Source organism: Pseudomonas sp. (genome assembly GCF_050739655.1).
Taxonomy (GTDB): Bacteria; Pseudomonadota; Gammaproteobacteria; order Pseudomonadales; family Pseudomonadaceae; genus Aquipseudomonas.
Window position 1 is genome coordinate 1 of record NZ_JBOIBY010000399.1, and the last position, 52,424, is coordinate 52,424.

Consider the following 52,424-nt stretch of genomic DNA (forward strand, 5'->3'; position numbering starts at 1 on the left):
GATCCTGCCTTTAATCAAAATCAAAAGATCGCAGCCTCGTTTCACTCGTCAGCTCCTACAGGGTTTCAGGGGGCAATGGCTTTTCGGTGAGAAGCGCCATTCCCTGAAACGGGCTCGCCTCGATATAGCGCATCGCCGATTTGATGTCCTTCCAACCCACATAGCTCATCAACGACTTGAGGTCCCAACCAGCCTGATACGCCCAAGAGGCAAAGCCGCGGCGTAGCGAATGGCTGGTGTAGTGTTGCGCGTCAATACCGGCACGATCCAAGGCCTGACGCAGCACGGGAATCACGCTGTTGGCGTGCAAGCCCTCCTCGCTTAGATGACCCCAACGATCAATGCTGCAAAAGACCGGACCGCGCACCAGCGCAGCTTCGGTGATCCAGTCGATATAGGCCTGCACGGGACATAAGCGTTGCAAAGCAGGCGTCTGGTAGGTCTTGCCAAGATTCTCGCGATCGCTCTTGCTGCGAGGCAGGTACAAGGTGATGCCCGAGCCGGCAATGGCCTGTACATGCTCGATCTGAATTCGACACAACTCATCGCTACGAAAACCGCGCCAGAAGCCCAGCAGAATCAGCGCCGTATCACGCCTGGCCCGGAGTAATCCTGGCCGGTCGGCGTTGGCCCTGGCGGTTTGCGCTTCCTGTTCAAGCCAGCCAATCACCTGCTCCAGATGTTGGAGCTGCAACGGCTGCGCCTGTTTCTCCTGCGCTGGATGCAGGGCACGAATGCCTTTAAATACCTTGCGCACAACCGGCGCCTTGGTGGGGTCGGCAAAACCCTGACTGTTATGCCATTGCGCCAACGCCGACAAACGCAGCTTGAGCGTATTGATCGACAGCACACCCGCATGGGCGACGAGGTAGCGCGCCACGCTGTCACCGGTCGCCGGCAGGAAGCCTCCCCAGCTGACCTCGAAGTGTTCAATGGCCGCACGATAACTGCGACGAGTGTTGTCGCGCGTCGCCGCGTGCAGATAGCGGTCCAGCTCCGTCATGGCTCAACTCTCAAAAACGTACCGTTTCAATGGTTAAAATCCTGTCCAGAATTCATCACACGGGGTAATACCAGTATATCCCGTGTCAAAAACATTCCGTATTAATCTTTAGAAATTCAATGGTACTACGTGTATTATTGCAGTACGTACCACATTACGAAATCGTAGGAGACATCATGGCCCGTGGCGGCGTTAATAAAGCAGTGGTTCAAGCCGCGCGTTTGGCGATCCTCGCCCGTGGCGAAAACCCAAGCATCGATGCAATACGCATCGAAATGGGCAATACCGGCTCGAAAACCACGATTCATCGCATCTTGAAAGAGCTGGATGCCGGCAATCCCCCTGTTGAAGCCGAACCTGCCGCACCCATCGACGATGAGCTGTTGGCACTGGTTTCGCGGCTGGCGGAGCGGTTGAAGGAGCAGGCGCAAGAGCCGATCGATGAGGCCCGCGAAGCGTTCGAACAGCAACGCAAAGCGCTGCAGATGCAGCTTTCCGATGCTCAGGAGGCCTACACCGAGCTGCAGGAGCAGTACGAGATTCAAAGCCTGGCACTGACGCAAGAGTCCGAAACCCTGCAAGAAACCGCTGCCATGTTGCAGACGGAGAAAACCCGCAATGCCGGATTGAATCAGGCACTGGCTGATTTCGAGTTGCGCTTGCAGGACAAGGACGAGCAGATCCGCTCGCTGGAAGAGAAACACCTGCACGCCCGCGACGCGCTGGAGCATTACCGCAACGCCGTCAAAGAGCAGCGCGAGCAAGAAATCAGCCGCCATGAAGGTCAGGTGCAGCAACTGCAGATGGAGTTGCGTCAGGCGCAGCAAAGTGCACTGGTGCGTCAGGATGAAATCACCCAACTGCACCGCGATAACGAGCGCTTACTGACCGAGAACCGTGGCACGCTGCGTGAACTGAGCTCATTGCAGGATCAGCTCAAGCAGAGCAATAGCCGCCAGGACCAGCTCCTGGAACAAACCACCCGTGTCGACAGCGAACGCACCCTCCTCCAGGAACGCCTGCGCGTCGCCCTGCTGGAGAGTCAGGCACTCAAACAGAACATCGACGAGCAGTCGCAGATCAACAAGTCACTGGAGTTTGAATTGACGAAGAACCAGGCAGCGCTGGAGCTTGAAATGGCGAAGACCCAGGCAGCGCTGGAGGAAAGCGTACGTCTGGCGGCTGCCGTTGCGACAGTGCCAGACGCAGCGAAGGAAGATTAACCGGCGACCGGCGTGCGCATGGTGACGAACTCTTCGGCGGCCGTTGGATGCACGCCGATGGTTTCGTCAAAGTCGCGCTTGGTGGCGCCCGCCTTCAAGGCGATTGCCAGGCCCTGAACGATTTCTCCCGCATCAGGACCGACCATGTGGCAACCCAGCACCTTGTCGGTCTTGGCATCCACCACCAGCTTCATCAGCGTGCGCTCCTGGCATTCAGTCAGGGTCAGCTTCATCGGACGGAAGCGGCTCTCGAAGATCACTACATCGTGGCCCGCGCTCCGCGCTTCTTCTTCGGCCAGGCCGACGGTACCAATGTTCGGCAAGCTGAACACCGCCGTCGGGATCATCTTGTAATCTACCGGGCGATACTGCTCAGGCTTGAACAGGCGACGCGCCACTGCCATGCCTTCGGCCAGCGCCACTGGCGTCAGTTGCACCCGGCCAATCACGTCACCGAGCGCCAGAATCGAAGACTCTGCGGTCTGGTACTCCTCGTTCACTTCGACAAAGCCTTTCTTGTCGAGTTTGACGCCGGTATTTTCCAGCCCGAGATTGTCCAGCATCGGACGGCGGCCAGTGGCGTAGAACACGCAATCAGCCTCAAGCTTGCGACCGTCCTTGAGCGTTACCTTCAAGCTGCCATCGGCTTGTTTGTCGATACGCTCGATGTCGGCATTGAATTGCAGATCCATGCCACGCTTGGTCAATTCTTCCTGCAAGTGCTTTCGAACGGAACCGTCGAAACCACGCAGGAACAAATCACCGCGATACAGCAGCGTGGTTTGCGCACCCAAGCCATGGAAAATCCCGGCGAACTCGACAGCAATGTAACCACCGCCCACCACCAGCACACGCTTGGGCAGTTCTTTGAGGAAGAACGCCTGATTGGAACTGATCGCGTGCTCATGCCCCGGAATCTCCGGAATCTGCGGCCAGCCGCCAGTAGCGATCAGGATATTTTTCGCAGTGAAACGCTCGCCATTGACCTCAACCTGATGGGGATCGACGAACTTGGCGTGCCCCTCATGCAGCGTCACGCCACTGTTGACCAGCAGATTGCGATAGATGCCATTCAGTCGATTGATCTCGCGGTCCTTGTTGGCGATCAGCGTCGCCCAATCGAACTGCGCCTCGTCCAGACTCCAGCCAAAACCCGAAGCTTGCTCGAAGTCTTCGGCAAAATGCGCGCCGTAGACCAGCAATTTTTTCGGCACGCAGCCGACGTTCACACAGGTACCACCCAGATAACGACTCTCGGCCACGGCCACTTTCGCACCGAACCCGGCAGCAAACCGCGCAGCCCGCACACCGCCAGAACCGGCGCCAATTACAAATAGGTCAAAATCGTAGGCCATTGTTTATCTCCTCGGCAGTCCATCAGAATACCTGTGGACGGCTACTGAGCAAGCTTCGATTTCGATCAATGCCCCTCTGGATAGTGCGTATTCGATGCCCGCAAAGTGCGCCAGGCAATCAATATCGCCATGAGCGCCAAGCCGAACGTCACCCACGAAACCAAACCGATTCCACCTTCGAATGCCCTTCCCGTCTGAGCCATCAATTCCCTTGCTTGATCACCCGATAAGCCTGTCGCCGACTCGATTGCGAGACTACCCATCGACACCTATTAGACATTACAAAAGTGTGATGGCTATTGCCGCTTCTTTCTTTGACTAACCACGTGAAACAGCAACGGATTCCAGCGCAACTTGATGCCTGAGCGAAAAATGAATGCTAACCCGCTCCGGGCATGTTCAAAATGCTCGGGGCGCACAGCCTTCTGCCTATCAGGAAGATCACAGCACAAATAATAACCTCTAGCTCGGCGTACGTTAGACATGAATCCGTGCCCGCCCTGGAGTTCAACTGGGTACTGTTCAATAAGCGCTACATCCAGATCAAGGTAAATAAATGTTACTTTTAGCTCCGAATATTTCGGCGAGATCTTTGACGCGACCAACTGTACCGAATGAGGTACAGGCCAAAACAATGAAAAGTACGCCCGTTCAAAACATCTCCACGAAACTTTTACAAGACTTCGCCATCCTCTCGGATGTTAATATTGAGGCCAACATCCTATTGAATGACAGTAACGATGATGTACCGATATTCCAAAGAGATCCGAAAAAAATCATTGGGACTATCGATGACGGCAACAAGCAAAGAGCCGCTGAATGGAGGATGCCTCTGCATGAAGTAGAGGCGATGGTAGGCAGCGCCAGTACTTTCAGCGACCCCGTATGCGGACTTTCCGCTAATAACATCATGAAATTATTTTTGGACAGCGAAGACAAAAACTACTGTTATGCGGAGACAGTAAATCTGGATTTATCCGTGACAAAGGAGACGCTAAACTCTTTGCCTGATGACAAACACTTTCTTGTGAGAGTTCAGGGTGAAGGACTCGGGCACGTTTATATAGTGGATCTCCCGGCCAGCGATGATAAAGCGCGTCCGGCTTTTCTCTACCAATCTGATCTTGGGGACGGTGTCACTCGAACGGTCTCGCTCACTGATTGGATGCGGGAAAAGGCACATATCCCGATTGACATGAATGAAATTTATGCACACTTCGACAACATGGCTTCTGGCAATATCGATCTGGAGTGTATAGCCAAGCTGTTTGATATTGACGGTAACCCTCTAATCCTTAGAGCAGAACGCATGCGGTTTGGCAAGCCCAGCAGCTTCCAAGTTAAAGAATATGACCCTCATAGATTGCAACGTAATGTGGAGAGCATTTTTACTTTGTGCAATCAAACACGACCAGCTTCCATTTTCGCACCGTCGTAATTTACGAATAAATTAAGAGCTGAAGCGCACCTGCCTTGAGTGACGGACGAAATCAATATTTGAAAGCTTTTCGAAGCACAAAAAACGCCCCGAACAAATCGGGGCATTTTCTTAGGTTTTACCTATTTCACAAAGCGCGAACTTAACTTCTCAACACCGCAAATAAGGCGCTATCAGTAAGCCTTACCCGTCTTGTAGAAGTTCTCGAAGCAGAAGTTGGTCGCATCAATGTAACCTTCCGCGCCGCCGCAGTCGAAACGCTTGCCCTTGAACTTGTAGGCCATTACGCAGCCGTTCTGGGCCTGTTTCATCAGGGCGTCGGTGATCTGGATTTCACCGCCTTTGCCTGGTTCGGTTTGTTCGATCAGGTCGAAGATGTCCGGGGTCAGGATGTAACGGCCGATGATGGCCAGGTTCGACGGTGCGTCTTCCGGCTTTGGCTTTTCAACCATGCTGTGAACGCGGTAGATGTCGTCGCGGATCATCTCGCCGGCGATGACGCCGTACTTGTTGGTCTCTTGCGGGTCGACTTCCTGGATGGCCACGATCGAGCAGCGGAATTGCTTGTACAGCTTGACCATCTGGGTCAGTACGCCGTCGCCTTCGAGGTTGACGCACAGGTCGTCCGCCAGCACCACGGCGAAAGGTTCATCACCGATCAGTGGACGGCCGGTCAGGATCGCGTGGCCCAGACCTTTCATTTCGGTCTGACGGGTGTAGGAGAACGAGCAGTTGTCGAGCAGTTTGCGGATGCCGACCAGGTATTTCTCCTTGTCGGTGCCTTTGATCTGGTTTTCAAGCTCGTAGCTGATGTCGAAATGGTCTTCCAGGGCGCGCTTGCCGCGACCGGTCACGATGGAGATTTCATTCAACCCGGCATCCAGTGCCTCTTCGACGCCGTACTGGATCAGTGGCTTGTTTACCACCGGCAGCATTTCTTTGGGCATGGCTTTAGTCGCTGGCAGGAAGCGAGTACCGTAGCCGGCTGCTGGAAACAAGCATTTCTTGATCATAAAAGTCCTTGAAAGGGCTGTGTGTACGAGTTTCGGCGCAGTCTAATCAGGCGGCGTGCACCTTACAATGCCCCGCGCTGGCCAACCGATGTCAACATAGAGAAATATTCTCGCGGATAGTTCCGCACGGAACTGCGCGGATCGCGGCGCCGCCCATAATACATAGCAGAGACTGGCAGACTTGCACGGTTATCAATTGTCGATTTCGGACCAACCTAACCCCATCGGCACCCGTCAGGTGCGTTTGGCGCTATCATGGCACGATTGAACCAGCCAACGAGGCAGATAGATGTCGGCAGCAAAAAGCGTCAACGGGTACCTGATCAACAAGGCGAAAGACGGCCAATGGTGGATAGGCAATGTCGGCGGCGAGAACATCGTCGGGCCTTTCCCTACCGAAGCGATGGCGATCGAAGTGGCATCGGTATTGGAGCTGGAGCATCCGGAACCCAAGAAACGCGGCAAGGACAAGAACTGATCAAGGCCTGAAACGCCCACAGCCCTGCCATTGCGCAGGGCTTTTTTGTGATGACGTAGAAAAAGTGGCCTTTGGCTATAACCTTTTGCCAACGGCGCTGTCACAGGCTTTGCCCCACCCTACGGACGACGACTACGACATGACCAGATTCTTGCCGCTGATTGCGGTCTTGGCCCTCAGTGGCTGCGCGACAACTGAAACCACGTACCTGAACAATGGCGAACAAGGTCTGGCCATCGATTGCTCCGGAGAAGCCAATTCCTGGGCGGCCTGCTATGAAAAAGCCGATGCCTCGTGCGCCGGGACGGGTTATCGCATCGTCGGGACCGATGGCACACCGGCCCCCGAAGAGAGTGACAAAACCCTCGGCGTCGACGTTGGCAATTACAAAAACCGTAGCGTGGTGGTGGTCTGCAAGTAAGGTGCCCTGCTCGCCCTACATATGGATTTCGGCGAATTTGATCCCGAGACTGCGCACGATCTCGATCAGATCGTCGAGGCTGCCGAAGGACTCGACTTCGTCGTTGTCATCGACCAGGAAATAGCTCCGACCGGCGCTTTTCTTGAAAAATACGATCCATTCCCCCGGATTCGCCGGATTCTGAATCACATGGGTAGCAGAAATATGACCCTCTGCATGCCGCTCCCGTACCCGCTCTCGCTTCATGCCCGACTCCATAAATGACAATGCCGCCAAAGCGCTGCTTTGACGGCATCAATACTTGTGGTCGACAGTTTATCAGCCTGAAATGCAGGCCGTGGCGGCATTGCGTACATCCCAGGGGCGCAACGGTACATTGGAGAGGCGCTCATGCAACTTGATACTGCTGCCGCCGGAGCGTTGTTCGATATCAAAGACGGCGGCCGGGCCTGATGAAAGTTTCTGTGGAACGATCACCCGCACACCGTTTTTTTGTGGCTCAATTTGAAGTGCACCGCGGCTTTCGGCGAGCTTTTCGCTCAGGCACTGTGCGTACTCATGGGGTTTTTTACCTGATATCACGTTCATGGTTGGCAGCGACTCGTTAATGTCCTCGACGCTCGCACAACCACTCACTACCAAAGCCAACGGCAGGACCCACGCACCCCACTTCATACGAAACCTCCGATAAAGACCCTCCGACAGCACCAACACGTTTTTTCTCCAAAGCTCACTGTATTTATCGCTCACTGAATGCCAAATACCCGTTTTTAATTGTGAAAGCGCAGCCCCGCGGCCGGATATTAAGGCATCAGGGCTGATAAACTGCGCCCATCTATCGTTTTGATTTTGTAGAAAAAGCCTTTCTGGAGCGCCCCATGAAATTTATCCACCAGCGCGAGCACCTCAACGAAGACGACATTGTCGTCATTCAATGCTCGCAAATGTGCAACATCCGCCTGATGAACGACGCCAACTTCCGCAGCTTCAAGAATGGCGGCCGTCACACCTACCACGGCGGCGCGTTCGACACATTCCCGGCTCGTATCACCGCGCCGAGCACCGGTTTCTGGAATATCACTATCGACACGGTCAACCGCCGCGCCATCAGCGTGACCCGCAAACCGACCCTGACCCACTCGATCAAAATCATCCGTCGCTCCAGCACGAAACTCAGCTGACCGACACTCCATCACGTTGATAAACAGGTATGACCGTGGCTCAAACGACCAAATACGTCATCAAATACAAACTCAACGGCGAACGCCGCTTCGAGTTCGCGCAGCTTGAAAATGGCACCGAAGCTGAAGCCAAGGCCGCACTGGATGCCCTTCACGGCCAGGGTGACGATGTCATCAGCGAAATCAGTGTCAGCAAAGCGCTCTGATGTAATTCAGAGCATGGGCGTCTGCTCCCGCGTTGAAATTTGACCGCAAGCACCGGAGTGTCTGTTCAAACTGAGCGCTCCAGACTGGCCGCCTTCACCCTCAGGTCAAGGAGTCAGATTCATGTCCATCTCAAGCGTTCAACTCATCGCCGGCCCATTGCTGCCAATGGACCACAAGATTCGACCATGAGCGAGCGCTATTTGGACGCGCTCGACTGGCCCATGCTGGAGCAGCAGCTCGATCAGGATGGATGCGCGCTGATTCCATCACTCTTGAGCCACAAGGCTTGCGATGAAATCAGTGCGTTGTACGCTCAGGCCGAGCCGTTCCGTTCACAAGTGATCATGGCTCGCCACGGTTTTGGTCGCGGCGAGTACAAATACTTCAAGTATCCGCTGCCTGATCTTGTGGCTCGGCTGCGTAGTGCGCTGTACCCGCGATTGGTGCCGATAGCCAATCGCTGGCACGAACAGATGGACTTGCCGAGCCGTTTCCCACAAACCCATGACGCTTTTCTTGAACGCTGCCATGCAGCCGGCCAGGAACGTCCTACGCCCTTGCTCCTGCAATATGGGCCTCAGGACTACAACTGCTTGCACCAGGACCTGTACGGCGAACATGTCTTCCCACTGCAAGTGGCGATTCTGCTGTCCGAGCCCGGGGATGATTTCACCGGTGGTGAGTTCGTACTGACGGAACAACGCCCTAGGATGCAGTCGCGGCCTCAAGTCATCGGTCTCAGGAAAGGAGACGCGCTGATCTTTGCAGTCAACCAGCGCCCCGTCAAAGGCGTGCGCGGCTACTACCGTGTCACCCTGCGCCATGGCGTCAGTCGCCTGCACAGCGGAAAACGGCATACCCTGGGAATCATCTTTCACGATGCGTCATGAACACCATGCACCCGACGACCTTTGATTTGTTTGCCGATACCGAGCCACAGCAGCCCCGATGCGAGCCGATCGGCGAACAATCCTGCGTGCTGCGAAGCTTTGCCCTACCCTGGCTGGACCGTTTGCTGCCGGCGCTGGAAGCGGTGCTGGCGGCCGCGCCGTTTCGCCAGATGGTCACCCCCGGCGGCTTTACCATGTCAGTCGCCCTAAGCAGTTGCGGCGCACTCGGCTGGACCACCGACCGCAGCGGCTATCGCTACACTCGAAACGATCCGCAGACCGGGGCGCCTTGGCCACGCATGCCGGACGTATTTTTTGAGTTGGCGCAAGCGGCGGCGCGGGAAGCGGGTTTTCCAGAGTTCGTTCCGGATTCCTGCCTGATCAATCGCTATGTCCCAGGATCGAAAATGTCGTTGCATCAGGACAAAGACGAAAAATCCTACACTGCACCTATTGTTTCAGTGTCCCTGGGATTGCCGGCCATGTTCCTGTTTGGGGGCTTTAAACGCGGCGACAAGAGCCATAGGGTACCGTTGCTGCACGGCGATATTGTGGTTTGGGGTGGTGTCGATCGTTTGCGTTATCACGGCGTCCTGCCTATCAAGGAAGGCCATCATCCTCGTCTGGGTGAACAGCGGATCAACTTCACCTTTCGAACCGCCGGTTGAAGCGTTGGAGTTTGACCGCAAGCAGCGGAGTGTGACGACACTGCCGCGTGGTTAATCTGCAGGAAACGGGTCAACGGACATATAGCCATGACAAGCCAATCGACAAATATCACCACCGAAAACGATCCGCGCTGGGCTGCCGTCGTGGCGCGGGACCCGCAGGCTGACGGGCAGTTTGTCTACGCGGTTAAAACCACCGGCATCTATTGCAACCCCAGCAGTCTGGCGCGGCTACCGAAACCGCAGAACGTCGAGTTTTTCGATACCGCAGAGCTCGCCCAGGCGGCGGGTTATCGACCAAGTAAACGCGCCGCCAAGGACCAAAGCGCCGTTGCCGCGCAACATGCCGCGACCGTCGCCGCGGCGTGCCGCCAGATTGAAACCGCCGAGGCACTGCCGCTCCTTAACGAGTTGGCCGACGCCGCTGGCCTGAGCAGCTTCCACTTCCATCGGGTGTTCAAAGCGATCACCGGCCTCACACCCAAAGGCTATGCCGCAGCCCATCGCTCACGTCGGGTGCGCGAGCGATTGGCGGATGCCAGCTCGGTGACCGAAGCGTTGTACGAGGCTGGCTTCAACTCCAACAGTCGTTTCTACGAAGCCGCAGATCAGCTACTGGGCATGAAACCTGCCGAGTACCGCGCAGCCGGCCAGAACAACGACATTCGTTTTGCCGTTGGCCAATGTTCTCTCGGTGCAATTCTGGTGGCGCAAAGCGAGCGCGGAGTGTGCGCGATTCTGCTGGGCGATGATCCGCATCAACTGGTGTGCGATCTTCAGGACAAGTTTCGCCGGGCCAATCTGATAGGCGCCGATCAGGACTTCGAACAACTCATCGCACAGGTTGTCGGCTTCATCGAAGCGCCGGCCATTGGCCTCGACTTGCCGCTGGATGTACGGGGCACGGCGTTTCAGGAGCGGGTGTGGCAGGCCTTGCGGGAAATACCAGTCGGCAGCACCGCCAGCTACGCCGATGTTGCCCAGCGCATCGGCGCGCCAAAAGCCGTTCGCGCGGTGGCGCAAGCCTGTGGCGCGAACAACCTGGCGGTGGCGATTCCTTGCCATCGGGTGGTGCGAAGCGATGGGAATCTTTCCGGATATCGCTGGGGTGTGGAGCGCAAGCGGCAGTTGCTGGATCGCGAGGCGCAATAACCCAAAGAGTTGCTCACAAATGGTGTGACTGGCACGAGAACCTGTGGGAGCGAGCCTGCTCGCGATGGCGATTTAACCGACGACATCTTCGTTGAATGTGCTGCCGTCTTCGCTGGCAAGCCAGGCTCCCACAGGTTTTGTGTCGTTCACAAATGATGCGGGCGGCACAAAACCCTGTAGGAGCTGCCGCAGGCTGCGATCTTTTTTGTCTTAGCGATTCACATCCACCACTACCCGCCCACGCAATTGCCCGGCCAGCAGGCGCGGAGCCGCGTCTATCGCTTCGCTTAAACCGATTTCGTGACTGATCAACGGTAGCAGCTTGAAATCCAGATCCCGAGCCAGACGGCTCCAGGCTTCAACACGCTTTACCTTGGGTTGAGTCACACTGTTGATGCCCGCCAGGGTCACACCGCGCAAAATGAACGGTGCGACGGATGCCGGGAAGTCCATGCCCTGGGCCAGTCCGCACGCCGCAACGGTGCCGTTGGCCTTGGTGCTGGCACAGGCATTGGCGAGGGTATGGCTGCCGACCGAGTCAATCACGGCCGCCCAACGCTCCTTCGCCAGGGGTTTACCCGGTTCCGACAACGTGGCGCGGTCGATGATTTCACTGGCGCCCAATTGTTTAAGGTAGTCGTGCTCAGAGGTACGACCGGTCGACGCAACCACTCGATAGCCCAGTTTGCTCAGCAGCGCGATGGCGAAGCTGCCAACACCGCCATTGGCACCTGTGACCAGTATTTCGCCTTGCTCGGGCGTGAGGCCGTTGTGCTCCAGCGCCAGGATGCACAGCATCGCCGTATAACCCGCCGTACCAATGGCCATTGCTTGTGCAGCGGTGAATTGCGTGGGTAGCGGAATCAGCCAATCACCGTTCAGGCGCGCCTTCTGCGCCAGGCCTCCCCAATGCCCTTCACCTACACCCCAGCCATTGAGCAGGACTTTGTCACCGACCTTATAGTCCGGATGCCCACTGAGCTCTACGGTGCCCGCCAGATCGATCCCCGGCACCATGGGAAATTTGCGCACCACCGGGCTGCTGCCGGTGATTGCCAGGCCATCCTTGAAGTTCAGCGTGCTATACGCCACGCGCACCGTCACATCGCCCTCGGGCAATTGATCGTCATCGATCTGTTGCAGTGTGGCCTGGTAGCCGCTTTCGTCTTTGTCGATCAAAATACCTTGGAACATTGCTGCCTCCTGGTGAGATCACCCGTTGTGGCGTGAATTAAATACCACATCGCAAAAAAATCCCGTACTCGACTTTAAGCCAATTCGCCAATCGGTCGGGCTGTTCCATGATCCGAATGCATTTACACCCTTCGCTGAGGGTAGAACGGACGAAAACATGACTGGCCCTGGATTAGTCATTGCTGCTACAAATCCGTTTCTATCACCCTTCCCGGTTTCAATGTCGGAGCACTCTCAAAATGAGCCAATGGCCAGACACCCGCATTCTTGACCTGCTCGGGATCGAATTGCCCATCATCCAGGGCCCCATGGCAGGCGCGACCAACTCCTCGATGGTCATCGCGGCGAGCAACTCCGGTGGCCTGGGTTCAATGCCCGCCGCCATGCTGAGCGTCGAGCAATTGCGCGAAGAGCTGAAGACCATCCGACAACACAGCCAGCGGCCGATCAACGTCAACTTCTTCTGCCATCAACCGCCGCCAGTTGATGAGCAACGCGCGCAAGATTGGAAGAACCTGCTGGAACCCTATTACCGGGAACTGGGAGTGGATTTCGATGCGCCGACGCCTGTGTCCAATCGTGCACCGTTCGATTGCGCAGGCTGCGAAGTGATCGAAGAGTTTCGCCCCGAAGTCGTGAGTTTCCATTTTGGTCTGCCGGAAAAATCCCTGCTCGATCGCGTGAAAGCCACCGGAGCAAAAGTGCTGTCGTCGGCCACTACGGTCGAAGAAGCGATCTGGCTCGAACAGCATGGCTGTGACGCGATCATCGCCATGGGTTATGAAGCCGGTGGGCACCGCGGGATGTTCCTAAGCGATGACTTGAGCAGCCAGGTCGGCACTTTCGCTTTGGTGCCACAAATTGTCGACGCGGTGAAAGTGCCAGTGATCGCCGCTGGCGGCATCGCCGACGCACGAGGTGTCGCGGCGGCATTCATGTTGGGGGCTTCTGCGGTGCAAGTGGGTACGGCCTATCTCTTCACGCCCGAAGCCAAGGTCAGTGCTTCCCATCACAAGGCCCTGCGCACCGCCAAAGAAAGCGAGACCGCCGTCACCAACCTTTTCACCGGGCGCCCTGCTCGAGGAATACTCAATCGAGTCATGCGCGAGCTCGGGCCAATCAGTGCCAAGGCACCGGCCTTCCCGTTAGCCGGTGGCGCACTCATGCCATTACGCGCCAAGGGAGAAGCGCAATTCAGCAACCTTTGGGCCGGGCAGGCGTTCCCGTTGGGGGTCGAATTGTCCACCGCAGAACTGACTCGGCGCCTGGCGGAGGAAGGGTTGGCGAGACTGCTTCGACGCTGAGTATTGACGGCGAGAACAGCGTCCATTCCGTTTGCGGGGATTTCGCTATATATTTCGATATATAGCGAGTTATAAAATCTACCTGCAACGGAGCTGATTCATGACCTTTCGTGCCTCACGTTTTGCCCCAACCTGCCTGGCGAGCCTGCTTGCAGTATTTACCCTCGGCTCTGCTCAGGCCGACGAAGTCCAGGTGGCTGTCGCCGCCAACTTCACCGCCCCCATCCAGGCCATCGCGGCTGATTTCGAAAAAGACACCGGGCACAAACTGGTCACTTCGTTCGGTGCGACCGGTCAGTTCTACACCCAGATAAAGAACGGCGCGCCATTCGAGGTGTTCCTCTCGGCGGACGACACCACCCCACAAAAACTGGAATCGGAAGGCGATACGGTCAAGGGCTCGCGCTTCACCTATGCCATTGGTACGTTGGCGTTATGGTCGGCGAAGGAAGGTTATGTTGATGCAAAGGGCAAAGTCTTGAGCGACAACCAATATCAGCATCTGTCCATTGCCAACCCGAAAACTGCACCTTATGGCCTGGCGGCAACTCAAGTGCTGGCTAAAGAAGGCCTGACCGATAAGGTCAAGGACAAGATCGTCGAAGGCCAGAACATCACCCAGGCCTACCAGTTCGTGTCCACCGGCAATGCCGAATTGGGCTTTGTTGCCTTGTCGCAGATCTACAAAGACGGCAAAGTCACCAGCGGTTCGGCCTGGATCGTTCCGGCTGAGTTGCATGACCCGATCAAACAAGACGCGGTGATTCTCAACAAGGGCAAGGACAACCCGGCCGCCAAGGCGCTGGTTGACTACCTCAAGGGTCCGAAAGCCGCTGCTGTCATCAAGTCCTACGGTTACCAAATCTAAATGACGCTCACGAGTGCCGACTTTTCCGCCATCTGGCTGACCCTGAAACTGGCGTCCCTGACCACTGTGATCCTGCTGATCATTGGCACTCCGCTAGCGTTATGGCTGTCGCGCACCCGTTCCTGGTTGCGCGGCCCGGTCGGGGCGATCGTCGCCCTGCCCCTGGTGCTGCCGCCCACGGTGATTGGTTTTTATCTGCTGCTGGCTCTCGGCCCTCACGGGTTCGTCGGGCAATTTACCCAATCACTGGGGCTCGGCACTCTCACGTTCAGTTTTGCAGGCCTGGTGATCGGCTCCGTGTTGTACTCGATGCCGTTCGTGGTTCAGCCGCTGCAGAATGCTTTTTCCGCCATCGGCACGCGTCCACTGGAAGTTGCTGCAACCCTACGCGCCAATCCGTGGGATACCTTCTTCAGCGTCACCCTGCCCCTGGCCCGCCCCGGCTTCATCACCGCAGCCATTCTTGGCTTCGCCCATACCGTGGGCGAGTTTGGCGTAGTCTTGATGATCGGCGGCAACATTCCCGACAAGACCCGGGTAGTCTCGGTGCAGATCTATGACCACGTCGAAGCCATGGAATACGCCCAGGCCCATTGGCTGGCAGGCGCAATGCTGGTGTTCTCCTTTGCGGTATTGCTGGCGCTCTACTCCAGCCGTAAAACCAAAGCCGGCTGGAGCTGATCGATGATTCAAGCGCGCCTGAAACTGAATTACCCGGGGTTCGCCCTTGATGTCGACTTGCAGCTGCCTGGTCGTGGTGTCACTGCGCTTTATGGACATTCCGGCTCCGGCAAGACCACATGCCTGCGGTGCATTGCGGGGCTGGAACGCGCTGATCAGGGTTTTATCCAGATCAATGATGAAGTCTGGCAGGACAACGAAAAGAAAATCTTCGTCGCGTCGCACAAGCGTGCGTTGGGTTATGTGTTTCAGGAAGCCAGTCTGTTTTCCCATCTCTCGGTGTTGGCCAATCTGCAATTCGGCCTCAAGCGCATCGCCAAAGCCGATCGCAGGGTCGACATGGCCCATGCGACGGAGTTGCTGGGAATCGGCCATCTTTTGGATCGCCATCCGCAAAACCTCTCAGGGGGTGAACGGCAACGCGTGGGCATTGCCCGCGCCCTGCTGACCAGCCCGAAACTGCTGCTGATGGACGAGCCACTGGCCGCGCTGGACTCGCAACGCAAAAGCGAAATTCTGCCGTACCTGCAACGACTGCACGATGAGTTGGACATTCCGGTGCTGTACGTCAGCCACTCGCAGGATGAGGTGGCGCGGCTGGCGGACCATATCGTCTTGCTCAGCAACGGTCAGGCGTTGGCCAGCGGCCCCATTGGCCAAACCCTGGCACGGCTGGATTTGCCGCTGGCTTTGGGTGATGACGCGGGTGTGGTGATTGAAGGACGCGTCAGCCACTATGACGCCGATTACCAACTGCTGACCCTGCAACTGCCCGACACGGCGCTAACCATCCGCGTGGCCCATACGCCAATGGCGCCCGGCGAGGCATTGCGCTGCAAAGTACAGGCGCGAGATATCAGCCTGAGCCTGCACAGTGTTGAACAGAGCAGCATTCTCAATCGTCTGCCGGTGACCGTCGTCAGTGAAATGAGTGCCGATAACGCCGCCCACGTGTTGATTCGACTGGACGCCGCAGGCACGCCACTGTTGGCGCGTATCACTCGCTATTCCAGGGACCAGTTGAACGTACATCCAGGTCAGCAACTTTGGGCGCAGATCAAGGCCGTGGCGGTACTGGCTTAACTTTTCTGGCACAACTGCTGCGGCATGGGGTCAATGGCTGTAACGGCCCCTGCTACCTCATCGAGGACAATCGCCATGCCCGATGCGCTGCCACCCGACCTGCACTATGTCGATGACACCCAGCCCGGCATTACTCGCAAAAAATTGCGGGGCAAATTCTGCTACTTCGACCCAAGTGGCCTGCGCATAACCGACCCAAATGAAATCCAGCGCATCAATGCCCTGGCGGTGCCTCCGGCCTACGTCGATGTGTGGATCTGCGCCGATCCTCGCGGGCATCTTCAAGCCACTGGCCGCGACGCCCGTGGCCGCAAACAGTACCGCTATCACCCACGCTGGCGTGAAGTGAGGGACAGCGATAAATACGCGCGACTGCGGGATTTCGGCCTGGCCTTGCCAAAACTGCGCAAGCAACTGGAAGCGTTACTGGCAGCACCGGGCTCTAGCCGCGATAAAGTCATGGCCACGGTGATCACCTTGCTCGACGCCACACTCATCCGTGTCGGCAACACTCAATATGCGCGGGATAACCGTTCCTATGGCCTGACCACCTTGCGCAGCCGCCATGTGGAAATCAATGGCAGTGCAATCGTGTTCCAGTTTCGCGGTAAAAGTGGCGTCGAACATCAGATCACCGTGAAGGACCGCCGCTTGGCCCGCATCGTCAAGCGTTGCCAGGAGATCCCGGGGCAAAACCTTTTCCAATACCTTGATGAAAACGGTGAGCGGCGCACCATCACCTCCGCCGATGTAAATAGCTATCTGCAAACCCTGACCGGAGCCGACTTCACCGCCAAGGACTATCGCACATGGGCCGGCAGCGCATTGGCTTTGGCAGTACTGCGGCAATTGCAGTGGCAGCCCGAGTCCGAGGCCAAGCGGCATGTGGTGGATATGGTGAAAAACGTCGCCAGGCAACTGGGCAATACTCCGGCTGTATGCCGAAAATGCTACATCCATCCAGCGGTACTGGAAGGGTTCGTGCTGGGCGCCCTGGCCGAACTGCCCAAACCCAGGACCCGCAAACGCTTGCGCGCTGAAGAAGTCGGATTGGCGATGTTGCTGGAGAAACTGGCTTCAGAACCGACGAACTGACCTGTCTATTTTTTGCACGATTGCAAATGGCTTCTATAGTTGATCTGTACACAAATCAGCTGCGGTGAGGCCATGGAAGACATTTTCGTCATCAAGCGCTGCAACAAGATCGTCATTCATGGTCGTCGTGAAGGAGAAAGCAGTCACCAACCGCCTGACGCCGCCTTCTGGTACCGGATCGCCGATACCCGCACCAACGGCTTCATCGGTGACGGCTATGACCGTGAAGAGGACGCGCGGCATGTTTGCCGACAGCTGAACGCCAGATCACAAATCACGGCCCCACAAGGCTGATGACCCTGCACGTGCCTTTTACGGGTCTATACTGAAGTGAGCTGACGGACCAGCGCCCATCGGTAGAAAGCTCGCTCCCAGCGGGCTTTTTACTGCCCTGCCAGGTGCCTTCAACGGAGGTGTTTCCCATGTCCGAAAAAGAGTCCATCACCACCCTGCTCACCCTGCTTGATTCCCGCCAGGTTCGCTTGGCTGCGGCGTGCAAGGAAATCGCCGATTGGGTCGATCATCAAGGCGGACATCCGACCGCTCTGCGAATCCGCGATCGTCTGAACGATATCGAGAAGGATACGCCGCTGATTCGCAACACCTTGTCGTCGCTCAAACCTGTCGACCCACCTCTGCCTCGGTTTAGATAATTTGACCCGGGTAGTCGATGCGCGACACGGCCTGATGCGGGACACGTGATCGGCGACGATTTCGTCACCGGGCATGTGCCTGCCCGACATTTCTGCGCATCTACCCCCACCCAGCCAGGCGCTGGGATTTTTTTGTGTCCGATTCAGACAACGAACGTCACCCATCACGTGAGGTCAAACAATCACACGTCGCAAAGGAGACGTTTGATGGTCACTCACTTCAAAATCAGCGGGCACCTGGCCTGCGGTCATAAAGGTAGCAATCTCACCTCGACCCGCGAACTCAACCGGGTGAAATGCAGGAGCTGCCGAAACACCGATGTATACAAGGAAGCGCGCAAAACCGAGCGCAATGCAGCCCGGCGCGCAGCGCGCAGAGCCAAAGCCGTTCATACCGTCAACGACTGGCGCCGGAACTGGACTGAAAGACTCACCGCCATGACCGGCCTGCAAAGACTGCCCCGCGGGTTCACCGGCCAGCCATTCGTTTAGCCCTCAAGTTCGGCGCATGATCTCTCGTAACGACATGCGCCTGAACGCTTCAACCAACTCGCGCCCTTCCTGCGCAGTACAGGAGATAGCCAAGCGCATCGTCGCTTCGCCCAGGTGCCAGATTAAAAAAGCGGATGCCTCAACCTGCTGTTCATCACTTTGGGGATACACCCGCATTATCGCCTGAGCCAGTATTCTCCCGGCAATACGGCTCTCCTCCAGTTCCAGTGCCAGCAATTGTTTATCGGCCTGCATGCCAGACCAGATGTCACGCATCGCCGGCGTCGCCAGCACTATCTCGTAATACTCATCGAGCAAATCCGAGTAGGCCGACTGCAACCCCTGCTCATCCTCGACCGCCCCCAACGCCTGCTCGATACAGCGACGACTTTGGACGTTGTACCGCTCGGCCAGTGTGCGAATAACGGCGCTCTTATCGGGAAAGTACTGGTAAAGGGAGCCGATCGAAATTTCGCAGCGCTCGGCAATTTCACTCATCTTGAGCTGATCGCTGCCCTTGCTGGCGATCAATTGCGTCGCTACGGCGAGGATGCGCTCCTGTCGCTCGCGGCTGCGTTGCTGCGTAGGGTTACGTCGAGACGGCTCTGGAGCCGGCTGCTCGCATATTTCAGTCGTTTTCTTGCGCACGGACGTGCTTCCCGATCAATAACATGACATTCACTCACCTTAGCACCGCCCCTCCTTCCACCCAACACTCCCTTCCATTCGTCGCCTTCGGGGCTACCTCAATTGACGGAAAAACATGAGGGTCTATCATCTTTTAAACATGAGTATCACTCACATTACTGATGGAGATGAACGCGATGAACACCACTCAGCAGACCTATCTGATTCTCGGTGCCACAGGAAAAACCGGACGGCGTATCGCTGAACGGCTCACCCAGTCAGGCCACACGGTGCGACTTGGCTCTCGAAGCGCCAACCCGTCCTTCGATTGGGAAGATCGTTCGACCTGGGACGGCGCACTGGATGGTGTTCACGCCGTGTACATCTCCTTCCAACCGGATCTCGCGGTTCCCGGTGCCCTGGAAATCATCCAGGCATTCACAGAGCGGGCGGTCCAAAGTGGTGTCAGCAAACTGGTGCTGTTGTCGGGTCGCGGCGAAGCGGAAGCAGAAAAGGCCGAGCGAGTGGTTCAAACCAGTGGCCTGGACTGGACGATTCTGCGCGCCAGTTGGTTCTGCCAGAACTTCAGCGAAGCTCACTTTCTGGAACCGATCCTCCAGGGAGAACTGGTACTGCCCGTCGGCAACATCGCAGAGCCGTTCATCGACGTGGAAGACATCGCCGACATCGCTTTCGCGGCACTGACCCAACCCGGGCATTCGCGCCAGTTGTATGAGTTGACCGGTCCTCGGGCGCTCACCTTTGCAGAAGCGGTCAATGAGATCGCCCGGGTAACACGTCGAAACATAAGTTTCGTCGCCGTACCGCCAGACGCCTATCGGGATGCGTTGACACAGGAACAACTGCCAGCCGGGTTAATCGATCTGGTCCTGTACCTGTTCACTACCGTCCTCGATGGCCGAAACACTGCGGTTGCCGATGGTGTTCAGCGAGCATTGGGACGACCTGCGCGAGACTTCACCGACTATGTCCGTCGTACAGCGGCTACGGGTATCTGGAGCGTTGAGGGTTAGTCCGACGTGAGGCCATGGCGACAACTCGCTTACTGGACTAGGGTCTGTTTCGAATCGAACTGCGGCGCCATCATTGGCGGGAAACAGATCAAGGAGGGAGCGATGTCATCCAATCGTAGTGCCGAACAAACCTATCGCCAGTGGTCCAGCCCGATCCTGCTGGAACTCAAAGAACGAGAGCATCAACTGGCCCCGTCAGACCGGGAGGCGTTGCGAACTATTTTGCTGGAAAGGCGGCTCATCAACAGTGGCAATCCCACCGGTGAGGATCGGCGCAAAGCACTATCGGACAGCAATGACAATCATCGATCCGTGTGAAGGAAGAACAGCATAGGAAAGGAGGAATTTTCGCCCCGGAAACAAACAAGGGTTTGCATCAGCTTTCGCTCGCAAACCCTTGATTTAAGATGGTGCCCGAAGCCGGAACCTAATTTGACCTGAGAAACACCGTAGTTATTGAGTGGAAATAGATATAGCAAAAACAGATGTACTTTTTGATGTACTTTTTTAATGCTCCTGGTCACTTCACCGTGAACTTTGCTTTCTGATCGGCGAGGAATGTCCCGAGGGCGTTTGCCAAGTTCGGAAGCGTGACGGTAGTAGAGTCGAAGGTCCTCACGGTGGTGCTGATTGTTGGTGCATACGCCGGCTCGTTTTGTGCGGTATTAAGGAATCCGTTCTGTGCGAAGTGGTTTCGGAACTGGTATTTGACTGCGGCGTTACCACCATCGATTCGGAATTTCTTGGTGGTCGTCGTACCGTAGGTTCCTTCGATGTGCCAGCGGTTGCGCGGATCAGCGTCAAACACCAGGTAGTTGCCTGCGCCATCAGCCGTAGGGAACTTGATCCCGTTGTTGCGGAAATAAACGGTAGGGTTTGCGAGCTGGCTCGGAATGCCTGCTGCTGTTGGCGCGTAGATCAGCACCACGGCGCGGCTGTCGTCTGCAGTGCCGGATAACCCACAGTTGGTCAGGTCGTTGTTGTCGAACTGCATATCGCCGTAAAGCGAGGTGGCGATACCATTCTTGGACGCTGATTTGATTTTGTTGTCTGCGATCCGTCCGGACAGATCTCGGCCAAATATCCCGTAAATCCCGCCGTCGATATCGTTGCCAGAGACATCCACCTCGACACACCGATCGATTGAGATTGAGTTGTTGACGCAGTTCCGGGACACGTTGTGCTTGATCGATGCGCCGTAGTTGTAGATCTCGCGACCATCCGACAGCGAAGAACTTACGATCAACACGTCATAACCGTTCGCTTCGAAATTATTGTTGTGAATGACCGTGCCCTTGCGAAAAGTCAGTGGGTCGACAACCCACTTCGACGAGTTGAACGCTGCGTCAGAGTTTGCAACCACGCAGATCCAGAGAATGCTGGAGAATCGAACTTTCTGCCCGACCGTGTACAACGTAGACGCCACCCACAACGACGCCATGTTGAATCCGGAATAGTTCTCGAACTGGGTTTTAATGCCGCCCTGGTAGCAGTTGCGGATGGTGTTGCCGATGGCCATCAGCCCGTCATTCTCGATGCCGTAGAAGCCATGCTGCCCAAGACATGGGCCGATATCGTTATTCATCAGCTGGCAGATGCGTGTCTGCACCGACTGTATGCCGAACGCGGTATCGCGAATGCGGTTGTTGAGGAAATAGTCCTCGTAGATCCAGCCCAGTGCGTTGTTCTTCGGCTGACACATGATCCCGAAGTCAGAACCGTTGCCCTGATTACCCTGGCCAACTGGATCGATGTATGGGTAGCCAATGCCTTTGATGTCGCAATTCTTAATGGTCTTGCGCGTCACGCCCATCATCACTACGCAACCGCCGGCATGATCCCTGCCGCGCAAGCCATCGACCACGATTTCATCGCCGCCGTCGAAGTAGACCGCCGCTACCTGGTTGTAGCTTGAGCTGGCGCCGTTGTACTCGCCTGCCGCCCCACCGCGCCCATAGAAGCGACCACGGCGCAACTCGGTACCAAGGTGCTCCGTGAAGCGCAGCGTCTGCTTGAAGTTCTGCTGCTGGTAGATGTTGGCGCCCTTCAGGTTGATCTGACAGTCAGTTCTGAATGGAAACAGGATCTGCCCATTGATCAGATAATCACCCTCAGCCTTGAACTTGCCGCCACTGGGCAACGCATTTGCCGCTGCCTGCCATGCCGCTGTGTCAGCCACCGCGTTACCCACACCAACCGGCCCGGCCACAGGGAACTGCTCGGGACGAATGATCTTGCCAATGGTTTTTGAGAGAGGGACGCCTGCATGGCCCACAACGTCCGAGCCGGCAGCGCCTGCGATATCCTGCACAACGTGCGGAAGACCATCAGCGCCGGTGATATAGACGTTCGCTGCGTTGTTGATAGGGCCAGTGATGGCGCCAAGCAAGCCGGCAATGTACGTCTGCGCATAGCGCTTGTTGACCGCGTCTTGAGGGTCGATCGGGTCGCCCAGTTCGGCCAGGCGATTACCTTTCGCACGGTAGGAGCCAAAACCATCGATGTCGTTAACGCCGAGGATTGGTGAGCGGCTGCTGTATCGGTCGAGTTGTTTGAGCGCCTGCCAGATGCGGTCAAAGTCGCGGTTGACCGTACCCGCAAGCAAGTCGCCGTTTTCCTGATAATCAACCAGACGTTGAAACGGAACTTCGAGCTGTAGATACAGATCGCCAGTTGGCGCTACGGTAAATGTAATTGAGCTGGTGGGGCTCCCCACGCCTGTATGCGTATACCCGGAAGTCACAAGGACCCCATTCAGATACACCTTGAGGTCGCCGGCTTCGATCACCAGGAACGGCACAGCATAAATAGTTGAAACACCGTTGGCTGCGTAACGCTTATCGGTAGGTCCTGGCTGAACTGACATCTGAAAGCCCCTTTGGTTATCGCGGGCTAGTAGTCCACCTGAACCTCATGCACGCCCGCATCTGGGCGCCAATCGTCCCGCCGGGCCTCTGTCGGTTTCCCGACTATTCGCCCAATGCGCACAGGGGTTTGACTGATGGCACCGGAGCCGGAGTCGATGTAGTCGTCGTCCTGGTCAGTGAGTGCCGGATTGAAATCGCGCATTTGGTCCCAGATCGTCCGAAGCACGTCGACGTGAGCCCACATGAAACGGGCCGAGAGTGGCGACTCGAATGCGTCGAGGATGCGTTTCTGTTTGTTGGTGCTGCTGTGCTCTTCCCCTACCCCACAGCCTATGCCTTTGAGCGCTTGTTTGAGGATCGCCGGAGCAAATCCCCCTGGACCGTTGGTCTCGATGATCACCCGCGGGATCTGGTACTGAATCACCAGCTCGCGAATCTGGTGTACCTGGCCACCGTTGATCCTGTCCTTGTCGTCGAATTCGGCGATCTCACCGGTAAGCCCTTTTGCCAGGTGCCAATAGAGTTGGCCACGCGCGTCGGTGAGGATCAGCGAAAAAGCCGAGGCGTCCGACTTGATCTTCCCCAAAGAGCAGTCCCAGTAAGCGACGGCGCCGACGATCTGCGTTGAACCCAGGTACATGGCCGCCGCGTTGTTGGCGTAACGCATGGTCGGCTGGACGTCGTAGGGAATGATTCGGGCCGGGTCCAAGCGAACCTCCGTGACGGGCTTCGAGTGGAGCTGGTACTGCGAGTCCCATTCGTTGATGGTGCGGGTTTCTTTGCGGCGCGTTTCTAGCGTCGCCATGTCGAAGCGCTCGGGCCAGGCGCTGCCGGCGTAGCAATCGACCAACGTGCCGGGTGGTGTAAAGAAGGCAATCCCGCTTTTCGTTACCTGATAATCCTTGCCAGCCACCAGCACACGGGCGTGCTTGCCGATGCCGGAGAACACCACGTCGGGCACAAACGGCACGTCGTAGGCCACCAGCTTGGCGTCCTCGATCCGGTGTTCCTGGGCGAACATGCGGATAGTGAGGCAGTCGGCGCCCATGCTTTCGAGTTCGTCGTACAGGCTGTCGTGGGTGTGCGGGGTGCCGATGTACAGCTTGGAGCCACCCGGCACCAGAATGTGAGTCTGCTCACCCAGGCGGTACCGGAGTTTTTCCCGGGCTTCTGGCGTCTGGATGTTGCGCGGCACCTCGACGTCGTCGTTCTGGCACTCGTCCGCACGGGCTGACGTAACGTTCGACAAGATGCCCTTGGCGAACATGCTGGCGTTCCGGAAGTCCGCCGCACCTTCGACCCACCATTGTTCTACGGTGCCCTGGTTGGGCGGCAGCAGATGGCGGGTCAGCGGGTGGTTGCGAATGACGTTCTGCGTGTCCCGGCTGGTTTTGTAGGCGGTGGGGTCCGACTCCGACTGGTGCAGGATCCGGTCGGTGGGATCGCGGTAGTAACGCCAAGCGTTGTAGATCGCCAGCAAGGTCGACTTGCCGAAGCCCCGAAAGCAACGCAAAACGGCCAGAGGCCCTTTAGCCTCCAGCCAAATGAGCGCACGGACGTGGATGTCTGGAACATCCCAACGCATACGCTTTGCCCAAATCAGAAAGAAAACCAGCAGGCTTACTTTCTTGTCCGGGTCAGTGGACATTCCCGGCCTTCTGCATCCGCTCAATGATTGCTTGGGCTTCGCGCTCGGCGTGCGCCAGTTCGCCGTCGAGTTCGTCTACTGCATGGCCAGCGTCCGGCGACGGCTTCTGTCGGTTCATCAGGCCGGCGATGTTCACGACCTTGAGCAGCAGGGTCATGGTGGCGGCCGCGTTCTTCTTGCACCAGTACCGGTTGCCCCGCTCTTCCTGCGTGAGCTCGGCCGGGGTCTTGCCGTCACCGGGCCAGTTGTGCGGATCCACCTCGTTGATGACAACCTCGCCCAGGCGTTCGCTCAGGGCTTGTAAGCGGGTGATTTGATCGTCACGCATATCAGCGGGCTCCTACGGATGCGCCAAGGTTTGGGGCGCGATCCGGGGCAGCGTCGCCCGGTTCCCACCAATACGATTGCTTGAATTCCTTGCGCGCGCGTTGCTTCATGCGGCGCAGGTACCCGGGCGAGAAGTAATCCTGCAGCTGGTTGAAGATCAGATGATCCGTGGCGGCCTTCGTGTACCAGAGGTTCGCCGCGGGCAAATGACTCTTGGCCAACTTCACCAGCTTGGCGCCGGTCTGGTTGACCTCGCCGGCGGCGGCGTTGTCCTTCAGTTTGAACACCTGCTCGATATCGCCAGCAATTGGGCCGCCCAAGGCAGCCAGCGGCGAGCTGCCACCCTGCGAGTTATCCGAGAACAGGAAGTCACCGTACAAGCCCATCGCCCCACCCTTGAGCATCGACGCAATACCAAAGCGCAGACCCGGCACGCCCAGGGTTCCATCGTCGGTGATGTCCTTCGGGTCCCTGCCGCTGGCCACCTCGTTGAGCTGAATAGCCATGCCGCCCAACACCGTAGTGCTGGCGACCAATGTGCCCAGGTATCCAGCCTTGCCCCATCCTTCCTGAGCCATGCCGCGTGCAACGTGGCGCATGACCATGCCGATGGAGAAGCTTTTGAACTGCCAGAACGAGCGCAGCAGCTCACCCTTGACGGTGCCGCGTTCAACTCCGCCGTGCATCATTGCCTTCTCGCGGGCGCCCGGCTCAATGATCGCCATGTTCGTTTCATCCAGCACGGCGCCCAGCAGCTTGGTGGCGGCCTGATCCTTCAGCCGTTGTGGGGTTGTATTGAGCTGCTGGGCCATCTGCACCAGGTCGGCGTTCGGGATGCGGTAGATGCTATTCGCGGTCAGCACCGTGTCGCCCACACCGCGCCAGTCCTCCGGCTGCGCCAGGCGCCACACGGCCCAGTCGGTTTCGGTAACGCCCTGGCCAAGCAGGCGCTTGCTGTCTGCCGGGTCCATGGCTGCGATGGTCGGGTGCCGGCGCGACATGTCGCCGATGGTGTCCATCATGGTGGCGCCGAATGCCCGCTGGGTGCCGGCGGTCAAGGCGTTGAGTCCAGAGGCCTGCATCACCTTGCTGGCGGCTGTCTGTGAGAACTTGGAAACCCGGCCCGATATCTGCTCAGTGGTGCCAAGGCCGTCGGCGCCCCAGCGGTTGAGGCTGCCGATCAGTTGGTTCAGGCCCAATCCAGCACGCTGCGCCATGCGGCGATCCGTGGCGCTGGCCGGGTTGAGCATGCGGAGTTCATTGGCGAACACCTTCATCACCGGCATACCGTTCATGGAGGCGGTCAGGCCCAGCGTTCCCTGGTCGGTGACGGAGGTCAGTACGGCAGAGCCCAGGCGACTGGCAACGTTGAGCGCCCGGTAGGTCTCGAACCCATTGGCGAGGGCTGCGGATGCCGGCGGCTCGCGGGTGCCGGCAACCTCTTCGTAAAGGTGTTCGATCTTGCGGCGCTGCTTGGCGACCTTGTCGGCCTTCTTCGGATTGGCCTCGATCGTTGTCTTCTCGCCGGCGTCGAGGAAGTAGCGCATCTGGTTGTTCGGGTTCGGGCCCAGGGATTCGACCAGGGCGATATCGCGGGAAGCGCGGTCAATGTGACCGATCAGCAGTTCCAGCAGGTTGCGCTCACCGTAGGCCTTCTGTGCAGCGATGAATGACTCGGCATCCTTGTAGTGGATCTGCCGCGATTCGCTCCCACGATTGGCGCGCATTCCGTTGCCGGCGACATTGCCGGGCTCGAGCTTGTTCACCCCACCGGTGGCCAGCGTCGTCCAGGCGTGATTGAGGAAGTCGGTCAGCTCGGCATCGTTCATCGGCGAGCCGTCTTCTTTCATGTACTTGGCGCGGTTCGCCCATTGAACATGGTCACCCACCCACTTGGCCTGGTCCTTGGCCACCTTCACCTGCGAGTGATCGCGCGGCATCGACCAATCATCAAGGAAACCCACGTCGCCGCCGGCACGGTTGAAGCGCTGGCGCAGCTGCTCGGCGGTGTCCTTGAACTGTTTCGCGGCGGTCTTGGCTGCTGCGTTGCCGGAGTCCTCGCCGTGCAGCTCGCGCACCAGCGCAAGGTTGCCGGCTTCGTCCTGAAACAGGCCCATGAACTTGCCCTTGGTCACATCGATGACGTCGAGCATGCGGCTCAGTGAGTCGTCGCGGATTGCCCGGGTGGCCGACTCGATCGATAAAATGCCGCTCTTGCCATCGCTGGAGAACGCCAACAGCCGGTCGAGCCCTTCAAGTGGTTGGTCCGGGAATCGCTTCATGTAGCTGTCGATGCGGTCGTGGGCCATGATCGTCAGGGCCACGCGCTTTTTCTTGAGCTGCTGCTCGTCCACCAGTTCCTTGGCAGCCTTGGTGGCGGCTTCGTTCAGGCGGTCGGCGGCGGTCTTTGACTGCCAGGCGGGATCAGACTGGGCAAGCTGACGCATGTTGCGGCGCAACCGGTCTTCGATGCCCTGGATTTCCTGCTGGTTGAGGGATCGGCCAATGGCCTGGGTGACGGCTTTAATACACTCGGCGCGCATGGCCTGCCTCCTGTGGGAATGGAGGCAAGCCTATGGGGCGGGGATAGACGGTTTCCCGACTATTTAATCTGTGGCTGTGCAGTCATTCCCACGGTAGGACCAGGTGGCGATTTTTCCGTCTGCGATTTCAAAGGTGGTGGTGCAGCTTAAATTGATGTTCATGGCTGGCGAGCCGCCGTAACTATTGGTGTACGCGGTGTTTCCAACCACATTGGTTTGGTAGGTAGGAGCCTGGCCAGGTACGAAAACGTCCCTATCGTTGGAATAAACCAGAAATCGATGCCCGCTGGTTTCGTAGGCTTGTTGCGGTGGCCCCCATTTTCTGACCAGATTCAATTCATCATCGCCAATCCAGGTATTAAGGATCTTCTCGTAGTTTGCAGTCGTGGCGCAGGCGGTCAACACCAGTGTCAACGCAATAATTGAAAGCCTTTTCATCGTTTCCCCTTTTGGCACTGCGCCACTATTTTCCAGCATTCAATCAACACCACGCTGCAAGAAGCAAGCGGCAGCAGCGGCAAAGCCTCTGGATTCTTCCTGCGCCCTGACGACATCGGCGTCAGCCTGCGCCAGCAGTTCCCTGGCGGACACGGTGATCGGGTTGCCGTCGGCGTCCATCGCGCCGGTGGCCAGGCGCATGTCCTCCATGCGGTTCAGGATCTCGTCTGCAACCTGAATCTCTGGATCTGATGCAGGCTTGCCCTGTGCTGTCTCGGTTTCTGGCCCTTCTGATGCAGGTTTGGCTGGTTTTAATGCATCTTTCGGCGCTTTTGATGCAGCGGCCGGGGCTGCCGTTTCCGGTTTTTCCACATTTTTTGAGGCGCCAATATCCAGCGGCTTGGCCTGCAACGTCGGCTCGGCGCGTTCGATATCGTCAAGGATGCGGCGGATTTCCTGTTGCGCGACCTGGGCCATAGTCAGTTTGGTGTTGGCTTCAGCCACGCCGGCAGCGAGAGGTTTTTTCTCGAACCCCTGCACGATGGCGTCGGCACGCTGATCGACGCGGCTTTGGTACCGCTCTGGAACTTCGCCACGGCTCAAGGTATTCAAGTCAGCACGGGCTTGCTCGGCGGTCCGGTTGCCGTCAAGGCGTTCGGTCAGAGCGGTCTGGCGGTCGGACAAGTCAAGGCGTTCGGTCTCAATGGCCTCGCGGGCAGAAGCCTCAGCCTGTTTGCGGCTCTGGCCCTGCTGCTGGAACTCTTTCGCCCTGGCTTTGAACGTATCGTCCAGCCCATCAAGGGACTGCTTGAGCGAGCCCAGCTCGGCTTTCACGTCCTTGACGTTGGGCAAGATGCCGGCCGCTTCCTGCTCCAGCTCTGTGCGGATGGTCGGTTCCAGATCCTGCCGCGCGGTGGCCAGCGCAACGTCACGCGCTGGGGCCATTGGAGCAGAGTCAGTGCTACGCATGAACTCTGCAGAGTGGATGCTTTCTGGCAGGACAACTGATTCGCCGCGGCTGAGTTGAGCAATAGCTGTGCGGATCGCGTCTTGGTGCGCCACTGCTGACTTGGGATTGATGGGTGCACCTGGTGCAGTATCGACATCGGCGTGCTGATAGGTACGCTCGGCCAGCGATGCGTCCACCTGTTCAGTGGTGGGGCGGCGCATTCCGGCCCGGCCGATGCCAAAGAAGGCAGCACCGAGGATTGCATCGGTGGCCAGCGCTGTGCCGTCCATGGCTCGATACTGGGCAGCCTGAGCGTGATAACCACCGCTCTCCAGCAGCGCGGCCGTAGCGCCACGTCCAGCAGCACCCAAGCCAACGTTCGCTCCTACAGCTATGGCCGCGTCACCAAGTACCGGGCCGACGAATCGCGCTGCCGGCATCAGCGCACCAATGCCGGTAGTCGTTGCATCAATCACGCCTTTCAGCGTGGCGGTGGTTTCGTCCAGACCTTCAGCAACGCCGACCTGCTTACCCGCGTACCCTGCAGGTGCACCAGCAGCAACAGCGCCACCAAGAGGACCGGCAAGCACAGTGCCCGCCACCGTGCGCGGCAGGATTGCGGCGGCTTCGCTCAGGATTTGCCCAACGACACCCACTTCAGCAGGATCAGGACGCAGCAGCTCAACAGCCCGAGCTGTGTCCTTGCCGATAGCATCCGCCCGGCGTGCAGTGTCGGTGTTGATCTGCTCAATCTGCTGGTCAGCGTCCTGGCCATCCAGCACCGTGCTACTCAATCCAAGGGCCATTGCCTGATCAGCGCCAGCCGCTTGCACTACCAGCGACTTGGCGGTGTTCACGCCTTCAATGCCGCCCCGCACCAGGCCCTGCCCGACTGCGTCATAGATGCCGGTGAACGCGCCAGGAGCAGGCTTTTCAGCAGTACGGCCAAGGCGTTCGTCCTGGCTCAGGGCTTCGTTTTCTTCGACCAATCCATCGAGCCATGACATTAGCGTTTGCTCCCGTACTGCTGGGCCTGGTCGTTGTGAAGCGATTGCGCGTAGGCCGTCGCATCGTCGGGGTTGTCGAATTTGCCCAGGTGCTTACCTGTCTTCTTGTACGTCTTGATTGCCTCTTCATTGCTCATGATTCGGCCATCATCGCTGACAGTGGGGATAAGCACCTCGCCGTCGTCGATACCAATGGAAATAGTGCGAACGGTGCTGATTGAACCATCGGCGTTCTTGACCACTGGGCGAGCGTTCAGGTCAATGTTTCCCTTCTCAACCATCCCCTTGGCATCTTTGCCGAAGTCAACAGCCTTCCGAATGCTCGGCGGTGTACCCCTCACGCTCACCACCATAGGTTCGTTGGTCGCCGGATCAAGCTGCACCCGGCCGGCGTTGAGCAGGTAATACGAGCCTTCCTTGCCCGGTACCGGCGACAGCGGCATGTCTTCGAGCTGGCCGATAGGCAGCTTGCTGCGCTGGGCCAGGCCGACCAGTTCGATATCGACGGTCTTGCCGAATGCCTTGTCGCTCATGCCATACGGCTTGACGACCTTCGCACCGCCCCGCTCGGCGATGCCACCGGTTGCCAGGGCGACTGCCTGCTCGGCCAGGTCGCTGTCGATCTCAGGTTGCGCACCGTCGTGCTTCACGCCCTTGGGGCCAGCCATGCCCGCATACAACGACTTGTAGGCCAGATAGGCCTGTTCACGCTGCGGTGTGCCGGGAGTCAGCGCATTGCCTACGTGCTCGTCGAAAGCCTCGCGGAAGAGGTTGTCCTTCGGCATAGGGGTCGACTTGTCAGCCAGCACCTTGGAGCCAGCCAGCAGGGTCTGAGGCACGTTGGTGCCGTCTTCGCCCTTGAGGTTGCGGAACTGCGCCATGCCCGCCAACACGGTGATCGGCTGATCGGCAGCAAGCGGCTTGATGGCTGCGGCGTAATCCGACCCCGTTGGGGATGCTGCAGCGATGGCCCCGAGCAATTGCAGCTTGGTGCCGTCATCCGCCTGGGTGAGCAACGAAGACAGCATCTGCTGTTCCTCAGGCTTCCAGGGGCTGCGCGCCACCTCAGGCCCATAGGCCTTTCGCACCGAGTTGACCACGTCGAAGCGGTGGGCGATCTGCTCGCCAAGCTTCGCCTGGCCTGCCGGTGTGGTGATGCTGGAAACATCCAACGGCTCAACGTCGACACCGGTACGCATGGCGTTGAAGGTCAGCGGGTTGTCGCGCAGCAGTTTGGTGTTGTTGTCGATCGCGGTCTGCAAGCGGGTGACGTTGGCCTGCTCGGATACGCTGGCGCCGGTCTTGGTCATCTGTAGGCGCTTCTGGTCGACGTACTGCTGCTGCACGGCAATAGGCTGCCGGAGCAGGTTTTGCACCTCGTTCATCTCGCCGATGCGGGTGTTGTACTCGCCGGCAGCGGACGTGCCAGAAAGCCCAGCTTTCCAGCGCTGCTGGTCCGCCGGAGTCGGTGGAATGCCTGTCGCGGCCTGGCGGTCCATCTGGGTAAGGATCCGCTCAGCCTTCATTTCCCGCATTTCAGCCTGGCGCTGCTGGTGTTCCTTTACCTGAAAGATACGGCCGCTTACCGTGTTGAGCAGCTGGTTGCGCTTTTCTGGATCCAGCTTCTTGGCGTAGAAACCGTCCTCGGCGGTGAGGTCGTGCTCCACCTGTTGCAGGCTGCCAAGGTTTTCGCGGGACTCGATAACACGCTGGGTGGCGTGAGTGGTCCAGTTGCTGTCCTTGAACTCCTGTTTCTTGCTGGTCCACGCCTCACCGAAAGCCAGGCGCCCCGCCACATCGATGTCCTCCGCGTCCATACGGGCGTTGATTTGATCGACGTTCGCCCCGGGCATGGCAGCGTCCTTGCCCAGCATGTCCATGCGCGCCACCAGGTCGCTCTGTGCCGATGCGATCCGGCCCTTGGCCGAAGCCTCGCGCACACGGTCAAGGCCACCGATCTGGATACGCTTGAGGGAGTTGCCGATTTCACCCTGCGCGGCTTCGTCGAGCCCTGGCGTTTCCAGCGCTGGAAGCTTCGATACTGCGGTGTTGTAGGCTTCCTCCGACTTGTCATAGCTGAGTTTGCCGGTGCGCATCTGCTCGTCAAGGTCGGTCGCGATGGTCTTGACCTGCGATTCCCGATCGATCAATGCGTTGCTGGCCTTCACACGCGAGAGCGCACGGTCTTCCTTGGTCTGCTGGTCAAGCACGTCGAGCGCCGCGCCCTGCACGGTGGCTGCGGCCTGCTGGGATGCCCGGGCCTGCGCGCTGGTATCCAGCGTCATCACGCGGTTCTGAGCGACGTCCTGTTGCACTCGTGGGGTGGCGAAGTTGCCAAGCGGAATAGTTGCCATCAGCCATTACCCCCTGCTGGTGCGACGGTGCCGTTTCTGCCAGCGGCCGATGCCTTCCAAGCCATACCGGCCTGAGCGCCAGACTGCAAAACGGTGCCGATGGCCTGCGAGTATCCGGCGGCCTTCGCCTGCGAACCCGCAAGCTTGTAGTTGCTTGCGTCAGTATTCAGCCGGCTGGCCTGATTGCGGCCGTTGAAGATCGTAAGCGCGGCATCTTCTTCGGCGTTGCCGGTGATTTCCTCGTTGATGTTCAGCGCCGTACCGGCACCAACCTCAACACCGGAAGCGGCGAGAGAGGCGTTTGCCTCGCTGACTTGGTTGCGCGCCAAGCGCCGAATCCGATCAGCCTGGACCACTGCCGCACTGGCAGCGGTGTCGGCATCAAGTTTCGCCTGGTCACTCTGGGCTTCAGCGTTGAGGTTCGCCTGCTTGCCGGACTGGATGGACGAATAGGCCGAATAAGCCGTTGCACCTGCAACCAGGGCATACGCGGCCATTGCTGCTGTAACAGCCATATCAAAGCTCCTTCATCATGAGAGGACCGAAGTGATTGAGCCCGCACGACTGGTACAGTCGGACGGTGCCTTCGACGTTTAATCCTGTGCCGATACCCATGTGCAGCTGCTTGGCGCCCCTGAGAATCGCCCACTGCTCGAAGGTCTTGATCAGGCGGGTTGCGGTGATACCGCTGCGCCGGCTGGGCTCAATGAAAATGGAGTAGTCATAGGCGATCAGATCGTCACTGAACCACTGATCGGTGATGCCGCCAGCCATGCCCCCGACCACCTCGCCCCCGACCTCAGCCACAAACACCACACCGCCCAGGCCGTTGATGAGGTCGTGCAGAAAGCTGGCCGACTTCTCAGGGCTGTAGGCCATCTTCGAATAGTTGCTGGTGGCATGCAGAATCGCCCCGAGCTCAATAAGCCTCGGGACGTCGGAGTGCTTGGCCGGCCTGATCATGTCGGTTCCTCAATCGTTGATAGTTATTTTCTTGATGACGTTGAGCAGGTGGAACGGCAAGGGCTGATCCTGCTCGATGACCAGCGAGGCCTGACCGCGCTCCCACCCGAGGTTTTCAAGACGGTGGACGCCGGTGAAAAGAATCGGTGGCTTGTCGAGGATCTGCGGCCCAAGGTCCCTGAAGGCGATGGTTTGGCCATTAATCTTGCAGCCGATGGTTTCAAGAAAACGTAAAGTTATTTCGCCAATACGCATGCTGTTGCCCTGGGCGCTGCCGGTACCGCCCTGCACTTCCGGTGTGAGCGTTTTGATGGTGGTCTTGAAATGCAGGCCGATCTGCACGGAGAAGGCTTTGCGCGGCAAGGTGACCTGGCCGCCGGTGACGACCTGCTGCTGCATCACTACACCGTCCGCCACAATATCGACGGTCTTGCCTTCAAGGTGGTCCAGTCCGCCCCACACGTCCGAGCCTGGCCCGCTGGTGGCATTGATCCCGCAATCGACACGAACGCCTGGGGCGAAGCGCTCGATGTAGCGAACGTTCTGGCCATTTACGGTCCTGCGTACAACAACCCACACCTGGTCGCCGTCAGCGCTTGGGATCGATGCAGCCGATTCGAATGCACCGTCTGTGATCTGGCGCGCCCAGCCGATAACGTCCTGATCCCGGTCAACGGACATTGTTGCCATGACACCGTCCGCGCGAACCATGAACAGGATCGACTCAGGCTCCTGCTGATAGGCCATATCGACGATGCCTGACTTGGTGGCGTGCTCTGACAGCACCGACATATCAGGCGAGCCGAAGGTATCTGAGTCGTACTTGTAGGCCATGGCGCGCAGCTTGCGGTTGGCGCGCTGGACGAAATACAGCTCGTTGCCGATGCGCACCGGTCGCACACGGTTGCAGCCGTACACCGACGGGTTCTTCGCTCGGATGTTGGTCGGAGTGATCGCTTTCTCTACCCCTCCGCTCACTGTGAACTCACCGCCGTAGGTCAGCGGTATCAAGGCATTGATCTGGCCCATGTGCAGGACGGGGTTGATCTGGTCGGAGGACAGGTTGTACGACAGCGCATCGTCGTCCCTGGTACCTAGCTCGAAGTTCAGGTACTCGCCGGTGCGCGATTCCCAAATGGTTTGCGGATAGTTCGTCGAGCCGGCCATTGCGAGCCGCTGCTCGAAAAGCGTGCCGGTACCGGGATAGCCGTCGATATCGTTCCAGACCGAAGCCTCGAGCGACCAGGCATTCGCAGGCGAAGCGACAGCCGAGGTCGGAGCCGTGCGGATGATGCCAGATACCACTGTGGTGCTGGTGTAGGCGATGACCTCCAGCAGCCCGCCGTTGATCTTGACGAACTTGCCGATATCGTCGGTGCGCCAGCCAGCGGCACCCAGGGTCATACTCACAGAGCCGCCCACAGGCGTTGCAGCGCTCAGGGTGTTGGTGGTCTGAGGCGAGCCCTTGAGCGACCACGACGGACGCACTGCTGCGGTAAAAGCGTTGAGGATGTCGACGGTGGCCACGTTGGCGTTGGTTACGCCAGTGATCTTGGCCACACCGCCGCCCGACCAGATCTCACGCCCCACGTCAGCAGCCAGAAACGCAGACGCTACTGCGGTTGCAGTGCGACCTGAACCCACAGTGGGAGTGCTGAAAGTGATTGCCGATGTGAAGTCGATGCCCTTTTCGTCGAACGGTTTGGTTACGAAAGGCGCCGGGGCAAGGCTCCATTCCGTATCTGCCAGGCGGCGCAACCTGTAGGTAGGCACCCTGGCGTTGAATATGAACATGGTGTCTGCACCCTGAACGTAGTCGGTCCGCTCCAGCACATCATGGGTGTATGGACTGACCAGCTCGACACCAGTGTAGGTGCCGTTCGGGTAGTAGATGCGCACATAGAGATCGCCGAACTCGCACATGTATGCCTGTTCGGTGTTGAAGACGTAAGGGATCAAGCGGGCTTTCTTATCGGCGAACTTCGCCGGAGCAACCTGCAGCGTGCCGTCGCGGCGTACTGCACCGCCGTGAATTACTGGCCAGGCGTTCTCGACCTTCTCGGCGCCGTTCTGGTACCGAGCGATATCGACGCGGCCGAGCATACGGGGAGAGATTTCTCCCGCTGTGAAGTTGGTTTGAATCAGCGTCAAGCGAGCCATCAGCCTTGGCTCCCGAATCGGGCAGCGAGCAGGCGCTCATCACCCAGGGTCTGTGGGGGATCTTCCTGCCCATCTGCGGCGCGGGCACGGCGCAGCATCATTTCAAGCTTCTGCTCTTCGCCTGCCTGTTTCGCTGTCGACTGTGTGATCGGATAGGCCAGCACCGCGCACATGGCTTGGGTGACGACAGCCACCAGATTGGAATCCCAGGTGCTCTCGACCTCGTTGCGGAACACGTAGCGCAGTTCAAGCACAGTGGTATCGGCCTGGATGCTGCGTCCCTCGACGAGATAATCGATCTGGCAACCACCTGTGCCTACCTCCAGCACCCGCAACAGATCAGCTGGCATTTCAAAGGCATGGTGGTATCCAAAAGCCGGCGCCACAGCATCCGGGGCCAGGACGACACGCTTGATCGCACAGTTCCATGGGTGAGCCCGCAAGATGTCGTCACGCACCGTTGGGTAGAGGTTCGCGCAAAGCTTCGCCCGGTCCAGGTTCAACTGGTCCGCAAAGTCGTTGATGGTCTGCGAGCCCAGCATGAGCAGCGCGTTGGAACAGATCGATACACCGGTGGCCATGGTCAAAACCTCCAGATAAAAAGACCGGGGCACACGGCCCCGGTTAAATGTTTGCCTTCCTTGGCAGCCTGATGAATCAGTTCTGGCCGGCGTAATGCGCTACCAGGGTGATTACCTGCCCTGCCAGCAAGGTCGCACCAGCAACCACGGAGCGCAGTTCGCTGGTATCGGTGGCATCGCCAGGCTTGACCACGGTCACTTCGGCCAGGGCGCCGTTGGCGAACTGTGCGTCAGCGACAGCAGAGCCAGCAGCGGCGACCGAGGTCGCAGCCATGTAGCGTGCTGGAGCTACCGCGTCGCCCAGGTTGAGGGTTGAAGACGCGGTGCCGGCGGCAAAGTAGAACTTGGTGCCAGGCATCAGGCGTGCACCGAGAGGCAGGTAGCCCCACGAAATGACGTCTGCGATTGGCTGACCGCCGGCCGGCACGGTGTAGGTACTGATGAAGGTCTGGATGTCCGCACCTTGGAGGTTCGGCTTGACCAGGGTTTGCGGGTAAGCCACACGGGCTGCCGCGAGCGATGCGAGAACTGTTGCCATGTTGGAAGCTCCTGAATCAATGGATTGAGTGGTTAAACGCCTGCCTTACGGCTCGTTGCAGGCGATCTCGACCACCTTCTCTTCCTCGACCCGGACGGAGCCGATGGACATCTTGGCGTAGATGCGAACGTTGAAACCCTTGCTCGCGTCCTCGCCTACCTTGGTCATGATGTCGGCGCCCTTGCCCAGCGTTACGCCGGATTTCGCGTAGGCGTACAGGAAGCGAGTGGCACCGGATTTCGGGCAACGCTCGGTTGGGATCCAGTTGAAGCCCATCCACTTGCCGCGCACGCTGCCGTCACGCAGGAACTGGCCCGACAGGTAGTCCGAACTGGTCAGGGTGGTGTCCGCGAGAATGGCCGCTGCGGCACTGGCGCTGTAGAGCATGTACAGCTCTTCGCCCGCTTCCTCGTCCGCCTCGTTGGTGCGGAACAGGGTTTTGGCCTGGATGATCTTGGCCTTGGTCAAACCGGTACCGCCCACAGCAATCTTCTGCGCGGTTGGCAGGATGATGTTGCCGGTGGTGGAGCGGGAGTTACCGCCCAGCGATGCGATGATCACGTCGTCTTTGGCACGGTTGAGCGAGGAAACCATCGCCTTCACGTAGTCCGAAGTCGGGTCAACCAACATGCGGATCTTGTCCTGGTCGTCGACCATGTCGCCGTCTTCCCAGTCGTACAAGTCCACGTACCGGGTCGAGTGCGGTTGATCGTTGATCGGGGTGTCGCCGTGGCGCTGGGTGCGACGGGTAGCAGTACGCTGGCCCAGACGGTTGATCGACTTGGACATACCGACGATGTTCGGCTCTTGAGCAACTGTCGGCTCAAGTCGGGACATGGTTTGTTGTGCGACGTGACGGAAGTTGTCAGCGAACTGCTGTACAAACGCCTCGGTGATGAACTGGGACATACGATGCACTCCAATGCAGATAAGGGGGTTGCCTGCCGGGTGTCCGATTGCTCGGGCCGGGGTTCCTGGCGTGCATCGGCTTTGCTGCGCCTCGGGGCTTTCCGGGTATCTGCGTGCCATCGCAGGCCGGCCCATTGCTGGGATGCCTGCGATGTTTGTGCATGGAGGGTGTCGGTTTCCCGACTATTTGCTGCGGGGATCAGCCAAGGCGGGATTGAGGCTTGTTGTATTTCTTGTCGTACATCGCATTCAGTTCGGCCTGAACGCCCGGGCGCTTCGGATCGTGCGCAGGCAGCTTCTCCAGTTGGCCGCGCAGCTCGGCAACCTTGACCGCAAAATCAGCCTCGTTGACTTGGCCGCCGTTGATGGCGCTGTCTTCCTTGAGCTCTTTGCCGATGTTGGCAGTGAAGGCGATGAAGTCCGGGTCGTTGCCGTACTTCGACATGAGCGCCTCGAAGTTGCCGGGCTTGCCTGTCTCGCTGGCGAAGGCCTCGGCCGCACGGTAGGACGCACTGACGTTGGCCTTCATGGCTGCATCATCGGTCCACACGGACTTGAGCGTGGCGGTGCAGTCCTGGGCGGTGAGCTGGGCAGCACCGCCCATCAAGCCCGGGGCGGCCTTCATGTATTCGGCGATGACGTACTGTACCTGGTCATTGCTCAAGCCCTTGGCGTGGGCGCCCTTGAGGAACGACTGGGTGCTTTCGTCGGCCTTGAACTCGTCCCAGTTGAAGCCCTCGACGCCTTCCAGCTTGACCACGTATTCGTCTGCGGTCTTGGGCGGCACATCACCCGAGCCCATGCGGGTTTCGAGATGTTTGTAGGCCTCGGCAACCTTGCGCGACGATGCTTCCAGGTCAAGGGTACCGTCCTCTTTGTTGGTCCGATACTTCTCGGGGATGAAGTCAGTGGTTGGGACGCTGCCCAGCACGGACGGTGCAGGCGCAGGTGCGGGAGCTGGCGCAGGGGCTGGTGCACCGCCGCCAGGGGTTCCTTCTGGTGCAGCTTCAGCCATCAGCATCAGGCCCATAAACCGGGCAAAACTATTCTTCAAACGCATTGGTATCTACTCCGTTTGCTCTGTTGATTTGGGAAACGATGAACTCCAGCACGCGGCGCTGGCCGTCGCGCTGGTAGGTTTCGAGGACCGCATCAATCCCGCCCTTGACCACGGCGGGACGTGCGAACTGATTGGTCAGCGCGTCGAGGATCAACCGGCCTTCGTGGTGGTCCTCAAACACGCGCTTGTACATCGCTGCATCGACTTCGACTGCCATTACGCTGCTGCCCCTTGCTGTTTGAGTGCGGCCTCACTGGCCTGCTGCTGGATGGCCTGTTGTTGCTGCTGCTCCTGGGCCTGTTGATTGGCGGCGGCACGGTCCTCGCGGATCTTGTCGCGGTCGGCCTTGCTGCGCATGACGGACGACGGAACACCGAGCGCCTCGCCCTTGAAGCGCTGGGCCTCGTCCATGTCGATGTTGTCGAGGATCGATGGGTCTTGTGTCTCAGCAGCAATGGCGACGGCGCCGGCAACGAACGTATCGATCGCGGTGACTTCCTCCAGCTTCTGCGAGCGTGCCAACGGCGACAGGTAGCGCACGGTGAAGTTGCGGCCGGCCAGTGACTCAGGCGCAGCACCCAGCACGCCAGCGCGGTAGGCAATGCCAAAGCACCGCTCGATCATGGGTTGCAGGTACTCGGTTTGCAGGCGGCCATAGACCGGGCCCAGCAACTGACGGATCAGGTTCACGCGCACGTGCACTTCGGTGGCTGTCATCGCCGGGCCGTCCTGCGCCTGGAGCTGATCGGCCATCAGGATCTTGCGGATGGAGCCCTGCAACCGCGCGATCTTGGTCTCGGCGTACTGGAAGTTTGAGCCGCTTTGCAGAGGCTTCATGCTGTCGACGCTGTTGGCAACGATGATCTTGCGAGGCCCAACCTTGACGGTGCGCGGGTTCAGCACGCCGTCGTCTTCGGCAATCCACATGCCGGCGATAGCCAGGTCACCGGCTGCCAGGTCCATGCGGCAGAGTTCGTTCAGGGTGCGGGCGTCTGGCAGTGCATCGAAGACCGGCCCAACCGCGTACACGCTGTCAGGAATCATCATCCAGCGCGGCACAACCACCGGCATTTCGTGATAACCCGACTCGCTCACCAGGTGCTTGGCCTCAACCTCAACCTTGCACGAAGCGACCGGCATGTTCTTCGCCAGCCTGGCGCCAACCATGTACGTGCTGCGCGGATAAATCGCGTGCACGAACTTGACTAGCTCCTGCGGCTTGTCCTTGGCGAGTTTGCGGGTGCCCTCACTCACGTTCTCTTCGCCGAACTCGTTTACCGCCTGCTCAGCTGTGAGTTTGTACTCGCGGTACACGGTGTCGATCTTGCCGCCAGCCTTGGACGCCGAGGCGTACACGCTCGCGATAGGCCACAGGTCGAAGGTGAAACCGCCCTTCTCCATGTCCTGATCGATGTACAGGGCAAACCAGCCAGCGCACACAACGTCGATCAACCCCTCGAAAGCGGCCGCGTCAAAGTTGGATGCGTGGATGTTCTGCCAGAGGATGTCGGCTGAGTCGTCCAGCCACCGGCGTTCCTCGTCGGTCTCCTGCCCCACGTCCATGCCGAACCACAGCGAGTTCGCCGGGGTCAGGCCGGACATGATGCCGGACGACAGAATGCGGGCCGCGTCCGTGGTGGTCCCGTCGATGAGCCTGGCCTTGCGCATCTGCGCTTCCATGGCCGTGATCTGTTCCGTGCAAAAGCCACTGCCCCGAATCGGGTAGCTGTGGTCGAAGCAATCGCGCCAGACCGACTCATGCGGCAAGCGGAGAGACTTCAGCGTGCTCAGCGTTTTGGCGATCTGGGCTGCGTTCATGCTCCGAGGGTCCTTTTTCCTTGCTCAAGCACACTGCCGGCGGCGCCGGCGGACGACAGCAGGCTGCTCTCGGCCTTGCGCTTCTTGCGGGTGGCGGTTTCCTCGTTGGCCTTCTGCGCGGCCAGGTCGGCAGCCTTTTGGGCTTCGACCTGTGGGTCCGGCTGCGCAACCACCGCGGGCTTCTTCGGCTTACTTCCCATGGTGTTACTCCTTCACTGGGGGCTCAGGGCACAGCCAGCCGTCCGGGGTCAGCACGGGTTGCTTGAGCGTGGAGGCGTCGACATCGGTGGTCGCAGGGGTGGCCTGAGCCTGGGCGGCGTGGTCTTCCTTGCGCTCAGGATCCAGCTTCAACGGCTCGCCGCCATCGATGAGGCGGGCCAGCTCAACCTGTACGGCTGCCTTGTCGCCGACGAAATCGCCAACGCGTTCGCCCTGGGCGTCGATGACATGCCAGCGGCCGCCGGCGATGTGCTTGGCGACGTAGACAGGGGCCTGAGCCTGGGCGGTCTTCGACTCGTTGGCATCGGGTGTGCCACCGGCAGCGCCAGTTACGGCTGATGCGAGCGGCGTCATGGTGCCGAGCGGTTCGCCCGGCGTCTTGGGGGTAAGGTCTTCAGGAGCTGGCATGGTGCTGGCCTCAGTGATGGTTGTTGATCAACGAGGGCCAGCATCAAGGTGGTGGGCTGTCGGGTTCCCGACTATTTGCGAGGGAGGCAGGCGGTGGTGACGTAGTCCTGAAGCGCGCTCAAGGCACGAATGGCGTCGTCACCGTCGTTGGCGATGGTGACAATTCGTTCAGCAGCCGCGGGGTCAATGTCGGCTCGCGCTTCTGCATCATCCACGCGGGCGGTGCTGGTGGTGGCTCGCACTGCGGGACAGGTGGCGAGGACTGACAGCCGGTGAGCGCCAGTAGCGACAGCAGTACGCAGCTGCTGGTTAGCGGCCTGAGCATGGGAGAGCTCCTGAGTGTGTTGGGTATCGAGGTCGGCCAGCAGGCGCTGGGTGTTGCGGCGGGATGCTGCAGCGTTGTTCAGCGTGGTGATGGTGCCCTCGGCAGCGGTCAGGCTGGTGCTGACGTGGTCGATGCGCCACAGCGCCAGCAGCAGGCCGATGGCGAGTGCGGCGCAGATGCCGGCAAGGATCCTCATTCCAGCGCCCTGCGCACGCCCTCGACCAGGACAGCGTCGGGATAGGCAAAGCCTGCGTTTTCGTGGTGGATGATCGCTCCGACCATCGGGAGGAGGATGGCAGAGCTGCGCAGGTCAACGTTTGCCCAGGGCGTGACACCAATGGCCTTGGCCACGGACTCGATGTACGCCCGGGTGTTGTTCTCGTTGCTCGGCGCCCAGCGGCTGATGATCGCCTCGACGGTCTTGAGCCCGTGCTTGGCCTGGTACGTGAGCAGCAGCTTGCCCAAGGCGCGGATGCCGTTCTCTGGCGTGTCGAAGCGGGCAAAGCGCTTCTCAAGCACCGGGTTGGGCGGGAGCTGGCCACGCCACTTGTTGGCCTGCACGTAGTCGATGTTGCCCGGGTTGTTGTTGCGCACGCCGCGCGTAGGGGTTGCCATCAGTCCATCCTCAAGATGCGCGCCACGTTGCCGCGCGCCCGGTACACCAGCACCACCAGGACAATCAGCACGATCAGCAGATACGGGGAAACTTCGGGGGTAGGCTTGGCGAAGACCACGGCCATCAGGATCGACAGCCATTCGCAGCCTGTGGCAGCGGCCAGCGCATAAGCCAGCCAGGAGACGCCGGCGCGGTAGCGGGCACCGGCACGACGGTAGAAGGCGATACGGATGCAGATGGCGCCACAGACGCCCCCTGCAACGAGAGTCCATGGATCAACCATTGCGACTACCTCCAAATCTGTCGGCGAACCATTGCAGCCAGCCCGGCATCTTGCCGCCGCCGAACCACACCAGCAGGCTCATGCCGACTGTGACGCAGAGCAACGCGCCGAAGAACGCAACAAGGCCAGAGGACCTGGCCCACTCCCGACCGATCACCTCGTTGGCAACGTAGTAACCGGCCACCCATGACGCGATGAAGTAGCCCAGGCGGGCCAGTGGGGTCAGGTCCTTCGCGAAGACCACGAAGAACATTGCGCCAGCGAACGCCCCCACCACTGCGTTCACGTCAACACCAGGCGACAGGCTCGCAGCGGTAACGCCAATGATCCCTGCGCTGGCCAACACTGCCCCGCTGCTTGGCTCTGCCATTTGATACCTCGGAAAGAAAAACCCCGCACGGTGGCGGGGTCGGGTTATTCGACGAGGCAAGGATCGGTTGCGCGTGGTGTCGGTTTCCCGACTATTTCGGTGATGCCGACCAGAAGTCGTAGAGCTCTTGGGTGATCTTGCTGACGTAGGCGCCCTCGTACTGCTCGATGTTGTAACCCCGCTGGTCGGCCATCTGTTCGAACGCTTCACGCCCGCCACGGTAGCCATCGATCAGAGCTGGCAGCGCGTCAACGCCGTTGTCAATCACATACACCACGCCATTGAAGCCCTTGATGGTTCGCACCGCCTCACGCTTGTAAACGACCTCTGCAACAGTGACTACCTCCGGCACATCAGGGATGCCGAGTGCCGCACGACTTTTCGGCAGGGCGGCGACACGGATATGCGACACGCCCTCCAGTACCGCCATGCGCACGCCATCCTTCGGTCCGCCGATCAGCAAAACGTTTTCGTAGTTCATCGAGTTCATCCTGTGTTTAGGCTTTCGAGTGATAAGCCCACCAGTCGCCAACAGCGACCATGGGCAGTCTTGTGCGGTCGTTCCCGGTGATCTGGCACCAGAACGACACCAGGCGCTCTCCCTCCGTGTAGCGAGGTTCAGCGCCCTGTTTCCAACCCAACAACGTCGTGCGTGCAACTCCGATGGCGTCGGCAACCGACTGCGGGGAATAGCCGGTGCGTGACAGGGCCGTGATGACCTGAAACCAGTCAACCCGGTGTTCAACCCGCTGCTGGAGGACGGCCAGCATGATCAGGCCCCAAACGTGCGCGCACGCGAGGCAGAGAACCGTTGCGCATCCTCGGCCCCTTCCAACCCTTTGTTCATCCGGTAGGTCATTTCAGCGATAACGAATTCGAAATCCATAACCGGGCTATCTGACTCGTCGAAGTGGAACGGATGCACGGCCCGGCGGTACCCGAGCAGTGCCTCAGGCTCCCCCGGCTGTGACAGGTCGACGTCGACGCCGATCATCACCCAGCCGTCTACCAGCTTGCGGCAGGCCCATTGCATGACTGGCTTTTTCATGTTCTCCCCTCCCCAGGGTGTTTCAGTGGCAAACGGACGGCAGGCCGAGCCAGTAGAGCTGGAGGCCCATGTAGGTCAGGCCGCATACGGCGAAGTAGCAGGTGATCAGGACCGCATTCATGATGATTTCCCCTCCAGTGGAATGACTCGAACGAGAACGCCCGGGGTTTCGCCGAAGCGTTTGGACATGGAGACGTTGACGACCTGGACGTCATCCTTGAAAACGATGCCGTTGATGCCGTCGCAGATCGCTTTCAGGACGTTGTCCGCGTCGGGCTTCTTGGTGGGCATGACCAGGCCTTGCAGGGCCTCGGCGGTTTTCTTCTTCGACCAGGACGCAGCCACGGACACGATGATTTTCATTTCCACCAGCACTGGCCCGAGGATCAGGTCGCGGCCGTTCATGGCGGCCTGCGCTGCCATGGCAATCAGCGTTTCGTAGTTGGCGGTCTTCTTCGGCGTGAACATGCGAGCATGGCCACCGATGGTGGAGACCCGTGGCCTGCCCTTCCCCACGGCTTCACCTGGCACAACGAATTGGACTGGGTCGTGATCAGACATTGGGCTGTCTCCGGATGCCCATCTTGGCGAGCAGCAGTGCGCGGCAGGCCTTCGGGTCTTTTGGGATTTCGAGGGTGTCGACGATGCGGTCGGCTTCCTGGCGCGAGTGCTCGAGCTGGACCTGCTCGCGTGGGCGCATGCTGTCGTGACCGATGCCGGTTGCGATCCGCCCGTTCAATGGCTGACCGGTCTGTGCGCGGCGCATGACAATCGCGTAGTTGCGTTCAAAGCGCTGGAACAGGGCCTTGTCGCCTTGCTTTGCGGTCCTGAGGTCAAAGGTGCTGGTAGCTTCAGCAGCAACGCGCACGCCTTCGTGGCTGTACACGCCCATCAGCGCTTCGGTCCAAGCGTCCTTGATGCTCGGCATCCCTGGCACTTGCAGGCACATGGCGCGAAAGACGTTCGCCGGCGGCGGCCAATCGAACTCGTCTGGCTTTTCGACCAGGGCGTTCAGGCCGTTGGCGATCTGTGTTCCGTTCAAGCCCTTGAGAACCGATGCCCACGAATGATCCGGATCAGCTTTCTCGCCGAAACTCGCCGTCCAGCGGTGGCCGTACATCTCGGTCATCTTCACCCACAGCTTGTCCATGAGTCCCTGCGGCAGCCTCTCGGGCTTGTCGGTCGGCAATATGCTGCTTGACCCGGTCGACTGCTGAGCGAGGACCTTGCCGAGCAGATCGGCTACCGGCGTTGTTTGGTCGTCCATCGTTGGTTCTCCCGGCAGCCTGCTGGTGACGCAGGTCGCGTTTCAAATGTTGGGCAAGCGCGTGTTCCCACTTGGCGTGGGTGCGGTGTTCGTCGGGGGATGCAATCCAGAAGGATTTGAATTCGAGAAGCTGATCAGCCTGGAAGGTTTGGCCTGCCATCGCGTTCATGGTCAGCACGGCGCTGAAGGTTTTTTCGTCAGGCTGCCAATCGTCAGTCATGGCGAATTTGTTGCGCGAATCGAATTCGTCCTGCGCGCGTGGAAGTGGTGGTGTATCTCTTATCTCTTCTTTTCTCTTCTCTTCTATATTCGTTGCCTTCCCGTTCAACGGTTGCTCAACGGTCGTTGAACGTGCGTTGCGAGCCTTTGCCGGACGGGCCTTTGCGGCCTGCTTGCGAGCCTCGGCGGACGCCTTTCCTGCTGCAATTCGCTGTTCTTGCGTTGCGTGAACCGCTTCCAAATCGCGCTCAATTCGGTCGTGCACCCACTCGTTACCACGCTCGTTGAAGAATTCCGCTAACGACCGTTCAACGTCCGTCCAACGCTCGTTGGAAAGTCGTGTGATACGGGCCAGCCGGGTCACCGGGATAGGCTTTCCGGTCTGCCAGTAGTTGAAGATCAGCAACAGGTACGCGCCATGCTCTTCAGTGGTGAGGTGCATGGTGTCGGCCAGGTAGTCGGCGACGTAGAGCTGCATGTACGGGAGGGCAGCCATTGCTAGTCCTCCTCAAGCTGGTCGACGTGCTGGACGTGCTCCATCCAGCGCTTGGCCTGGTGGAATATGGCTTCGATATCGCGCTGGTTGAAACAGCGCATGTCGTTCGGGACGACCTTCAGCCCCAGCACCGCCAGGATCTGGCAGAACTGCTCAAACTTCTCCGGTTTCATGCGGCTGATCGTGGCTTCGTCGCAACCCACTGCAAGTGCGACTGGGGCGTTGCCGATCGATGCAAGGCTCTGCATGAGAACGGAATAGTTCTTGCGGGCCCTTACGGTCTGCTCTTGGTTCAATGGGTTCGTCGACATGATCAGGCCTCGGCCCGCTTGGTAGCAGGCTGGGAGGGGAATGGCTTCACCTCCTCCGCGCTAAGCGATCCGTCCTCATGCTCGATGACGAACACCTTGCGACCGGTCCGGATGGCTTTACTCAAGGCCCCTTGGGTGAGGTTCAGCTTCTTGGCTGTCGCTACCTGGCCATTTTCCGCTGAGAAATCAGCTAGCTCTGAACGTTTCATGGTGGTTAATCCGTGGAATGACTGGAGGGAGTATTTCCTGCGGAATTTATTTTGTCAATCTGCGGAATTTGAACGCCATCGCCTGCGGGAATAACCTCAAGTCATGAATCAGAAAAAACGCGACTTATCCGAGTGGGAAAAATCCGAATGCGCTGCCTTGAAAGCAGCAATTGAGGAATACAACCGTGCTCGCCCTAAAAGTGAACGAATAACTCAAGAGCAAGCAGGTGCCGCTCTTGGAATGAACCAAGGCTCTTTCAGTAACTATTTAAATGGAAGACTTGCACTTAACTTGGAGTTTGCTTTAAAGGTATCCAAGTTATTTGACATACCAATTGAAAGATTCAGTCCGCGCCTAGCGCAAGATATCGACGACATATCAAGCACAACCTCAAAAGCTTCCGATATAGAACATTATTTTCCATTACCTCTATTTACCTCCGAAGAAACACCTTCTTTAAAGAAGGTAAAATTCAGAGTGCTTCGTGATGTTGATGAAGTAGAAGACTTAACGATTTCTACTTCTTTTAAAACATCCAAAGTATTCCTGAAGCATCCAGTAAGAGTAGAGTCGCTCTCGCTGCCGCTTCACCAGAACGTAGCAAGCGCTTGCCAGGTGCGTTTAAAGCAATTGGTCGAGAAGCTGCAACAGGCCGTCGAACACGAACAGATAACAGAAAAAGATTTCGATTTGCTCGAATCGATGCTTGATCGATTTATGGATATGGGTACTCCGTACAAAAGGGAATCCAATGAACATTTCGAAAAGCACTGAAGCTGATAAAGCAAAAAGAGATCACGCCTCCACTCTTGGCTTAATCGCTTGGCTGACAAGCGCGGCTCTCTTGTTGTATCTGCACCACCTATCAGGCTACGTGAAGCCAAAATGGACAGCCGAAATTCTCGACATGCTGTTCTATGTAGTGGAGTTCTTTTGGATTTTCCTAGCCAACTCCTTCATCGACTTCTTTCACTACAGACTACTAAAAAAGTAGCTGGCTCCGTATCACTCATCTACTGACAAAACTAGCCAACTAGAGCACATCCCTGCATGCGCTCGCAGCGCATCGCGGGGTGCGTTCGCTCGCCTTCCAAAAAAGGTTTTCTCTTACACTCCCCCGCCTCTCTGGTAACTCCTCCCCCTATATCTCCCCCCACCGCTGGTCGTCGATTTGTCGATTTACACGCAAATTGGCGCTTTTTTCACGCCTAGCGGAATTATTATTTCCTGCGGCATTGACACAGAATAATTTCCTGCGGCAATATCAATCCCATGCCAGCCAAAACTGGCCGAAACCCGGCGAAAGCCACCGCTCTTTAGTGACACCAAGGCAGCAATGGTCCGGCCTCAATGGACCAGATGGGGGGCCTCCACCCAAGGCGCGAAGCGTAAAGCGCCAAGACTGGAGAGATCGCAGCCTGCAGGGCGTGGCGATCTGTTGAGGCCTCAGGCCTCCCGAACAAGTCATCGCCCAGTCCGCAGGTGGCGTGTAACAGCGGCCAGCAAGACCAGAGATTTTCACTGATGCACCTGGCGACGGGTGCATTGGGAAAACAACCGGAGCAAAACCAATGGTCAGCCCAGAAACAGCAGAACGCATGTGCAACAAGCTGGTTGAAAGCTACATCAACGCTTGCAAGCCCAAAGACATGGACGACGTGAGGAATTTGACGTTGAAGCTCATCAGCATGGCCGGCCTGGCGCTGGCAGCAACTCAAGGCAAAGAGGTGGCGGTTGCCCTGATTCAAAGCGTCGCCATTCATGTTGGCGAGAACGCCCACCGATCCCACGCGGAAATCATCCGCAGCCACTGAAAGCATCACCTCTGCCCATTCCTACGAGTGGGCAGACGGATGCAACCACCCGCCACTACGGAGGCAACCACCATGATTTACGAAGTGATTGTTGAAGGGTTCGTCCTCCAGGTGGAGGTGACCCATCTGGAAAACATCCCGCCCTGCTTCAACAACTGGAACAGCGACTGGGACTTCTACGGAAGCCGCGAGCTCGAGTTCAAGGTTGTATCGGGCATCTGCTACGACGAAGACGGCGTGCGGATGGATCTCCAGCCCTACTGGTCGCTGGCAGCACTTACCCAGCAGTACGGCCGGGAAATTGAGACGGCGCTGTGGGTGGAGATTGACGCCAACACTCGCCGGACACGGTGGGCTGCATGAGCCGCGCACACGAAACGGCGCTGGGCATGATCGATTCACGGTTTGCCCAGCTGCGCGCCGGCGACTCGTCGGCGCAACTGCATGCTGAAACCAGCATGGCGATCGAAATGGCCCACGCACTGGGCGCGATCGATATCGCCGAACACCGGCACTACGTGACTCGGCTGGATCGCATCTATCAGTCGCAGTCCGAGGCCTTCCTCACCGACATTCGGAGGTCAGCACCATGACCATCATCTGCAAGACAGTCCAAGAGCTCAAAGAGGCCCTGCACAAGCAGGGCTTTTTTCTGGTCTCCGATCTGCCCCGGCCGCTGCGCGTTGAAGTTCGCCGCGGCATGTTGGTTGCGCGGATGAAGCCATGACCACCAACCAGCGCTCCCGCCGCCGCGCGATCCGCCGGACCTCGGCCGTCGTCGGCTTCCTCTTCATCACCATCGTTCTCTTGGCCCCTGCAATCGGCGGCCTGATCACTCAATAACCCAACAACTCTCGAAGCTGCGTCGTGCGCGGCAAGGAAAACTCATGTCTGAATTAACGATCAAACCCATCTTCAGCCTGGCGCCGCAGAACATCGAAGAGGCGCTGAAGTTCGCTGACTTCCTATCTGCCTCCGACATTGTCCCAAAGGACTTCCAGCGCAAGCCCGCGAACATCCTGGTGGCCGTCCAGTGGGGCATGGAGTTGGGCTTGCAGCCCATGCAAGCAATGCAAAGCATCGCGGTCATAAATGGTCGCCCTTCCCTTTGGGGTGACGCGGTCATTGCCCTGGTCCGCAGCTCGCCGCTGTGTGAGTACGTTTATGAGACCGACGACGGCGAGACTGCCACCTGCCGGGTCAAGCGCGTCGGCGAAGAAGAACAGTTCCGTACGTTCAGCATGACCGATGCAGGTCTGGCCGGACTCAAAGGCAAACAGGGCCCGTGGAGCCAATACCCGAAGCGTATGCGCCAGATGCGTGCCCGCTCCTTCGCCCTGCGCGACGTATTCCCAGACGTGCTTCGCGGCATGCCGATGGCCGAGGAAGTCCAGGACATCCCCACCGAGCGCGAGCTCAACCAGCCCCAAGCCCGCCGGGCCGAAGAGCCAAAACAACTGCCGTCCTATCCAGACAGCAAGCTCGAGGAAAACAGCGAGAAATGGCGCGGGTTGATTGCCGGTGGCCGAACCAACCCCGACAACATCCTTTCAACCATCACCAGCAAATACACCGTCACCCCGGAGCAAATCGAGCGCATCCACGCCTTGGCTCCAATCGAAGGAGAAGCCACCAATGCAAGTGCATAACGTCCAGCAAGGCACGCCAGAGTGGCACGCCCTTCGCTCAAGCTATTTCACCGCTTCGGAGGCGCCCGCGATGATGGGTGCTTCGAAGTTCCAGACCCGTACCGAGCTTCTGGCCATGAAGAAGACCGGCATCGTTCCGGACGTAACCCCGCAGCAGCAGGCCGCGTTCGATCGTGGCCACGCTTCTGAGGAAATGGCCCGGCCACTGGTTGAGGAAATGATCGGCGAGGAGCTTTACCCAATCGTCGGTACCAGCGGCAACTTGCTGGCCTCAATGGATGGCGCCACGATGCTTGGCGACGTTTTGTTCGAGCACAAACTGTGGAACGAGAAGGTCGTTGCGCAGATCCGCGCCGGCGAGCTGGAGCCGCACTACTACTGGCAGCTTGAGCAGCAGTTGCTGGTCAGCGGCGCCGAACGCGTGATTTTCGTTTGCTCGGACGGCACCAAGAACAAGTTCGCTCACCTTGAATACAGCTCTGTTCCTGAACGTCGTGAGCAACTGATCGCCGGCTGGGCCCAGTTCGAGCAGGACCTGGGCGAGTTTGAGGTGAAGGAAGCCAAGGTCGAAGTGCTGGGTTCTGCACCTGATCAGCTGCCGGCGCTGCGCATCGATGTAACCGGCATGGTCACCGCCAGCAACCTGGATGCGTTCAAGTCACACGCCCTGGCTGTGATCGGCGATATCAACACCGATCTGTCGACCGACAAGGACTTCGCCGATGCGGATGCCACCGTGAAATGGTGCGGCGAGGTCGAGGACAAGCTCAAGGCTGCCAAAGAGCACGCGTTGAGCCAGACCGAAAGCATCGACGTGCTGTTCAAGGCGATCGATGACATTGCGGCCGAGACTCGCCGCAAGCGCCTGGAGCTGGAAAAGCTGATCAAGGCGCGCAAGGACATCATCCGCAGCGATATCGTGATGGATGCGGCGAAGGCCTTGCAGGCGCACATCGACCAGATCAACGAGACGCTGAACAGCCGGATACGGATGCCGAAGGTGCCGGCGAACTTCGCCGAGGCCATCAAGGGCAAGCGCACCATCGAAAGCCTCAAGGAAGCCGCCGATGCCGAACTGGCCCGCGCCAAGATCGAAGCCAGCCGCATCGCTGACCTGATCCGGGCGAACCTGAAAAGCCTGAACGAGCTCGCGATCAAGCACGGCTTCCTATTCCACGATGCGCAGGAACTGGTGCTCAAGGCCAACGACGACCTGGTCGCGCTGATCAAGGTCCGGATTAACGAGCACGACACGCAGCAGGCCGAGCTCAAGCGCCAGGAAGAGGAAAAGGCGCAGCAGCTCGCAGCTCAACAGCAGCAGGTCGTTGAGCCGGTTGTGCAGCAACAGACTGAGCAACCAGTCGTACAGCCAGCGCCTGTAACAGCCACGCCCATCAAGACGGCTGCACCGGTCCAGCAGCCTGCCGACGATGGCCAGCGCATTAAACTGGGCGACATCACCACCCGCCTGGGCTTCACGCTATCGGCCGAGTTTCTGCGCTCCCTGGGCTTCGAAGCGGTGGAACGCAAGCAAGGTGCCCAGCTGTACCGCGCCAGCGACTTCCCGCGCATCTGCTCCGCCCTGGTCCATCACATTCAGTCAGTGCAGAGCAATCAAGCTGCAGCCTGATCAGAGGACCCGGCCATGGCTTCTCAATCCGTTCTGGATATCTACGACAGCATCGAGGAATTCGCCGGGATCCTTGCCGCCGCTGAGCTTTATGCCAGCGGCAGCTGGGAAATGGATTTCGTCGAAAACATCCGCGCCAGCTTCAAGCGGTACGGCGCCCACACCAACCTGAGCCCGGCTCAACAATCGAAGCTTGAGCGCATCGCCAAGCAATGAGGACACTCTATGAAAACTGAACACTTTGAGGCCATCGAGCGCGCCAAGATGCACGGTGTCATGCCGTCGGTACTGGCTCATGAACTGCTGGTGCGCGACCTGGTCGAGGCTTCCATGTTCGAGTGGCAGAACATCGCCGCCCCATTCAGCAAGCTCAACGAAGGCCAGCGCCAGGAAGTAACCGACCGGGTGACCGAAAAAGTCACCACGGCGGTCTACACCGCTGTTTGGATCATTTCGTCCCGCAGCGTCGACACCATCCCGCTGACGGTCGCCGACGCCAAGTTCAAAGCCAAGAGCATCACGGTTACCGCGACCATCGATGCCCAGGACCCGAACCGTCACGGACTGATCGACGTAGCCGGCAAGCTTTGCCTGTTGGTGCTGGCCCCGAACGACTACGCCGAAGGCCTGGACAGCCTCACGGTTGAGCGCGACCAGCGCGACCTGCCGCTGCACATCAGCGAGTTGACCGGCAGCCTGTTCGACGGCAAGCGCTCGCAGACCGATGACGAAACCGCAGGCTACGATGACAACGTGCCCGAGGGCGAAGATCCGCTGTACAGCGACGCTGTCGTGTTCGTCATCGAATCCCGCCGCCCAAGCATTTCCGCCATCCAGCGGCATTTGAAGATCGGTTACAACCGTGCGGCTCGGATTCTCGAAGGCATGGAGCAGACCGGCATCGTGACTGCTGCCAACTCCAAAGGGGCCCGGGAAGTTCTGCGCCCGGTACTGACGAAACCGACCGGCGCCGATGAGCCGGACGGTCAGAAAACCCCGATCGATACCGCCAACGGTAAAGAGTTCGGCGACTTTACCTACGAGGATGCCGCCCAGCTCATCGTCCTCAAGGCCAGCACCAAGCCGTTCAAGGCTCACTGGGTGCAGAGCCGACTGGCCATTGATAGTGACCAGGTGATGGTCCTGCTGCTGCGCCTGCTCGACAACGAGGTTATCCAGCTGGACACCGAGGGCGCTACATCCCTGGACCACAGCTACAAGGTCATCGCCACCCTGGCCGACGTGACTTAACCCCTATCCCCGCAACACCACCAGGCGCCTAAGGGCGCCTTTCTTGTGCCTGGAGAAAAGCCCCATGAACCTGCTTACCCCATACG

General features: G+C 58.7%; 66 protein-coding genes (1 of these 66 running past the window's edge). 29 read left to right on the forward strand and 37 right to left on the reverse strand.

What is annotated here, in order from left to right; genetic code table 11:
• Positions 1–55: 55 nt before the first annotated feature.
• The gene (locus ACRESJ_RS19300) at positions 56–1,003 is read right to left on the reverse strand and encodes a site-specific integrase (RefSeq protein WP_431759312.1); all 948 of its coding nucleotides are present in this window, start codon (positions 1,001–1,003) and stop codon (positions 56–58) included.
• 176 nt (positions 1,004–1,179) lie between these two features.
• Between ACRESJ_RS19300 and ACRESJ_RS19305 the strand changes: the two genes are divergently transcribed.
• Entirely contained in the window at positions 1,180–2,226 is a 1,047-nt protein-coding gene (locus ACRESJ_RS19305; protein ID WP_431759313.1) for a DNA-binding protein, read from the forward strand.
• On the opposite strand, the gene gorA is transcribed toward ACRESJ_RS19305, so the two are convergent.
• Positions 2,223–3,581 carry a glutathione-disulfide reductase gene (gorA, locus tag ACRESJ_RS19310; protein ID WP_431759314.1) on the reverse strand — a complete coding sequence of 453 codons (1,359 nt, stop codon included), beginning with the start codon at positions 3,579–3,581 and terminating at the stop codon, positions 2,223–2,225. The two genes, ACRESJ_RS19305 and gorA, sit on opposite strands and share 4 nt — an antisense overlap.
• 634 nt (positions 3,582–4,215) lie before the next feature.
• Between gorA and ACRESJ_RS19315 the strand changes: the two genes are divergently transcribed.
• A complete protein-coding gene (locus ACRESJ_RS19315; RefSeq protein ID WP_431759315.1) occupies positions 4,216–5,019 on the forward strand; it encodes a cycle-inhibiting factor in 804 nt (267 codons plus the stop codon).
• Positions 5,020–5,192: 173 nt separating this feature from the next.
• Here the strand turns inward: ACRESJ_RS19315 and galU are convergent, their stop codons facing one another.
• A complete protein-coding gene (galU, locus tag ACRESJ_RS19320) occupies positions 5,193–6,032 on the reverse strand; it encodes a UTP--glucose-1-phosphate uridylyltransferase GalU (RefSeq protein ID WP_095194738.1) in 840 nt (279 codons plus the stop codon).
• Between the two features lie 289 nt (positions 6,033–6,321).
• On the opposite strand from galU, the gene ACRESJ_RS19325 reads away from it, so the two are divergent.
• Together ACRESJ_RS19325 and ACRESJ_RS19330 are read left to right on the forward strand one after the other, a co-directional pair.
• Positions 6,322–6,510 carry a hypothetical protein gene (locus ACRESJ_RS19325; RefSeq protein ID WP_431759316.1) on the forward strand — a complete coding sequence of 63 codons (189 nt, stop codon included), beginning with the start codon at positions 6,322–6,324 and terminating at the stop codon, positions 6,508–6,510.
• Positions 6,511–6,649: 139 nt separating this feature from the next.
• The gene (locus ACRESJ_RS19330; protein ID WP_431759317.1) at positions 6,650–6,931 is read left to right on the forward strand and encodes a hypothetical protein; all 282 of its coding nucleotides are present in this window, start codon (positions 6,650–6,652) and stop codon (positions 6,929–6,931) included.
• Positions 6,932–6,946: 15 nt separating this feature from the next.
• Here the strand turns inward: ACRESJ_RS19330 and ACRESJ_RS19335 are convergent, their stop codons facing one another.
• Together ACRESJ_RS19335 and ACRESJ_RS19340 are read right to left on the reverse strand one after the other, a co-directional pair.
• On the reverse strand, positions 6,947–7,177 hold the full coding sequence (locus tag ACRESJ_RS19335) for a hypothetical protein (protein ID WP_431759318.1): 231 nt from the start codon (positions 7,175–7,177) through the stop codon (positions 6,947–6,949).
• 72 nt (positions 7,178–7,249) lie between these two features.
• A complete protein-coding gene (locus ACRESJ_RS19340) occupies positions 7,250–7,606 on the reverse strand; it encodes a hypothetical protein (protein ID WP_431759319.1) in 357 nt (118 codons plus the stop codon).
• A 203-nt stretch (positions 7,607–7,809) separates the two neighbouring features.
• Here ACRESJ_RS19340 and ACRESJ_RS19345 point away from each other — a divergent pair, with 203 nt between their 5' ends.
• The 5 genes from ACRESJ_RS19345 to ada all read left to right on the forward strand — a co-directional run bounded on the left by ACRESJ_RS19345 (position 7,810) and on the right by ada (position 11,029).
• Complete coding sequence (locus ACRESJ_RS19345) at positions 7,810–8,112, forward strand: DUF1883 domain-containing protein (protein ID WP_007912251.1); 303 nt, start codon at positions 7,810–7,812, stop codon at positions 8,110–8,112.
• Between the two features lie 35 nt (positions 8,113–8,147).
• Complete coding sequence (locus ACRESJ_RS19350; RefSeq protein ID WP_431759391.1) at positions 8,148–8,318, forward strand: hypothetical protein; 171 nt, start codon at positions 8,148–8,150, stop codon at positions 8,316–8,318.
• A 186-nt stretch (positions 8,319–8,504) separates the two neighbouring features.
• Complete coding sequence (locus ACRESJ_RS19355; RefSeq protein WP_431759320.1) at positions 8,505–9,209, forward strand: 2OG-Fe(II) oxygenase; 705 nt, start codon at positions 8,505–8,507, stop codon at positions 9,207–9,209.
• Positions 9,210–9,214: 5 nt separating this feature from the next.
• Positions 9,215–9,877: a DNA oxidative demethylase AlkB gene (gene alkB, locus ACRESJ_RS19360; protein ID WP_431759389.1), complete on the forward strand. Its 663-nt coding sequence runs from the start codon at positions 9,215–9,217 to the stop codon at positions 9,875–9,877.
• Positions 9,878–9,964: 87 nt separating this feature from the next.
• Positions 9,965–11,029, forward strand: coding sequence for a bifunctional DNA-binding transcriptional regulator/O6-methylguanine-DNA methyltransferase Ada (gene ada, locus ACRESJ_RS19365; protein ID WP_431759321.1), 1,065 nt, complete (start codon positions 9,965–9,967; stop codon positions 11,027–11,029).
• A 210-nt stretch (positions 11,030–11,239) separates the two neighbouring features.
• Here the strand turns inward: ada and ACRESJ_RS19370 are convergent, their stop codons facing one another.
• Positions 11,240–12,223 (reverse strand): MDR family oxidoreductase, encoded by a 984-nt coding sequence (locus tag ACRESJ_RS19370; protein WP_431759322.1) that lies wholly within the window; start codon positions 12,221–12,223, stop codon positions 11,240–11,242.
• 239 nt (positions 12,224–12,462) lie between these two features.
• On the opposite strand from ACRESJ_RS19370, the gene ACRESJ_RS19375 reads away from it, so the two are divergent.
• The 8 genes from ACRESJ_RS19375 to ACRESJ_RS19410 all read left to right on the forward strand — a co-directional run bounded on the left by ACRESJ_RS19375 (position 12,463) and on the right by ACRESJ_RS19410 (position 18,399).
• Complete coding sequence (locus tag ACRESJ_RS19375) at positions 12,463–13,527, forward strand: NAD(P)H-dependent flavin oxidoreductase (protein WP_431759323.1); 1,065 nt, start codon at positions 12,463–12,465, stop codon at positions 13,525–13,527.
• Positions 13,528–13,627: 100 nt separating this feature from the next.
• Positions 13,628–14,395 carry a molybdate ABC transporter substrate-binding protein gene (modA, locus tag ACRESJ_RS19380; protein ID WP_431759324.1) on the forward strand — a complete coding sequence of 256 codons (768 nt, stop codon included), beginning with the start codon at positions 13,628–13,630 and terminating at the stop codon, positions 14,393–14,395.
• Positions 14,396–15,076 carry a molybdate ABC transporter permease subunit gene (gene modB / locus ACRESJ_RS19385; protein ID WP_431759325.1) on the forward strand — a complete coding sequence of 227 codons (681 nt, stop codon included), beginning with the start codon at positions 14,396–14,398 and terminating at the stop codon, positions 15,074–15,076.
• Between the two features lie 3 nt (positions 15,077–15,079).
• A complete protein-coding gene (gene modC / locus ACRESJ_RS19390) occupies positions 15,080–16,159 on the forward strand; it encodes a molybdenum ABC transporter ATP-binding protein (protein WP_431759326.1) in 1,080 nt (359 codons plus the stop codon).
• Between the two features lie 75 nt (positions 16,160–16,234).
• A complete protein-coding gene (locus tag ACRESJ_RS19395) occupies positions 16,235–17,254 on the forward strand; it encodes a DNA topoisomerase IB (protein ID WP_431759327.1) in 1,020 nt (339 codons plus the stop codon).
• Between the two features lie 72 nt (positions 17,255–17,326).
• Complete coding sequence (locus ACRESJ_RS19400; protein ID WP_431759328.1) at positions 17,327–17,548, forward strand: hypothetical protein; 222 nt, start codon at positions 17,327–17,329, stop codon at positions 17,546–17,548.
• A gap of 128 nt (positions 17,549–17,676) precedes the next feature.
• Entirely contained in the window at positions 17,677–17,907 is a 231-nt protein-coding gene (locus ACRESJ_RS19405) for a hypothetical protein (RefSeq protein WP_008055683.1), read from the forward strand.
• A 207-nt stretch (positions 17,908–18,114) separates the two neighbouring features.
• Positions 18,115–18,399, forward strand: coding sequence for a hypothetical protein (locus ACRESJ_RS19410; RefSeq protein WP_431759329.1), 285 nt, complete (start codon positions 18,115–18,117; stop codon positions 18,397–18,399).
• Between the two features lie 3 nt (positions 18,400–18,402).
• Here ACRESJ_RS19410 and ACRESJ_RS19415 read toward each other — a convergent pair whose 3' ends face one another.
• Positions 18,403–19,047 (reverse strand): TetR/AcrR family transcriptional regulator, encoded by a 645-nt coding sequence (locus ACRESJ_RS19415; RefSeq protein WP_431759330.1) that lies wholly within the window; start codon positions 19,045–19,047, stop codon positions 18,403–18,405.
• Between the two features lie 176 nt (positions 19,048–19,223).
• On the opposite strand from ACRESJ_RS19415, the gene ACRESJ_RS19420 reads away from it, so the two are divergent.
• Together ACRESJ_RS19420 and ACRESJ_RS19425 are read left to right on the forward strand one after the other, a co-directional pair.
• Entirely contained in the window at positions 19,224–20,060 is an 837-nt protein-coding gene (locus ACRESJ_RS19420; RefSeq protein WP_431759331.1) for an NAD(P)H-binding protein, read from the forward strand.
• Positions 20,061–20,162: 102 nt separating this feature from the next.
• Positions 20,163–20,378 carry a hypothetical protein gene (locus tag ACRESJ_RS19425; protein WP_431759332.1) on the forward strand — a complete coding sequence of 72 codons (216 nt, stop codon included), beginning with the start codon at positions 20,163–20,165 and terminating at the stop codon, positions 20,376–20,378.
• A 202-nt stretch (positions 20,379–20,580) separates the two neighbouring features.
• Here the strand turns inward: ACRESJ_RS19425 and ACRESJ_RS19430 are convergent, their stop codons facing one another.
• From ACRESJ_RS19430 to ACRESJ_RS19575, 30 genes are all read right to left on the reverse strand, one after another.
• Positions 20,581–22,926, reverse strand: a complete 2,346-nt coding sequence (locus ACRESJ_RS19430; RefSeq protein ID WP_431759333.1) for a hypothetical protein — start codon at positions 22,924–22,926, stop codon at positions 20,581–20,583.
• Between the two features lie 26 nt (positions 22,927–22,952).
• Positions 22,953–24,575, reverse strand: a complete 1,623-nt coding sequence (gene terL / locus ACRESJ_RS19435) for a phage terminase large subunit (protein ID WP_431759334.1) — start codon at positions 24,573–24,575, stop codon at positions 22,953–22,955.
• Complete coding sequence (locus ACRESJ_RS19440; protein ID WP_431759335.1) at positions 24,565–24,903, reverse strand: hypothetical protein; 339 nt, start codon at positions 24,901–24,903, stop codon at positions 24,565–24,567. Before ACRESJ_RS19440 ends, terL begins: the two co-directional genes overlap by 11 nt.
• Position 24,904: 1 nt before the next feature.
• The gene (locus ACRESJ_RS19445; protein ID WP_431759336.1) at positions 24,905–27,445 is read right to left on the reverse strand and encodes a hypothetical protein; all 2,541 of its coding nucleotides are present in this window, start codon (positions 27,443–27,445) and stop codon (positions 24,905–24,907) included.
• A gap of 63 nt (positions 27,446–27,508) precedes the next feature.
• Positions 27,509–27,922 carry a hypothetical protein gene (locus tag ACRESJ_RS19450; protein ID WP_431759337.1) on the reverse strand — a complete coding sequence of 138 codons (414 nt, stop codon included), beginning with the start codon at positions 27,920–27,922 and terminating at the stop codon, positions 27,509–27,511.
• Entirely contained in the window at positions 27,923–29,839 is a 1,917-nt protein-coding gene (locus ACRESJ_RS19455; protein WP_431759338.1) for a hypothetical protein, read from the reverse strand.
• Entirely contained in the window at positions 29,839–32,193 is a 2,355-nt protein-coding gene (locus ACRESJ_RS19460; protein ID WP_431759339.1) for a hypothetical protein, read from the reverse strand. Before ACRESJ_RS19460 ends, ACRESJ_RS19455 begins: the two co-directional genes overlap by 1 nt.
• A complete protein-coding gene (locus tag ACRESJ_RS19465; protein ID WP_431759340.1) occupies positions 32,193–32,708 on the reverse strand; it encodes a hypothetical protein in 516 nt (171 codons plus the stop codon). The genes ACRESJ_RS19460 and ACRESJ_RS19465 overlap by 1 nt, the downstream gene beginning before the upstream one ends.
• 1 nt (position 32,709) lies before the next feature.
• Complete coding sequence (locus ACRESJ_RS19470; RefSeq protein WP_431759341.1) at positions 32,710–33,156, reverse strand: N-acetyltransferase family protein; 447 nt, start codon at positions 33,154–33,156, stop codon at positions 32,710–32,712.
• Positions 33,157–33,165: 9 nt separating this feature from the next.
• Positions 33,166–35,316, reverse strand: coding sequence for a hypothetical protein (locus ACRESJ_RS19475; RefSeq protein WP_431759342.1), 2,151 nt, complete (start codon positions 35,314–35,316; stop codon positions 33,166–33,168).
• Positions 35,316–35,897, reverse strand: a complete 582-nt coding sequence (locus ACRESJ_RS19480) for a hypothetical protein (protein WP_431759343.1) — start codon at positions 35,895–35,897, stop codon at positions 35,316–35,318. Before ACRESJ_RS19480 ends, ACRESJ_RS19475 begins: the two co-directional genes overlap by 1 nt.
• 76 nt (positions 35,898–35,973) lie before the next feature.
• The gene (locus ACRESJ_RS19485; RefSeq protein ID WP_431759344.1) at positions 35,974–36,435 is read right to left on the reverse strand and encodes a hypothetical protein; all 462 of its coding nucleotides are present in this window, start codon (positions 36,433–36,435) and stop codon (positions 35,974–35,976) included.
• A gap of 45 nt (positions 36,436–36,480) precedes the next feature.
• Positions 36,481–37,344 carry a phage capsid protein gene (locus tag ACRESJ_RS19490; RefSeq protein WP_431759345.1) on the reverse strand — a complete coding sequence of 288 codons (864 nt, stop codon included), beginning with the start codon at positions 37,342–37,344 and terminating at the stop codon, positions 36,481–36,483.
• 199 nt (positions 37,345–37,543) lie between these two features.
• Positions 37,544–38,404, reverse strand: coding sequence for a hypothetical protein (locus ACRESJ_RS19495; protein WP_431759346.1), 861 nt, complete (start codon positions 38,402–38,404; stop codon positions 37,544–37,546).
• Entirely contained in the window at positions 38,388–38,621 is a 234-nt protein-coding gene (locus ACRESJ_RS19500) for a hypothetical protein (RefSeq protein ID WP_431759347.1), read from the reverse strand. Before ACRESJ_RS19500 ends, ACRESJ_RS19495 begins: the two co-directional genes overlap by 17 nt.
• The gene (locus ACRESJ_RS19505) at positions 38,621–40,222 is read right to left on the reverse strand and encodes a portal protein (protein ID WP_431759348.1); all 1,602 of its coding nucleotides are present in this window, start codon (positions 40,220–40,222) and stop codon (positions 38,621–38,623) included. The genes ACRESJ_RS19500 and ACRESJ_RS19505 overlap by 1 nt, the downstream gene beginning before the upstream one ends.
• Positions 40,219–40,422 carry a hypothetical protein gene (locus ACRESJ_RS19510; RefSeq protein WP_431759349.1) on the reverse strand — a complete coding sequence of 68 codons (204 nt, stop codon included), beginning with the start codon at positions 40,420–40,422 and terminating at the stop codon, positions 40,219–40,221. Before ACRESJ_RS19510 ends, ACRESJ_RS19505 begins: the two co-directional genes overlap by 4 nt.
• A 4-nt stretch (positions 40,423–40,426) precedes the next feature.
• Entirely contained in the window at positions 40,427–40,849 is a 423-nt protein-coding gene (locus ACRESJ_RS19515; RefSeq protein ID WP_431759350.1) for a hypothetical protein, read from the reverse strand.
• A 71-nt stretch (positions 40,850–40,920) separates the two neighbouring features.
• Positions 40,921–41,370: a lysis system i-spanin subunit Rz gene (locus ACRESJ_RS19520; protein WP_431759351.1), complete on the reverse strand. Its 450-nt coding sequence runs from the start codon at positions 41,368–41,370 to the stop codon at positions 40,921–40,923.
• On the reverse strand, positions 41,367–41,789 hold the full coding sequence (locus ACRESJ_RS19525) for a structural protein (protein ID WP_431759352.1): 423 nt from the start codon (positions 41,787–41,789) through the stop codon (positions 41,367–41,369). Before ACRESJ_RS19525 ends, ACRESJ_RS19520 begins: the two co-directional genes overlap by 4 nt.
• On the reverse strand, positions 41,789–42,073 hold the full coding sequence (locus tag ACRESJ_RS19530; RefSeq protein WP_431759353.1) for a phage holin family protein: 285 nt from the start codon (positions 42,071–42,073) through the stop codon (positions 41,789–41,791). The genes ACRESJ_RS19525 and ACRESJ_RS19530 overlap by 1 nt, the downstream gene beginning before the upstream one ends.
• A complete protein-coding gene (locus tag ACRESJ_RS19535) occupies positions 42,066–42,443 on the reverse strand; it encodes a putative holin (protein WP_431759354.1) in 378 nt (125 codons plus the stop codon). The genes ACRESJ_RS19530 and ACRESJ_RS19535 overlap by 8 nt, the downstream gene beginning before the upstream one ends.
• 91 nt (positions 42,444–42,534) lie before the next feature.
• Positions 42,535–42,924, reverse strand: a complete 390-nt coding sequence (locus ACRESJ_RS19540; protein ID WP_431759355.1) for a hypothetical protein — start codon at positions 42,922–42,924, stop codon at positions 42,535–42,537.
• A 16-nt stretch (positions 42,925–42,940) separates the two neighbouring features.
• Positions 42,941–43,213 (reverse strand): hypothetical protein, encoded by a 273-nt coding sequence (locus ACRESJ_RS19545; protein ID WP_431759356.1) that lies wholly within the window; start codon positions 43,211–43,213, stop codon positions 42,941–42,943.
• 2 nt (positions 43,214–43,215) lie between these two features.
• Positions 43,216–43,491: a hypothetical protein gene (locus ACRESJ_RS19550; RefSeq protein ID WP_431759357.1), complete on the reverse strand. Its 276-nt coding sequence runs from the start codon at positions 43,489–43,491 to the stop codon at positions 43,216–43,218.
• 117 nt (positions 43,492–43,608) lie between these two features.
• Positions 43,609–44,052 carry a RusA family crossover junction endodeoxyribonuclease gene (locus ACRESJ_RS19555; RefSeq protein ID WP_431759358.1) on the reverse strand — a complete coding sequence of 148 codons (444 nt, stop codon included), beginning with the start codon at positions 44,050–44,052 and terminating at the stop codon, positions 43,609–43,611.
• Positions 44,045–44,641, reverse strand: a complete 597-nt coding sequence (locus ACRESJ_RS19560; protein WP_431759359.1) for a hypothetical protein — start codon at positions 44,639–44,641, stop codon at positions 44,045–44,047. Before ACRESJ_RS19560 ends, ACRESJ_RS19555 begins: the two co-directional genes overlap by 8 nt.
• Complete coding sequence (locus ACRESJ_RS19565) at positions 44,568–45,473, reverse strand: DUF1376 domain-containing protein (protein ID WP_431759360.1); 906 nt, start codon at positions 45,471–45,473, stop codon at positions 44,568–44,570. The genes ACRESJ_RS19560 and ACRESJ_RS19565 overlap by 74 nt, the downstream gene beginning before the upstream one ends.
• A 2-nt stretch (positions 45,474–45,475) precedes the next feature.
• Positions 45,476–45,784, reverse strand: a complete 309-nt coding sequence (locus ACRESJ_RS19570) for a CII family transcriptional regulator (protein ID WP_414917446.1) — start codon at positions 45,782–45,784, stop codon at positions 45,476–45,478.
• A 2-nt stretch (positions 45,785–45,786) separates the two neighbouring features.
• Positions 45,787–45,993, reverse strand: a complete 207-nt coding sequence (locus tag ACRESJ_RS19575) for a Cro/CI family transcriptional regulator (RefSeq protein ID WP_431759361.1) — start codon at positions 45,991–45,993, stop codon at positions 45,787–45,789.
• Between the two features lie 103 nt (positions 45,994–46,096).
• On the opposite strand from ACRESJ_RS19575, the gene ACRESJ_RS19580 reads away from it, so the two are divergent.
• From ACRESJ_RS19580 to ACRESJ_RS19625, 10 genes are all read left to right on the forward strand, one after another.
• On the forward strand, positions 46,097–46,768 hold the full coding sequence (locus ACRESJ_RS19580; RefSeq protein WP_431759362.1) for a helix-turn-helix domain-containing protein: 672 nt from the start codon (positions 46,097–46,099) through the stop codon (positions 46,766–46,768).
• 797 nt (positions 46,769–47,565) lie between these two features.
• Positions 47,566–47,808 carry a hypothetical protein gene (locus ACRESJ_RS19585; RefSeq protein WP_431759363.1) on the forward strand — a complete coding sequence of 81 codons (243 nt, stop codon included), beginning with the start codon at positions 47,566–47,568 and terminating at the stop codon, positions 47,806–47,808.
• Between the two features lie 72 nt (positions 47,809–47,880).
• Positions 47,881–48,171, forward strand: coding sequence for a hypothetical protein (locus ACRESJ_RS19590; RefSeq protein ID WP_431759364.1), 291 nt, complete (start codon positions 47,881–47,883; stop codon positions 48,169–48,171).
• Positions 48,168–48,401, forward strand: coding sequence for a hypothetical protein (locus ACRESJ_RS19595; protein ID WP_431759365.1), 234 nt, complete (start codon positions 48,168–48,170; stop codon positions 48,399–48,401). The genes ACRESJ_RS19590 and ACRESJ_RS19595 overlap by 4 nt, the downstream gene beginning before the upstream one ends.
• Positions 48,398–48,535: a hypothetical protein gene (locus tag ACRESJ_RS19600; protein WP_431759366.1), complete on the forward strand. Its 138-nt coding sequence runs from the start codon at positions 48,398–48,400 to the stop codon at positions 48,533–48,535. Before ACRESJ_RS19595 ends, ACRESJ_RS19600 begins: the two co-directional genes overlap by 4 nt.
• 160 nt (positions 48,536–48,695) lie before the next feature.
• On the forward strand, positions 48,696–49,457 hold the full coding sequence (locus ACRESJ_RS19605; protein WP_431759367.1) for a recombinase RecT: 762 nt from the start codon (positions 48,696–48,698) through the stop codon (positions 49,455–49,457).
• A complete protein-coding gene (locus ACRESJ_RS19610; RefSeq protein WP_431759368.1) occupies positions 49,444–51,087 on the forward strand; it encodes a YqaJ viral recombinase family protein in 1,644 nt (547 codons plus the stop codon). Before ACRESJ_RS19605 ends, ACRESJ_RS19610 begins: the two co-directional genes overlap by 14 nt.
• 15 nt (positions 51,088–51,102) lie before the next feature.
• Positions 51,103–51,303 (forward strand): hypothetical protein, encoded by a 201-nt coding sequence (locus tag ACRESJ_RS19615; protein ID WP_431759369.1) that lies wholly within the window; start codon positions 51,103–51,105, stop codon positions 51,301–51,303.
• Positions 51,304–51,312: 9 nt separating this feature from the next.
• Positions 51,313–52,338, forward strand: a complete 1,026-nt coding sequence (locus tag ACRESJ_RS19620) for a DNA translocase FtsK (RefSeq protein ID WP_431759370.1) — start codon at positions 51,313–51,315, stop codon at positions 52,336–52,338.
• 64 nt (positions 52,339–52,402) lie between these two features.
• Positions 52,403–52,424, forward strand: the beginning of a protein-coding gene (locus ACRESJ_RS19625) for a 3'-5' exonuclease (protein ID WP_431759371.1). It continues 587 nt past the right edge of the window; 22 of the gene's 609 nt are visible here — the first part of the coding sequence; it begins with the start codon at positions 52,403–52,405; the stop codon falls past the right edge of the window.

Bases quoted from the DNA above. Each gene is read 5' to 3' on its own strand.
- ACRESJ_RS19375 (WP_431759323.1), top strand. From the start codon at position 12,463: ATGAGCCAATGGCCAGACACCCGCATTCTTGACCTGCTCGGGATCGAA.
- ACRESJ_RS19370 (WP_431759322.1), bottom strand. From the start codon at position 12,223: ATGTTCCAAGGTATTTTGATCGACAAAGACGAAAGCGGCTACCAGGCC.
- gorA (WP_431759314.1), bottom strand. From the start codon at position 3,581: ATGGCCTACGATTTTGACCTATTTGTAATTGGCGCCGGTTCTGGCGGT.
- modA (WP_431759324.1), top strand. From the start codon at position 13,628: ATGACCTTTCGTGCCTCACGTTTTGCCCCAACCTGCCTGGCGAGCCTG.
- ACRESJ_RS19300 (WP_431759312.1), bottom strand. From the start codon at position 1,003: ATGACGGAGCTGGACCGCTATCTGCACGCGGCGACGCGCGACAACACT.
- ACRESJ_RS19605 (WP_431759367.1), top strand. From the start codon at position 48,696: ATGTCTGAATTAACGATCAAACCCATCTTCAGCCTGGCGCCGCAGAAC.
- ACRESJ_RS19340 (WP_431759319.1), bottom strand. From the start codon at position 7,606: ATGAAGTGGGGTGCGTGGGTCCTGCCGTTGGCTTTGGTAGTGAGTGGT.
- ACRESJ_RS19525 (WP_431759352.1), bottom strand. From the start codon at position 41,789: ATGGCAACCCCTACGCGCGGCGTGCGCAACAACAACCCGGGCAACATC.
- ACRESJ_RS19495 (WP_431759346.1), bottom strand. From the start codon at position 38,404: ATGCGTTTGAAGAATAGTTTTGCCCGGTTTATGGGCCTGATGCTGATG.
- ACRESJ_RS19575 (WP_431759361.1), bottom strand. From the start codon at position 45,993: ATGAAACGTTCAGAGCTAGCTGATTTCTCAGCGGAAAATGGCCAGGTA.
- ACRESJ_RS19315 (WP_431759315.1), top strand. From the start codon at position 4,216: ATGAAAAGTACGCCCGTTCAAAACATCTCCACGAAACTTTTACAAGAC.
- alkB (WP_431759389.1), top strand. From the start codon at position 9,215: ATGCACCCGACGACCTTTGATTTGTTTGCCGATACCGAGCCACAGCAG.
- ACRESJ_RS19420 (WP_431759331.1), top strand. From the start codon at position 19,224: ATGAACACCACTCAGCAGACCTATCTGATTCTCGGTGCCACAGGAAAA.
- ACRESJ_RS19400 (WP_431759328.1), top strand. From the start codon at position 17,327: ATGGAAGACATTTTCGTCATCAAGCGCTGCAACAAGATCGTCATTCAT.
- ACRESJ_RS19395 (WP_431759327.1), top strand. From the start codon at position 16,235: ATGCCCGATGCGCTGCCACCCGACCTGCACTATGTCGATGACACCCAG.
- ACRESJ_RS19475 (WP_431759342.1), bottom strand. From the start codon at position 35,316: ATGGCTCGCTTGACGCTGATTCAAACCAACTTCACAGCGGGAGAAATC.
- ACRESJ_RS19540 (WP_431759355.1), bottom strand. From the start codon at position 42,924: ATGAACTACGAAAACGTTTTGCTGATCGGCGGACCGAAGGATGGCGTG.
- ACRESJ_RS19580 (WP_431759362.1), top strand. From the start codon at position 46,097: ATGAATCAGAAAAAACGCGACTTATCCGAGTGGGAAAAATCCGAATGC.
- ACRESJ_RS19500 (WP_431759347.1), bottom strand. From the start codon at position 38,621: ATGGCAGTCGAAGTCGATGCAGCGATGTACAAGCGCGTGTTTGAGGAC.
- ACRESJ_RS19490 (WP_431759345.1), bottom strand. From the start codon at position 37,344: ATGTCCCAGTTCATCACCGAGGCGTTTGTACAGCAGTTCGCTGACAAC.
- ACRESJ_RS19595 (WP_431759365.1), top strand. From the start codon at position 48,168: ATGAGCCGCGCACACGAAACGGCGCTGGGCATGATCGATTCACGGTTT.
- ACRESJ_RS19440 (WP_431759335.1), bottom strand. From the start codon at position 24,903: ATGCGTGACGATCAAATCACCCGCTTACAAGCCCTGAGCGAACGCCTG.
- ACRESJ_RS19410 (WP_431759329.1), top strand. From the start codon at position 18,115: ATGGTCACTCACTTCAAAATCAGCGGGCACCTGGCCTGCGGTCATAAA.
- ACRESJ_RS19335 (WP_431759318.1), bottom strand. From the start codon at position 7,177: ATGAAGCGAGAGCGGGTACGGGAGCGGCATGCAGAGGGTCATATTTCT.
- ACRESJ_RS19510 (WP_431759349.1), bottom strand. From the start codon at position 40,422: ATGGGAAGTAAGCCGAAGAAGCCCGCGGTGGTTGCGCAGCCGGACCCA.
- ACRESJ_RS19460 (WP_431759339.1), bottom strand. From the start codon at position 32,193: ATGGCAACTATTCCGCTTGGCAACTTCGCCACCCCACGAGTGCAACAG.
- modC (WP_431759326.1), top strand. From the start codon at position 15,080: ATGATTCAAGCGCGCCTGAAACTGAATTACCCGGGGTTCGCCCTTGAT.
- ACRESJ_RS19615 (WP_431759369.1), top strand. From the start codon at position 51,103: ATGGCTTCTCAATCCGTTCTGGATATCTACGACAGCATCGAGGAATTC.
- ACRESJ_RS19465 (WP_431759340.1), bottom strand. From the start codon at position 32,708: ATGGCTGTTACAGCAGCAATGGCCGCGTATGCCCTGGTTGCAGGTGCA.
- ACRESJ_RS19555 (WP_431759358.1), bottom strand. From the start codon at position 44,052: ATGTCTGATCACGACCCAGTCCAATTCGTTGTGCCAGGTGAAGCCGTG.
- ACRESJ_RS19535 (WP_431759354.1), bottom strand. From the start codon at position 42,443: ATGGCAGAGCCAAGCAGCGGGGCAGTGTTGGCCAGCGCAGGGATCATT.
- ACRESJ_RS19470 (WP_431759341.1), bottom strand. From the start codon at position 33,156: ATGATCAGGCCGGCCAAGCACTCCGACGTCCCGAGGCTTATTGAGCTC.
- ACRESJ_RS19590 (WP_431759364.1), top strand. From the start codon at position 47,881: ATGATTTACGAAGTGATTGTTGAAGGGTTCGTCCTCCAGGTGGAGGTG.
- ACRESJ_RS19345 (WP_007912251.1), top strand. From the start codon at position 7,810: ATGAAATTTATCCACCAGCGCGAGCACCTCAACGAAGACGACATTGTC.
- ACRESJ_RS19355 (WP_431759320.1), top strand. From the start codon at position 8,505: ATGAGCGAGCGCTATTTGGACGCGCTCGACTGGCCCATGCTGGAGCAG.
- ACRESJ_RS19620 (WP_431759370.1), top strand. From the start codon at position 51,313: ATGAAAACTGAACACTTTGAGGCCATCGAGCGCGCCAAGATGCACGGT.
- ACRESJ_RS19325 (WP_431759316.1), top strand. From the start codon at position 6,322: ATGTCGGCAGCAAAAAGCGTCAACGGGTACCTGATCAACAAGGCGAAA.
- ACRESJ_RS19545 (WP_431759356.1), bottom strand. From the start codon at position 43,213: ATGCTGGCCGTCCTCCAGCAGCGGGTTGAACACCGGGTTGACTGGTTT.
- ada (WP_431759321.1), top strand. From the start codon at position 9,965: ATGACAAGCCAATCGACAAATATCACCACCGAAAACGATCCGCGCTGG.
- ACRESJ_RS19455 (WP_431759338.1), bottom strand. From the start codon at position 29,839: ATGTCATGGCTCGATGGATTGGTCGAAGAAAACGAAGCCCTGAGCCAG.
- ACRESJ_RS19405 (WP_008055683.1), top strand. From the start codon at position 17,677: ATGTCCGAAAAAGAGTCCATCACCACCCTGCTCACCCTGCTTGATTCC.
- ACRESJ_RS19330 (WP_431759317.1), top strand. From the start codon at position 6,650: ATGACCAGATTCTTGCCGCTGATTGCGGTCTTGGCCCTCAGTGGCTGC.
- ACRESJ_RS19450 (WP_431759337.1), bottom strand. From the start codon at position 27,922: ATGCTGGAAAATAGTGGCGCAGTGCCAAAAGGGGAAACGATGAAAAGG.
- ACRESJ_RS19485 (WP_431759344.1), bottom strand. From the start codon at position 36,435: ATGGCAACAGTTCTCGCATCGCTCGCGGCAGCCCGTGTGGCTTACCCG.
- ACRESJ_RS19445 (WP_431759336.1), bottom strand. From the start codon at position 27,445: ATGCGCGCCGAGTGTATTAAAGCCGTCACCCAGGCCATTGGCCGATCC.
- ACRESJ_RS19520 (WP_431759351.1), bottom strand. From the start codon at position 41,370: ATGAGGATCCTTGCCGGCATCTGCGCCGCACTCGCCATCGGCCTGCTG.
- ACRESJ_RS19600 (WP_431759366.1), top strand. From the start codon at position 48,398: ATGACCATCATCTGCAAGACAGTCCAAGAGCTCAAAGAGGCCCTGCAC.
- ACRESJ_RS19505 (WP_431759348.1), bottom strand. From the start codon at position 40,222: ATGAACGCAGCCCAGATCGCCAAAACGCTGAGCACGCTGAAGTCTCTC.
- ACRESJ_RS19585 (WP_431759363.1), top strand. From the start codon at position 47,566: ATGGTCAGCCCAGAAACAGCAGAACGCATGTGCAACAAGCTGGTTGAA.
- modB (WP_431759325.1), top strand. From the start codon at position 14,396: ATGACGCTCACGAGTGCCGACTTTTCCGCCATCTGGCTGACCCTGAAA.
- ACRESJ_RS19570 (WP_414917446.1), bottom strand. From the start codon at position 45,784: ATGTCGACGAACCCATTGAACCAAGAGCAGACCGTAAGGGCCCGCAAG.
- galU (WP_095194738.1), bottom strand. From the start codon at position 6,032: ATGATCAAGAAATGCTTGTTTCCAGCAGCCGGCTACGGTACTCGCTTC.
- ACRESJ_RS19480 (WP_431759343.1), bottom strand. From the start codon at position 35,897: ATGGCCACCGGTGTATCGATCTGTTCCAACGCGCTGCTCATGCTGGGC.
- ACRESJ_RS19425 (WP_431759332.1), top strand. From the start codon at position 20,163: ATGTCATCCAATCGTAGTGCCGAACAAACCTATCGCCAGTGGTCCAGC.
- ACRESJ_RS19550 (WP_431759357.1), bottom strand. From the start codon at position 43,491: ATGAAAAAGCCAGTCATGCAATGGGCCTGCCGCAAGCTGGTAGACGGC.
- terL (WP_431759334.1), bottom strand. From the start codon at position 24,575: ATGTCCACTGACCCGGACAAGAAAGTAAGCCTGCTGGTTTTCTTTCTG.
- ACRESJ_RS19430 (WP_431759333.1), bottom strand. From the start codon at position 22,926: ATGTCAGTTCAGCCAGGACCTACCGATAAGCGTTACGCAGCCAACGGT.
- ACRESJ_RS19610 (WP_431759368.1), top strand. From the start codon at position 49,444: ATGCAAGTGCATAACGTCCAGCAAGGCACGCCAGAGTGGCACGCCCTT.
- ACRESJ_RS19565 (WP_431759360.1), bottom strand. From the start codon at position 45,473: ATGGCTGCCCTCCCGTACATGCAGCTCTACGTCGCCGACTACCTGGCC.
- ACRESJ_RS19530 (WP_431759353.1), bottom strand. From the start codon at position 42,073: ATGGTTGATCCATGGACTCTCGTTGCAGGGGGCGTCTGTGGCGCCATC.
- ACRESJ_RS19515 (WP_431759350.1), bottom strand. From the start codon at position 40,849: ATGCCAGCTCCTGAAGACCTTACCCCCAAGACGCCGGGCGAACCGCTC.
- ACRESJ_RS19560 (WP_431759359.1), bottom strand. From the start codon at position 44,641: ATGGACAAGCTGTGGGTGAAGATGACCGAGATGTACGGCCACCGCTGG.
- ACRESJ_RS19305 (WP_431759313.1), top strand. From the start codon at position 1,180: ATGGCCCGTGGCGGCGTTAATAAAGCAGTGGTTCAAGCCGCGCGTTTG.